Below are 57,671 nucleotides of genomic sequence, written 5' to 3'. Positions count from 1 at the left end.
TGCGCGCGACCGTATTTTCTATCACCTCGTAACCGGCCGGCGCCAGGCGTTCGCGAAAGCGCCGTTGCGCCCAGGATTCGGCTACCGGCGGCATCGGGAAAGGCTGGCCGCGCGGCGAGCCGTTTTTGGTCGAACCGCTGACGCCCATCTTGACTTCAGCCTCATGGTAGAACGGTTCCAGTTCTTCATACGAGAGCGGCCAGTCGCGGCCGACGCCATACAGCGTTTTCATGCGCATGTCATTAGGCAGCACGCGCCAGGCCTGCGCCGCCCAATGCCAGGTGGTGCCGCCGACCATGCGGATATATTCAGCCGGATACGGATACGGGCCGGCCTGGACCAGATAGCCGTTATCGTCTGGCTTATAGAGCGGATGCGGCGCCCACGGTGAAAAGGGATAAGGCGACATGAAGTCGTCCTTGCGCGGCGAATTGCGGAAATTGGCGACAATGGTCCCGCGATCGGATCTCGGCCCGGCTTCCAGTATCAATACCGAAACGCCCTGTATTGCCAGGCGCTGGGCGACTGTGGCGCCGACGATGCCGGAACCGATGACAACGACGTCTGCGGATGTTGTGCCATTCATGCTCTCCCCCCCGCCTTTCCGACAGGCTGCGCCGACCATGTTCCGTATGCGCCATAGGCGTAGCTGGGTGGCCGCAGCTGATCGCTGACGGCAAGGTTCATCAACGCATCTTCGTAGGCTACGCATTTGGCCTTCGCCCCGCTGCCAACGACGCCGACATACCAGCTGAGCAGGATGCGGCGCGGCAAAGCGGTAAATGCAGCTTGCTCGCTATCCAGCGCGGCTTGCAAACTGGCAGCGTTCAATTTCCGTTCCGCTATGAATGCCTGCAAGGCCTGGACCTGCACGGCGAAATTCGCGTCGGCGGCGCCGAGTGCCTGATACAAGCGCTCGGTCTGCGCCGGCGGCAACTCGGCATGCCCGCTCAACAACAGGGAAATCTGCAGGAATGCATCTTTGGCCGGGGCGTTCTGCACACCATTCGAGACGGCGGCCGCGGCATGCGACAGCAATGGTCCGCCGACTATCACGGTGCACAAGACAGCGGCGCTGCCGCCCATGAAAAAGCGCCGCGAGACGCGCCCAGGCGGCTGGCGGCGAGTGATTTTATCGAGTGGAGTCATGCCAGGAGCGCCTCCCATAAGGGATATCAACTATTGAAGATCGATGATCTCGACCCAGTTCGGATTCTTTCCCATCTCATACTGATGCAGCAGATGCAGCGCGCCGGTCTTTTGGTCGATGGCGTAGCTGCTCATGCGATTGGACTGCTGGCCGACCGCCAGCAGGAACCGCCCGCTGGGATCGATATTGAAGCCGCGCGGTTGGGTCTCCGTCGGGAAGCTGCCGATCGATGTCAGTGCGCCGCTGTCCGCGTCAACCGCAAAGCCGGCGAGCGTGCTGGAGGTTCGCTCCGAGGCATACAGGAAACGGCCATCCGGCGTCAGATGCAAATCCGCCGGCGCCAGGGCGCCGCCTTGAAAATCTTTCGGCCGCAGCGAAACGGAAGTTTGCAGCGTCATGCTGCCGGCTGCTGCATCATAGCGATAAGTATTCAACGTGCCGTCCAGCTCGTTGGTGCCATAGACAAAACGCGCACGGCGGTCGAACACGAAATGACGCGGACCGGCGCCGTGCCTGGTTTCTACATACGGCGGGACGTTTGGCGTGACCTGGCCGCTAGCCGCATCAAATCGATATTGCAGGATGATGTCGCCGCCCAGGTTGCTGGCAAACAGGTGCGCATTGGAAGGATCAGTCGCTATCGCGTGCGCTTTTTCGCGGGTTGGAATGACAGCCACCGGCTGCGTTTCGACATCGCCCTTGGCGGTGATCTGGTTGATGGAAATCTTGTTGCCGGTGTAGGACGCCGCCAGCAAGAAACGGCCGCTCTTGTCCGTCGCCAGGTTAGCCATATTGTCGGCCAGCGGCACGGTCGACAGCAGGTTCAGCCTGCCGCTTTGGCTGTCGATGGAAAAGCTGCTGACCGAGTACGGCAGGGAACGCAACGAGGCGTACAGGAAGCGGCGATCGGGGCTGACCGCCAACGGCATGACGGTGCCGCCGGTTGCCACTTTCTCCACCATGGCGGCGCTGCCATCCGTCTGATTGAGTTCCATGACATAGATATCGCGGCTGTCGGCGTTCGACACGTACACCATGGTTTTGGCAGAGGCCGATACGCTGATCATCATGAGCGCCAGGGAAATGCATAGGCGGTTGAATTCAGGAGGCATGGTTGTTCCGTCAGGTGATAGGCGCCGGATTGAATAGCGTCAACGCATTGTGCAATTTGTGATGTTCCGCCCAAGTCTTCTTGCGGCCGCTGGCGACGTCCAGCATGAGATGAAACAGTTCCCAGCCGACGTCTTCAATGCTGGCCTCGCCGCTGGCAATGCGGCCGGCGTTGACATCCATCAGGTCGTGCCAGCGCCGCGCCAGGTCGTTGCGCGTAGCCACTTTGATGACCGGTACCGCGGCCAGGCCGTAAGGAGTGCCGCGGCCGGTGGTGAATACGTGCAGGTTCATGCCGGCCGCCAGCTGCAAGGTGCCACAGACAAAATCGCTGGCCGGCGTGGCGGCGTAGATCAGGCCTTTTTGCTTGAGCTTGTCGCCAGGCGAGAGCACGCCGGAAATGACGCTGCTGCCGGATTTGACGATCGAGCCCATGGCCTTTTCGACAATGTTGGCGAGGCCGCCCTTTTTATTGCCCGGCGTGGTGTTGGCGCTGCGGTCGACGCCGCCGCGGGTGAGGTAATCGTCATACCAGGCCATCTCGCGGATCATGGCTTGCGCCACCTCGGCATTGGCGGCACGCGCAGTCAGCTGGTCGATGCCATCGCGCACTTCGGTGGTCTCGGAAAACATTACGGTGGCGCCGGCGCGCACCAGCAAGTCGCTGGCAAAGCCGACTGCCGGATTGGCGGTGACGCCGGAGAAGGCGTCGCTGCCGCCGCACTGGACCCCGACGATCAGTTCCGATGCCGGACAAGAAACACGGCGGCGCTTATTCAATTCGCTCAATTGCTCTTTTGCGGTGGCCATGATCGATGCAATCATCGACTCGAAGCCGATGTGTTCCGCATCCTGCAAACACACTACGCGCAAGCCGTCTTGCTTGCCGCCGGTGCTTTGAATCGGAATCGAACCTTGCGGGAACAGCCGGCCCGGTTGCAATTTTTCGCAGCCCAGGCTGACCACCATTGCCTGGCCGCCGAAGTTGGGATTCATGCTGATGTTGCGCAGGGTGCGGATCGGAATCTCGGCGCCCGGCGCATCGATCGCCACGCCGCAGCCGTAGGTGTGTTCGAGGCCGATGACATCGTCGACGTGCGGGTATTGCTGCAACAATTCAGCCTTGATGCGCCTGACCGCATGCTCCACCACACCGGAAACACATTGCACCGTGGTGCTGATCGCCAGGATATTGCGCGTACCCACCGTGCCATCCGCATTGCGATAGCCTTCGAAGGTGTAGCCTTCCAACGGCGTTGCCGCTGCCGGAACCCGGTTGGCGATCGGCAGGTTGCTCAGCTCGCGCGCCGGCGGCATCCGCACCAGCGATTCTTCGATCCAGCTTCCTTGTGCAATCGGCCGTTGCGCATAGCCTATCACCACGCCGTAACGCACAATGGACTCGCCTTCCGCCAGATCGCGCAGGGCGACCTTATGGCCCTGCGGTACTTTGTCGCGCAGCACCAGCCCGCAAGGGAAGACGGCGCCTGCCGGCAGGCCGCCGTCATTGGCGACAATCGCAACGTTGTCCTGCTCCTGCATGCGGATGTACAGCGGTGTGTTGTTGTCCGTATCGACAACCGGTGCTGCCTTGATCATGATTCCACTCCAGATAATTTCTTGTATGGCTGCCCGGCATCGTCAAGCGGCTTGAGCTCGACGCGCCTGATATCTTTCACAATCACCAGGTAGCTGATTACGGCTAGCAAGGCATTCGCGCCGACATACACCAGCGCCCATTCGAAGGAACCGGTTTCCTTGATGATATAGCCGATCACGATCGGTGCAGTGATGCCGGCGATATTGCCGAACATGTTGAACAGACTGCCGGTGAGACCGATGATCTCTTTGGGCGAGGTATCGGCGACTACGGCCCAGCCCAGCGCGCCGACGCCCTTGCCGAAAAAAGCCAGCGCCATGATGCCGACCACCATCCATTGGGTATCGACGTAATTGCACAAGATCATGGTGGTCGACAATAGCAGGCCGGCGACGATAGGAATCTTGCGCGCCCAGGTCAATGAAAAGCCGCGTTTGATCAGGCGATCCGAAATCATGCCGCCCAATACGCCGCCGAGAAAGCCGCAAATCGCCGGCAAGGAAGCCACGATGCCCGCTTTCAGGATCGACATGCCGCGTTCCTGCACCAGATAGATCGGGAACCAGGTCAGGAAAAAATAGGTAATCGTATTGATGCAGTATTGGCCGAGATACACGCCGGCCAGCATGCGATTGCCGAGCAGCTGCTTGAGATAACCCAGCTTGACGCCGCGGTTGGCCTGGCTGCCCTTGCTACCCTTTTCGGCTGCACTCCTGCTGCTCCCCAGCCCCTGATCCATGTCGACCAGGCCGCCGCCGTCGCGGATATGCGCCAGTTCCGCCGGACTCATGCGCGGATGATCCTTCGGGCTATGCATCACCCGCATCCAGATCATGCTCAGCACCAGGCCGGCAGCGCCCATCACCACAAACGTTTGCGACCAGCCGTAGGCATGCGTGATCCAGGCCATCAAAGGGGCGAACAGCACGGTAGCAAAATATTGCGCCGAATTGAAAATCGCCGAAGCGGTGCCGCGTTCAGTTGTCGGAAACCAGGCAGCGACGATGCGGCCGTTGGCGGGGAAGGAAGGCGCTTCGGCCAGACCGACCATGAAGCGCAACATGAATAACGCCGGCACGGCCCACAGCACGCCCAGAAAATGCACGCCCCCTTGCAGCAGGGTGAACAGCGACCAGATAAAGATGCTGGCAGCGTACACCCGCTTCGAGCCGTAACGGTCGAGCAGCCAGCCGCCCGGCAATTGCCCCAGCACGTAAGCCCAGCTGAAGGCGGAAAAGATGAATCCCATGGTGACAGCGTCGAAGCCCAGCTCGCTCTTCATTGCGGTGCCTGCAATGGAAAGGATGGCGCGATCGGCGTAGTTGAAAGTGGTCACCATGAACAGCATGAACAAGATCATGTAGCGCAGCTTGCCACGTTGAGCCGGTGCCGGCCCAGTCGTTTTGTTGATATTCACCTACGTCTCCTGTTTTTTGCCAGAGTCAGCGCTTGCAATGAAGCTGCTTGATACACTGCAGATTCCCGCCATCCGAAACCGTCATCGCATATGTTGCGGATCCGGGTCGGATTTTTTGCTGTTGCTTACCGGTTATTGCTTGCTGCGGGGCGGCGTTCTTATTGTTATTGATATTTACTTGTACTAGACTACACTTATGTTATCAGTCATCCTACAACTTGAATCGTAGTATAATCACCGAAAAATAATTTGGCAACTAGATTTACTTTTCTCGCGCCCCACCCAATGAATACACCGCTCAATACTTTACCCACCCCGAGCGCTCCACCCAAAAAACATCGCAACCTGGCGCAGAGCGTGGTCGCCAATATTGCCGACAGTATCCGCACCGGCGTCAGCAAGCCCGGGGACAAGCTGCCGACCGAATCCGAACTGATGCGCACGCAGGGCGTCAGCCGCACCGTGATACGCGAGGCGATTTCACATCTGCAAGCCTCGGGACTGGTGGAGACGCGGCACGGCATCGGCACTTTCGTATTGGCGGCAAGCAACTCCAGTCATTTCGACATCGATCCGGAAACCGTGATCACCATGCGCGACATCCTGGCCATCCTGGAACTGCGCATCAGCCTCGAAGCGGAAGCCGCCGGACTGGCGGCGGCGCGGCGCAACGACGAGCAGCTGGCGCAAATGCGGATGGCGCTGGATGCATTCCAGAAGAGCGCCAACGAGCATGGCGACTCGGTTGCCGCCGATGTGCAGTTCCATTTGCACATCGCACAAGCCACCGGCAACCGCTATTTTGTGGACATCCTGACCCACCTCGGCACCACCATCATTCCGCGCACCCGGATCAATTCCGCCAAGCTGGCGCATGACGATCCGGCGGCCTATCTGGACCGCGTGCACCGCGAGCATGAAGATATCTACAATGCCATCGTGCGCCAGGATCCGGAGACCGCGCGGGCAGCAATGCGCACGCATCTGAGCAACAGCCGCGAGCGTTTGCGCAAGGTGCAGGACAGCATGGCGCTGCAGCCGTAAGCGGCGGACAAAGAACCGGCTGCAATCGAGCAAGCAAGCTGCCGCCACGCCCGGCAGCTTGCTCCCATAAAAAAAAACTCCCTCAGCGACACACTGCCTGCCGCCCGTTTTGCCGCGGATTTTCGCCGTTTCTAACGCCCCGCTTCGTTCTCCCAAATAAAACAAACAACATTTCCCGGCTTGCATGCTGCAAATCTTTGTTGTACGATGACTGATAACTTAAGTCCCCGAACGCCAGCACGCCCTTCTGCGCGGCGCAGGCGCTCGATTATCAACCGCAGCACTACACGATACCTTGACCATGAATCCTCAAGAACTCAAACAGACACTTTCCTCCGGCTTGCTGTCTTTCCCGATTACCGATTTCGATGCGCAAGGCAATTTCCGCCCGAGCACCTACGCGGACCGGCTTGAATGGCTGGCTCCCTACGGCGCGAGCGCCTTGTTTGTAGCTGGCGGCACAGGCGAGTTCTTTTCGCTCACGAGCTCCGAATATTCCGATGTAGTACGGCTGGCGGTAGAAACCTGCCGTGGCAAAGTGCCGATCCTGGCCGGCGCCGGCGGCCCGACCCGCACCGCCATCGCTTTCGCACAGGAAGCCGAACGCCTGGGCGCGCAAGGCATCCTGCTGATGCCGCATTACCTGACCGAAGCATCGCAAGATGGTTTGGTGGCCCACGTCGAAGCCATCTGCAATTCGGTCAAATTCGGCGTCGTCGTGTACAACCGCGGCATCTGCCGCCTGAATGCGGATTCGGTGGAGTTGCTGGCCGCACGCTGCCCCAACCTGATCGGCTTCAAGGACGGCATCGGCGACATCGAACTGATGGTAACGATACGCCGCCGGCTCGGCGATCGCCTGACTTACCTTGGCGGCCTGCCGACTGCGGAATTGTTTGCGGCGCCGTACAAAGCACTCGGCGTACCGGTTTACTCGTCGGCGGTATTCAATTTCCTGCCGAAAATGGCGATGGATTTCTACACTGCCGTCAAGAATGACGACCACGCCACCACCGGCCGCCTGCTGGACAGCTTCTTCCTGCCTTACCTGGCAATCCGCAACAAGAAAGCCGGCTACGCCGTCAGCATCGTCAAAGCCGGCGCAACCATCGTCGGCCATGACGGCGGCCCGGTACGCACACCGTTGATTGATCTGAATGCGGAAGAATGCGAGCAGCTGAAGGCATTGATTTTGGCGCAAGGGGCGCAGTAGTTGGCGAGACAGGCAACGGCGTGTACTCCGTGGGCAGTTAATAGGGGTCAGAGTAATTTTCGCAAAGGGCGCGAAAAAAAACTCTGATCCCATTTAACTGCTTTTGCGGTGACGCAAAAAATCGAACACTTGCAACTTGCATATCGAGGAAAATAAATGAACATCACTGGTGAAATGCTCATCGGCCAATCCAGCGTGCGCGGCGCCGAAGGCACGTTACGCGCAATCAATCCCGCCACCAATGAAAAAATCGGCCCCGATTTTGGCGCCGGCGGAAGCGCTGAAGTAGATCGCGCCTGCACTTTGGCGCAACAAGCTTTCGATAGCTATCGCGAAACCACGCCACAACGACGCGCAGAGTTCCTGGAAGAAATCGCCAACGGCATCCTGGCGCTGGGACCGGCGCTGATCGAACGCGCAGCGCAAGAATCCGGCCTGCCGGCGGCACGCCTGGAAGGCGAACGCGGCCGCACTGTCGGCCAGCTACGACTATTCGCTACCGTTGTGCGCGCCGGTCAGTATCTACATGCCACTCTCGATTCAGCGCTACCGGAACGAGTCCCGCCACGCCCCGATCTACGCTTGCGCAAAATCGCCATCGGCCCGGTCGCGGTATTCGGCGCCAGCAATTTCCCGCTGGCGTTCTCGGTTGCCGGCGGCGATACCGCCGCTGCGCTGGCCGCCGGCTGCCCGGTAGTAGTCAAGGCGCATAGCGCCCATCCTGGCACCTCGGAATTGGTTGCGCGCGTCATCCAGCAAGCGGTCGCTGCCTGCCAACTACCGGAAGGCGTGTTTTCCCTGATCATTGGCAATGGCAACGCGGTCGGCCAGGCATTAGTCAGCCACCCTGCGATCAAGGCGGTTGGCTTTACCGGCTCGCGCCAGGGTGGCCTGGCGCTGATGCGAGCGGCAGCGCAAAGACGTGAACCGATTCCCGTGTACGCCGAAATGAGCAGCATCAACCCCATGTTCCTGTTGCCGCATGCATTGGCCGCACGGGCGTCTCAAATCGGCAGCGCTTTCGTCGATTCGCTGACGATGGGCGTGGGACAGTTCTGCACCAATCCTGGTCTGGTAATTGGATTGGCGGGCGAACATCTGGCGCAGTTTCAAGAAGCCGCGTCGCGTGCATTGCAAGCCAAGGCGGCCGGCACCATGCTGACACCTGGCATCCACAGCGCCTATATCGCCGGCGTCGAACGCATGGGCGCAATTGCCGGCGTCACCACTCTCAGCCAGGGTCTGGCGGCAGATGCACCATGCGCCGCCCAGGCTACATTGTTTGCCACCGACGCCGCAACCTTCCTGGCTGCCGAACAGCTGGAAGATGAAATCTTCGGCCCCAGCTCATTGATTGTCGCCTGCCAGAACGAAGAAGAAATGCACACCGTCGCCGAACATCTGGCCGGCCAGCTGAGCGCCACCCTGCAGCTCGATAACGACGATCACGCGCTGGCCAGGAAACTGTTGCCGACGCTGGAACGCAAAGCCGGCCGCATCCTGGTGAACAGTTATCCGACCGGCGTTGAAGTATCGTATGCGATGGTGCACGGCGGCCCGTTCCCTGCAACTTCGGACAGTCGCAGCACCTCGGTCGGCGCCAGCGCCATCGACCGTTTCCTGCGGCCGGTGTGCTATCAGGACTTGCCGGCTGATTTACTGCCGACAGCCGTGCAAGACGGCAATCCCCTTGGATTGACGCGACTGGTGGATGGAAACTTCATCAAACGCTAAAAGAATAGTTCGACTCGAACTCGATCGGTCATGCGGGGCCGCGCGAAATTGTATCCGCGCAGTCCCGCCTGAACACAGCATCAGGAATTTTCAATTTCCGAAATAGTGAATTCAATCCCGCCAACCCATTTTGCAACAAGGTTGTAAATCCATGCGCCAATCGCCGTGAAAATGAAACCGAAGACTGCATAAAGAAACGGCAGTATGAACATCATGCCCATCGGTGCTTTAGGTCCTGGCATAAATGCGTAAAACAAACTCATGAGAACAATCATCGGCAAAGAAATAGCGAAATAAAGAAGTGCCATGACTTTGGCGGTTTGAAACGGGGAAATACTCGAAATTTGTTTTTTCATGGCTTATTTTTTTCCCTTTTTTAAATTTCCGGATCGACCATGCGATGAAGGCCGACCCGGAACTTGCACGATCAGCCCGGCACTTTGCCCTCTACACCCTGCACATAAAACTTGATGCCATGCAGGAAACCGTCATCCGGCACGACGTCCTTGGCCACCACTTCCTTGCCGGTATTGTCGACCACCGGGCCTTTCCAGATCGGCGCGCTGCCGTCGATGATGGCTTTCTTATGTTCGGCAACCAGCGCTTTGACGTCTGCCGGCAGCTCGGCATTGAAGGCGCCGAGATCAATGCCGTCGTCTTTCAGGCCGAGCCAGCTGGTGCTGCTTTTCCAGGTGCCGTCGAGCACTTCGCCGACGCGCCTGGTGTAGTACACGCCCCAGTTGATCATCGATGCCGCCAGATGCGCTTTCGGCCCGAAACTGGTCATGTCGCTGTCCCAGCCGAAGGCATATACACCCTTTTCCTGCGCGGTTTGCACCACGGCGGCGGAATCGGTATTTTGCATCAGCACGTCGACGCCCTGGCCGATCAGCGTGGTGGCGGCTTCGCGTTCCTTGCCCGGATCGAACCATTTGTTAACCCACACAACGCGGGTAGTGGCTTTCGGATTGACCGAGCGCGCACCCAGGGTGAAGGAATCGATGTTGCGGATGACTTCAGGAATCGGCACCGAAGCGACCACGCCGAGCTTGCCGGTTTTACTCATCTTGCCCGCCACCACGCCGGCCAGATAAGCGCCTTCATAGGTGCGGACATCGTATTGCGCCAGGTTGTCGGCAGTCTTGAAACCGGTCGCGTGTTCGAACTTGACGTCCGGGAATTCCTTGGCGACCTTCAGCATCGCTTCCATATAACCGAAGGTGGTGCCGAAGATCAGCTTGTTGCCGTCGACCGCCAGCTGGCGGATCACGCGCTCGGCATCGGCAGCGGATTCAGGCACGTTCTCGACGAAAGTGGTTTTCACCTTGTCGCCGTATTTTTCTTCGACCGCCTTGCGTCCCTTGTCGTGGGCGAAGGTCCAGCCGGCATCTCCCACCGGTCCGATGTAGACGAAAGCCACTTTCAGCGGTTCGGCCTTGACGGGTGCGGCCGCCGGCGCCGAAGCGGAAGCCGCCGGCGCTGCCGCCTCCTCTTTCTTGCCGCAGCCGATGAGCGTGGCGGCTGCCAGCGCGGTGAGCATTGCGAGTGATGCCCTGCGTGAAATCCTCATGTGTATCTCCCTTGGTATGGATGGTTAGTCTGCTTACTGCAATTTTGCCGGCTGCTTGCTTAACTGGCACCCGGCTTGAAAGGTTTGCCGAGCGAAGCCGGCATGTTCAGGCGAATCCAGTCGGGATTACGCGAGATCAGCGCCAGCACCACAATGGTTGCCACGTACGGCAGCATCGACAAGATTTGCGAAGGCAGGGTAACTCCTATGCCTTGCAGGTAAAACTGGAGGATGGTGACGCCGCCGAACAGCAACGCGCCAAGCAGCACGCGAACCGGACGCCACGTGGCGAACGCCGTCAAGGCGAGTGCAATCCAGCCGCGGCCGGAAACCAGGCCCTCGACCCACATCGGCGTATACACCAGCGACAGATAGGCGCCGGCCAGCCCGCAGCAAGCGCCGCCGAACAGCAACGCGGCAAAGCGGATCCAGCGCACCGGGTAACCAAGCGCATGCGCCGATTCCGGCGATTCGCCGACGGCGCGCAAAATCAATCCGGCACGGGTGCGGTAGATGAACCAGGCAATCGCCGCACACAACAGCAGCGACAGATAGCTCATCCAATGCTGCTGGAACAGCGCCTGGCCAAGAAACGGGATGTCCTTGAGCACCGGGATAGACAGCGTTTGCGACGGCAACGCCAGGCCGACAAAGCGCTGGCCGATAAAGGCCGACAAACCGGCGCCGAAGATCGACAACGCCAGCCCGGTGGCGACCTGGTTGGTCGCCAGCACCAGCGCCAGCCAGGAAAACAGCGCCGCCATCAGGACGCCGCTGAGCGCACCGGCCAGGAAACCGAGCATCGGGCTATGGGTGGTGTAGCCGACCGCGAAGCCGGCGATGGCGGCGACCAGCATCATGCCTTCCGCCCCAAGATTGAGGACTCCGGCACGCTCGTTGATCAGCAGGCCGAGCGCCGCCAGCAGCAACGGCGTGCCGGCGTTGATCGAGGCCGCGATGAGAGAGGCGAATTGTTCCATGCTTAAACCTCGACTTTCCGACGCAGGCGATAATCGATCAGGGTATCGCTGGCCAACAGAAGGAACAGCAGCATGCCCTGGAACACGCCGGTGATCGCCGATGGCAGGCCGAGCCGCGATTGCGCCAGTTCGCCGCCCAGATAGAGCAGCGACATCACCAGTCCGCCCAGCACCGCGCCGACCGGATGCAGGCGGCCGATGAAGGCAACGATGATGGCGGCGAAGCCGTAACCGGGCGATACCGACGGCAGCAACTGGCCGATCGGACCGGCAATTTCAAACGCTCCCGCCAGACCGGCGAAACTGCCGGAAATCAGCAGCGAGGTCCACAATGCGCTACGGCTGGAAAAGCCGGCATAACGCGCCGCGTGCGGTGCAGTGCCGCCGACAAACAGCGCAAAGCCGCGCAAGCTGCGCGTCACGAACACCGTCATCACGGCCGCCAGCACCAGCGTGACGACAAAGCCGATGTGCAGGCGTGTCCCGCTGATCAGTTCCGGCAGCATGAATTCGCTGGAGAACACTTTCGATTGCGGAAAGTTCATGCCGTTCGGATCTTTCAAGGGCCCGTTCACCGCATACATCAGCAGCAATTGCGCGACATAAGTCAGCATCAGCGAGACCAGGATTTCGTTGGCGTTGAAACGGTCGCGCAACACTGCCGTGATGCTGGCCCAGAAAGCGCCGCCGAGAATCCCGGCGACGATCATCAGGAACAGGCCGAGGCCGCCGGCAATGGCATGTCCCGGCACGTCTATCAGCACCAGCGCGCCGCCGGCAAACAAGGCGCCGACAGTGAATTGTCCTTCGGCGCCGATGTTCCAGACATTGGCGCGAAAGCACACCGCCAGGCCCAGCGCACACAGTATCAGCGGCACCGATTTCAGCAGCAGCTCGCTGATGGCGCGCTTGCCGTTGAACGGATCGACCAGGAATACTTTCAGGCCGGCCAGCGGATCCTTGCCCAGCGCGATGAACAGCAATGCGCCCAGCAACATGGTCATGACAACCGCAATCAGCGGCGACAGATACGTCATCGAGCGCGACGGCGTGCCGCGCAGCTCCAACTTCCAGGGCCACAAATTACGCATGGGCGGCCCCTTGGCCATCTTGCGCATCTTGCCACAAGCCGCTCATCCACAAGCCGACTTGCTCGCGGCTAGCCTGTTCGATCTGGATCGACGGCGACAGCTTGCCCTTGGCAATCACATGCAGCCGGTCGCACAGCGCGAACAGCTCATCGAGTTCTTCGGAAATGATCAGCACCGCGCAACCTTCCTTTTTCAATGCCAGGATCTCCGTGTGAATTTGCGCCGCGGCGCCTACATCCACACCCCAGGTCGGCTGCGCCACGATGAATACGCTCGGCTTGCGATCCAGCTCGCGGCCGACGATGAATTTCTGCAGATTGCCGCCCGACAGGCTTTTGGCCAGCGCATCGGGACCGCTCGCCTTGACCTTGAAGCCCGCAATGATGGCGGCGGCGGCGCTGCGGGTGTAGGCAAAATCGATCATGCCGCGTTTAACATACGGGGGCTTCTGATGCGACAGCAGCATGTTGGCGGCCAGCGACAGGGTCGGCACCGCGCCGCGCCCCAGTCTTTCTTCCGGCACCAGTCCGAGGCCGAGCGCGCGGCGCGGGTTAGGCGCCAGATGACCGGCGGCGCGGCCGGCCAGCATCAGCATAGCGGGCGCAGCGCGCTGATCTTCGCCGGACAGCGCAGCCAGCAATTCCTGCTGGCCGTTGCCGGAGACGCCGGCGATGCCGACGATCTCGCCGGCCCGCACTTCGCATTCGATATTGTGCAGTTCAGTGGCGAACAGATGCGCTTTCGGCAAACTCAGGCGGTTGATATGCAGCTTGCGCTCGCTGCGTTGCGAATCTGGATTGCGTTCGCGCTGCAAGCGCACCAGTTCGTCGCCGATCATCATGCGCGACAAGCCGGCGCTGGTTTCGTTGCGCGGATCGCAGTTGCCGGTGACCCTGCCATTGCGCATCACCGTGGCGCTATGGCAGAGGGCGCGGATTTCATCGAGCTTGTGGCTGATGTACAGAATGCTGCAGCCTTCGGCGGCCAGCTTGCGCAAGGTGACGAACAGCTTGTCTACTGCCTGTGGCGTCAGCACCGAAGTCGGCTCGTCCAGGATCAGCAATTGCGGATTGGTCAACAGGGCGCGCACGATTTCCACCCGCTGCCGTTGGCCGACCGACAGCGTGTGCACATGACGATGCGGCTCCAGCTCCAGGCCGTATTTTTCGCCGGTCTGGCGGATTTGCGCGACCAGCTCCGGCATGCTGACATTCGACGCCAGGCCGAGGGCGATATTTTCTGCGACGGTCAGCGTATCGAACAGGGAGAAATGCTGGAACACCATGGCGATGCCGAGCTTGCGCGCCACATGCGGATTGGCGATGTGGACCTGTTCGCCGTTCCAGGAAATCTCGCCGGCATCCGGTTTCACCGTGCCGAAGATAATCTTCATCAAGGTCGATTTGCCGGCGCCGTTCTCGCCGAGGACGGCATGGATTTCGCCGGGAGCAACGCTCAGATTGATATCGTCGTTCGCCAGCACGCCGGGATAGGCTTTGCGGATATGGGCGATTTCCAGACGCGGTATGGTTGAAGTCACTTTCTTTTGCCTGTACCAGTGAAAGACTGTTGCAAAATGAATCCAGCGTTGTTGCCTACCGTGCCGCGTGCGCGTTTGGGCGCATGCGATGCAAGCAACATGCTACATCAATTCCTATGCTTGTCGCCGACTTAAAATGCAATGGTTTGCCGGCATAAAGTCCTTGCAAAAGCAAACGGCATGCCAGAGGCCAAAGAGAAGCCTGAAGACCAGGCCAAAAGCATCTGGCGCGGTTTGTGCCTGCGATTTTGCCTGTAACTGACGACAGGAATTTGCGGTAGCATGAACGCAGGCTTGCAATCCGAACAGAAATGAGACCCATGAAAAAAAAGTCTGGTAAGTCTGGTGATACGGTTTCCGCGCCGGCCAAAGCCGTCACCAAACGCGGCAGCGGCATTATCGACCAAAAGATCTACGACTCCGTCCTGAAAGCGGTGATGAGCCAGCGCCTGCCGCCCGGAACCAAGCTGACCGAATCCAGCCTGTGCGAGCTGTTTGCCGTCAGCCGGACTATCGTGCGCAAGGCGATCCAGCGCCTGGCGCACGACCATATTCTCGAATTGCGCCCCAACCGTGGCGCCATCATCGCCCAGCCGACGCCGCAGGAAACGCGCGAGATCTTCGCCGCGCGGCGCGCTATCGAAGCGGCGATCGTACCGCTGGCGGCAAGCAACGCCAGCCGCGCGCAAATCACCCGCCTGCGTCAGATCGTGAGAGAAGAACATGCGTCCTTTCATTGCGGCGATCACGCCAAATGGATACGCCTCGGCGGCGAGTTCCATATCCTGTTGTCCGAGAGCGCCGGCAATCCGGTGCTCACCCGCTTCCTGCGCGAACTGGTATCGCGCTGCTCCTTGATCATCGCGCTGTATCAGGCGCCCGGCAAGACCGCATGCCCGAACGACGAACACGAACAGCTGATAGACGCGATTGCCGCCGGCGACGCCGCACAGGCCGTCAAAATGATGAATCAGCATCTGCTCGATATCGAGCGCGCCCTGCGCCTGAGCGACGACGAACATGACGTGGACCTGGCTGAAATACTCGATATCGCATAGATAGCGCGCAATAAAGCCCGTTCGCTTCCAACCTCCTTTGCCGCTCGTCCCCAGCTTGCATCGTCCCACACCGGACATTGCTACAGCCTCTTTAAAGTGTATACAACTTATTAAAAATTGTCGCTATTTTGAGACATCGGCACGCACTAATCCGGCTCTTTCCTGATCGCGCCATCCCTAATTTGGCGCAAGGCTCACCAATAAATAGCGCTATTTTTCGCCAAGAATTATCCCTCCTTGAGCCTCTCTGCTTGCCGTCGACGCATCTCGGCGCGGCGTCAAAAACGATTTCTCATATGTATACAATATATTTACGGTAAAAATCGTAATCCGATTTCTCCAATGTCTCTCCCATTATTCCTGCTTGAAAGAAATTCTGGCATGGTCTTTGCGTTGACTGAATCGGTTCTGGTCAATAGTCGAGATAGCTTCTCGATGATCTGATCTCAGCTTGCGTGATGTTGGCACAACAAAAAACAAGCAAGTCCGGTTTATCAATGTCGATAAGATGGGAGTGGGAAATGGGAAAAAAAGCGAGGGCGCGCGCCCGCATGCGGTGCGCGCATAAAGTGGTTCTGACGCTGGGAGCAGCGCTGCCGTTCGGAGCGGCAATGGCGCAGACTGCGGAAGCCGCACAGGGCGGCGGACTGCAACTGGAGACCGTGACGGTGACGGCGCAGCGCAAGATTGAAAAGATCAAGGACGTGCCGATTTCGGTGACCTTGCTCAAGGGTGATACCCTCGATGTCCTCAACTCCGGCGGCCAGGATATCCGCGTGCTGGCGGCCAAGGTGCCAAGCCTGAATATCGAATCGTCGAATGGCCGCACCTTCCCCCGCTTCTATATCCGCGGCTACGGCAATACCGATTTTTCCACCTTCGCCTCGCAGCCGGTATCCCTGATATTCGACGATGTGGTGCAGGAAAACGCCGCCCTCAAAGGCTTCCCGATGTTCGACCTGGCAGGTGTCGAGGTGCTGCGCGGTCCGCAGGGAACGCTGTTCGGCCGCAATACACCGGCCGGCGTGGTCAAGTTTGATTCGGCCAAGCCAAGCCTGGACAAGGTCTCCGGCTACTACAGCGTCTCCGACGGCACCCACAATACCGCCAATCTGGAGGCGGCAGTCAACGTACCCTTGAGCGATCAATGGGCGATGCGCTTCTCGACGCTGGTGGAACATCGCGACAACTGGGTCACCAACAACGGCGGCGGAACTCCCAACCTGGAAGGTTACAACGAACGTGCCGGCCGCCTGCAATTCCTGTACAAGCCGGACGGCACTTTCAATGCGCTGTTCAATATCCACTCGCGCGCTACTGAGGGCAGCGCCCGTCTGTTCCGCGCCAATATTCTGGAGAAGGGCACGGACGGCTTCGTGGCCGGCTTTAGTCCTTCGCAGGTCACCTTCAATGGATTGAACACGCAGTCCTTGCATACCGCTGGCGGCAGCGCGCGGCTGAGCTGGAACCTGGATCAGGTCAAACTGTACTCGATCACCGGTTATGAAACCATCTCCAGCTATTTCAGCCGCGGCGATATCGACGGCGGCACGCCGACCGGTCCCGGTTTCATTCCATTCCAGGTACAGACCGGTGGCGGCGTGGTCGATCACAAGCAGTTTTCGCAGGAATTCCGGGTAGAGTCGAAGAACGAGGGACCGCTCAACTGGCAGACCGGTTTGTACTACTTCTACGAGGATGTGGCAGGCGACAGCGCCAACTTCGACAGCAATACGCAATTGCAAACCAGCTATCTGCAAAATCGCCAGAAGAACACCGCCTATGCTGCATTCGGCTCGTTGACCTATGACGTCAACGACAGGCTCAAATTGCGCGGCGGCCTGCGTTATACCCAAGACAAGAAGGATTTCGCCAACGAAATCGCCAACAACGTCAAATTTACCGGCCCCGGGTCGATCAGCGAAAGCAAATCGAACGTGAGCTGGGACGCCAGCGCCAACTACGCCTTGACCAACGACGTCAATACCTATGCGCGGATCGCCACCGGCTTCCGCGCACCGAGTATCGCGGCGCCGTCGTCCTCGGTGCCGATCACCGTGGCCAACGCTGAAACCATCACTTCCTATGAAGCCGGGATCAAGGCCGACTTGTTCAACCGCCGCGCCCGCGCCAATTTCAGCGTCTACAGTTTCGACGTCAAGAATCAGCAGCTGACCGCAGTCGGCGGCGCCTCCAACTCGATCATGCTGGTGAATGCAGCCAAGACGGTGGGCCGCGGCGCCGAGCTGGATCTGGAAGCCAACCTGAGCGAGCGCCTGCGCGTTACCGTTGGCGGCAGCTACAACTACACGCAGATTCGCGACCCGAACCTGCTGGTAGCCGGCTGCGCCTCCTGCACCATGCTCAACACCCAAGTGCGGCCAGGCTTGTTCTCGATCGACGGCAACTCCCTGCCGCAAGCACCGAAGTGGATTGCCAACGTGACGGCGCGCTACGGCATCCCGATGGGCAACAACGACGAGCTGTACTTCTATACCGACTGGACCTACCGCAGCAAGATCAACTTCTTCCTGTACAACTCGACCGAGTTCACCGGCAAGCCCTTGCTCGAAGGCGGCTTGCGCGTGGGCTACAAGTGGGATGGCGACAAGTATGAAGTTGCAGCATTCGCCCGCAACATCACCAACAAGATAGTGGCGGTCGGCGGCATCGACTTCGACAACCGGACGGCATTCATCAACGAACCACGCATGTTCGGCTTGCAGTTCCGGTCGAATTTCTGATTTACCTGATCACTGCAGCAACCGGCAATTTCCAGGGACGGCACTACCAGAGTCGTCCCTGGGTATTTTTTATATTTGAAAGTACTTTATGAAATCGAATTCAATGCGCCGCCGCTTGTTATCGACGGTATTCATGCTTGGATTGGCGGTCGCTGCGACAGCGCCGCTGCAGGCCCAGGCCGAAGGCAAGCGCAAAGTGATTATCGACGACGACATCGGCGGCCCGCGGGCGGCGCAGCTGATGGCGATCCAGTCGCCGGAGGTGGAAGTGCTGGGCATTACGATTGTCAGCGGCTCGACCTGGCGCGACGAGAATATCGCGCATGCCCTGCGCACGCTGGAAGTGATAGGACGCAGCGATATCCCGGTGGTGCCCGGCTCGGCCTTTCCCCTGCTGAATACGCAGGAAACCACGCGGCGCTGGGAAACCTTGTACGGCAAACTGTTCTACAAAGGCGCCTGGATGGATGAAAAATGGCCGGACGGCACCATCCAGAGCCAGCCGAATTATCACGCGCACGATGTGGTGCCGCAACTGCCGGAAGGCATGCCGCATACCAAGTCGTCGACTGAAATCGCCGCCAATTTCATGATCAGGAAAGTGCATGAATTCCCGGGCCAGGTCACCATCCTCGCCACCGGGCCGATGACCAACGTGGCGCTGGCGATCAGCCTCGATCCCAGCTTTGCCGAGACGGCGAAGGAAATCGTCTACATGGGCGGCAGCCTGAATCCGCACCAGGTGCTGCCGTCGAAATCGGCGGAGCAGTTTGCGCGCGAATATATCAATTCGCCGCGCCTGGAATTCAACTTCCGCTGGGATCCTGAAGCAGCCAAGATCGCCCTGCGCGCGCCATGGAAACGCATCGTCATGGTGCCGGCCGATCCGTCGACGGCGACCGAACTCAGCGCCAAGCTGCTGAACGACATGACCAAGGCCAATACGCCTTTGACGCAAATGGTGAAAAAGGTTACCGAGACCGGCTTTCCCTTGTGGGATGAGCTGGCCACGGCGGTCTGGCTGGACCCGACGCTGATCAGCAAATCGGACCAGCTGTTTGTCAGCATAGACACCGATTTCGGCGCGGGATACGGCAACACCCTCTCTTGGCCCGCCGCTTACGCGCCGCCCGGCCTGATAGCCAGTCCGACAACGGTGGTGCGCGAAGTCAACGTACCGGCTTTCGAAAAAATGATGATCAAACTGATGAATCAACCGACGCCGCCGCTACCTAAGCGATAATTGCACGCCAAGTCTTGATGCCGAAGACAGACTCGTTCAGCATCAGGCCGGCAACCTCGGCATCGCTTGCTATCAGCTCTTATTGCGCAGTCTTGTCCGACGGATATTGCAAGGAATCGCGCAGCAGATACCCCATCGGCATGTTCATATTGCTGCCCTTCGGACCATTCGGCTGGGTGAACCAGTAGCTATAGATTTTTTGCATTTCACCCTCGCTGATCAAGCGCACCATCTCGCGATCCACCACCTTCTTGAACCCCGGATCGTCTTTGCGGAACATCAGCGAATACGGTTCGATCGACAAGGGATCGCCGAGGATCGTATAGGCGGCAGGATTCTTTGCCGTCGAGCGCAGGCTGTATAGCAGCACGTCGTCCATCGCATAAGCATCAGCCTTGCCTTGTTCGACGAAGGAAAACGATTCGGCATCGTCCTTGGCTTCCAGCACCTTGATATTGAGCGAGCGCACATTGCTGCGATCGTTGACCAGGTCGATGGTAGTGGTGCTCTTGGTGATCACGATGGTCTTACCGCGCAGATCCGACCAGTTCTTGATGCCGCCGCCGCTCTTGACGATCATGCGTACGCTGGAAAAGAAATGCGGGATGGTGAAGCCGACCCGGGTGCGGCGTTCTGCATTATTGGTGGTCGAACCACATTCCATGTCGGCCTTGCCGTCGATGATGCTGGAAAAGCGGGTAGTCGAATCAACCGGCAGGTACTGTATTTTCAGATTCGGCAATTTCAGTTCGCGCTTGACGGCCTCGGCGATTTTCAGGCACACGTCAATTGAATAACCAACGATCTGCTTGCTGTCGTTGGTGAAGGAAAAAGGCGCCGTTTCCCGATAGGCAAACGTCATGGTCTGGCTATCGCGAATCTTGCCGAGCGTATCGCCCGCACTTGCGGCCAGCGGCGCCAGAATACAAAACAAAGTCAAACCGTGCTTGATCACACCACGCATAACGAAAGCTCCAATGAGTCGCTGCCGGCCGCCGCCTATGGTGATGATGATGGCGGGCGACCGGAAAATAAGTTAAGGAGCAAATTTCCCCGCGACAATATATCAGCACTTCCGCCGCTTGCGGTGCATATTACAAATTGCTTACATCAGTTCGGTTGCGGCAGTCCGTCGAGACGCTTCCGGCAAACCATGCCGTCGCCAGCAGCGCGTGGCAAGCTATGACTTGGCAGAACAGGGACGATATAGGGCTCTGTAAGGCACTATGGATGCGTTAGACAGATATATCGGGCTGGGTCCTTTGCAGCGTCCCTATTGTAAAACCATGGCTGGCCTAGGCACGACTCTTGAACCATGCGGCCGTAGCTGCATCGGCGGGAAAAAATGATTCTATCCGCAACTCGTGGACAGTGACGTCGTGCGGCGTGCCCATGGTGGCGATCGAGGTGAACAGATTCAGCTCCACATCATCCTTCCTGATCGCCATCGCCAGGAAGGGCAAGACGCGGGCGTCGAGATTCGGCGTCTGCGTGGCGGCCTTGACGCCTGGCAGCGCGATCAGCTGTTCCAGCAGGCTGGTGGCCTCGCTGCCGGGACCGTCGCTCATGGCTTCGCGCTGTATCCAATGCAACAGATCGGCGCCGACATCTTGCCAATTCACCAAATATTTTCTGATGGCTTGCGGATCCAGCATCAGTTTCAAGACGTTGACGCCTTCGCGCGGAATCGGCTGGCTCTCCGGCATATCCAGCAGCCACCTGATCATCATGGCCGCCGGGCCGTTGCTCATCACCAGGTTCCACAAGCGGTCCACCACCAGCGCCGGATAGGGCGCTTGCTGGGCCAGCATGAAATCCAGCGCCTGCTTGACCGCGCTTAACTCAGGATCGCTCAATTTCCGCTCCTGGTAGGCCGGCGCGAAACCGGCTGCCAGCAGCATCACATTGCGCTGCCGCAGCGGAATGTCGAGCGCCGTCCCCAGCTTCAGGATCAGTTCCCGGCTCGGCTGCGATCGCCCGCTTTCCAGGAAGCTGATGTGGCGCTGCGAGATATGGCTCTCGGTAGACAAGCGCAGCTGGCTGTAGCCGCGCTTGTCGCGCCAATAACGCAAAGCTGTCGCGAAGTCGTTGAAATAGCGGTTCCGTGCAGCAGGTTCCGCGCCTTGCCTGGTGACGGCGTGTTCCGCTACGGCCGCCTTCACTACGGTTTGCTGTGCGCCCATCACTTGGCTCCAAAGATTTACCGGGCAGTTTATCTGGATATCGAAAGGGCCGCCGGCAGTTCACTTGAGATGGCTTCAAGCCGGCAAGTTCATCGCATCCAGGAAGCCGGTGACGCTGCTGATACGACCGTCTGCCGCCACCACGACGATATCGGTGCCGTAAGCAACCGGCTCGGCGCCTTCGGCCGCGAGTGCCCAGGAAAAGCGGACGACGTCGTTATGGCCGTCTTGCTTGCCGTGCAGTTTGAAGCGCAATCCGGCAAATTGCTGTTGCACTGCGCTGATCATGGCATCCAGCCCGTCGTGGCCGGCGTTGCGCATCATCGGATCGACATAGGTTGCTTGCGGGGTAAACACAGACGCTATCAGCGCGCGGCGGCGGCTTGCATCCGGCTCGTCCCAGGCGGCGATATAGCGGCTGGCGATGGACGCAGCTTCATTTGCGATGTTCTTGGCGATAGTAGCGTTGGTGGCATTGCTCATGATCGTGCTCCTTCAAGGATAGTCGGGTTCGGGGAGATGTGCTTTGTCGTTGTCGACAGTTGCATTCTCCACGCCAGACCGGGCACGGTCGATTACCTCTCAGGTAATCAGATGGATGCGCTGGCAGGCGCACCAGGCGGCCATCAGCGGCCACTCCGCTGGCGGCATGCCGGCCGGACTCAAGCAGGGGCCGGATCCGCTTAGCGTTTGCCAGGCTGCAGCATGCCCCATTGCGACAGCATCCACGCCATCTCGAACGAGCGCTCCTTGATCGCGTCGTAGCGGCCGGAAGCGCCACCGTGGCCGGCTCCCATGTTGACTTTGAACAGCAAGCTGTGATGATCGGTTTTCATGGCGCGCAGCCTGGCGACATATTTGGCCGGCTCCCAATACATTACCTGGCTATCGTTGAGGCCGGTAGTGACCAGCATGGACGGATAGGCTTTGCGCTCGATATTGTCGTAGGGCGAATAGCTGCGCATGTAATCGTAGGCAGGCTTTTCGTTGGGATTGCCCCATTCCAGGTATTCGCCGGTGGTCAGCGGCAGGCTGGCGTCCATCATGGTGTTCATGACGTCGACAAACGGCACCGCTGCGTGCACCGCATGGAACAGGTCAGGCCGCATATTGACGACCGCGCCCATCAGCAGGCCGCCGGCGCTGCCGCCTTCGATGATCAGACGTTGCGGACTGGTCCAGCCTTGCTTGATCAGATATTCGGCGCTGTCGATGAAGTCGTTGAAGGTATTCTTCTTGTGCATCAGCATGCCGTCGTCATGCCAGTGCTCGCCCATGTCGTTGCCGCCGCGGATATGCGCTTCGGCGAATATGACGCCGCGATCCAGCAGGCTGACGCGGCTGTTGGAGAAGCCCGCGTCGGCCGGGATGCCATACGAACCATAGGCATACAACAGCATCGGCGCCGCGCCGTCCAGCTTGACGCCCTTCCGGGCGATGGTCCACAGCGGCACTTTGACGCCATCGCGCGCGGTGGCCCACAAACGGCTGGTTTCATACAAGGCTGGATCGTAACCCGGCACTTCCTGCTGTTTCAGCACTACGCGCTGGCCGCTCGCCATGTCGACATCGAACACGGTCGGCGGCGTTACCGGCGACTCGTACATCAGGCGATATTGGCGTGAAGTGAATTCCGGCGTGCCGCCCGGGTGCGAGGCGTACACCGCTTCATCGAACTGCACGGTCTTCCAGCTGCGATCGGCAAAATCATAGATGCGGGAACGTTCTTGCGCATCCGTTTTTTCGCTGACCACCAGGAAATCGCGGAACAGTTCGAAGGATTCCAGCAACACCTTGGGATCGTGCGCTACCAGTTCTTTCCAATGATCCTGACCGGGAGTCGCCAGCGGCGCCGTCACCAGGCGGAAATTCTTGGCGTCCTTGTTGCTCATGATGAACAGCTCGCCATCGCGATGATCGACATGGTAGCGATGCCCCGTTTCACGTCCCAGAACCGAATGGAAAGCGCCTTCCGGCTGGTCCGCCGGCAACAGGCTGACTTCGGTGGTGTCGGTGCTTTGGGCTTCGAGTTCAATGAATTTGCGGTCGCCGCTGTTGCCGATGTCGAGATTGAATTGCTCTACCGCTTCGCGGTACACCTCGGCCGGCTTGCTGCCAAGTTCGAGACGCAGCAGCAGGTCGGAACGCTTGGTGGTGGCGTCTTCCTGCACCAGGAACAAGGTCCGGCTGTCGGCGGCCCATGCCAGACTGGTGACGCGCTCCACCGAATCGTCCAGCAATTGCCCGCTGTTCAGATCCTTGATGTGCAACTGATACTGGCGATAGCCGGTGGTATCGGTGGAGTACGCCAGGTAACGGTCGTCGGGGCTGACTGAAAAACTCTCTACTTCAAAAAACTTCTTGCCCTTTGCCAGCTGGTTTTCATCCAGCAGGATTTCTTCCCTGGCGCCGGCATCATAAGCAAAGTCTGCTTCAGCCTTGGCAAGCCGGCGGCAAATGATCGGATATTGCTGCCCGGCCTCGGTGCGGCTGTAATAGTAGAAATTGCCGCGCCGGGTCGGTACCGACAGATCGGTTTCCTTCATGCGCCCTTTCATTTCGCCGTAGAGCTTTTTCGACAGCGGCGCCAGATCCTTAGTCATTGCCTGCGTATAGGCATTCTCCGCTTTCAGGTAGGCGATCACCTTGGGATTGGTTTTTTCACGCAGCCAGTGATAGTCGTCGCTGACGGTTTCTCCATGCCGGATTTCTTGCCATGTCTGCTTGGCAGCTACCGGCGGCGTTGGAGAGGGTGCGGCAAGAGTAGAAGTGGAAGTCATCAGAGCCAGGAAAAATGCACTCAAAGCATGAGCGCGTTGCTGAAGGAAAGACATAGTGTACAGATCCTTGTATGGATAGGCATGCATGGATTTCGCGCAGCCATTTACATGCAACTCTGTTGCAATTTACCGGCAATCTTACAAAAATACAAGATGCAGGATGATGCACGGCGATCGCGGCTTGCTGTTGATGATTGCCTGGCGCATCGACATAGAATGAAAAATTCGCATGCGCATACCGGTTAGAATATCTTTCCCTCACTCTCGGCAGCAAAACAAGATGAGCACACCATCCGCGGATTTCGATCTCATCCGTTCCCTTGAGGAACGTGCGTTCAATGCATGGCCGGCGCAGAAATCTGCGCTGTGCGGCGGTTGGTTGTTGCGTCTGTCCGAGGGCTATACCAAGCGCGCGAATTCAGCCAATGCCTTGCGGCCGGCAGTGGCATTCGACGAAACGCTGCAGGTCGTAGAGCATTTCTATGCGCGACATGGCTTGCCCGCGATCTTTCGTTTATCGCCGCTGGCAGGCGCCGAGCCAGACCGCGCACTCGACCAGGCGGGATATCGTAAAATCGACCGCACACTTGTCATGACTGCGCCGCTGGCGACTTCGGCGCAAGTATCGACTGCGCATGATGTCGTGCTTGAAGCGACGGCAGGCGACGCGTGGAGTGCAGGTTTTGCGCGAGCGAACGGCATCCCATCCGCCGCGCGGGCGGCGCATGACCGTACGCTCGCGGCCATCACGATGCCGGCCGCGTTCGCCACGCTAATTGAGAATGAAACGCCGGTCGCCTATGGTCTGGCGGTGGCGGAGAACGGCGCTGTGGGCCTGTTCGACATTGTCGTCGCGCCGGATGCGCGTCGGCGTGGCGTTGCGGCCAGGCTCGTTGCAGCTTTGCTGGAATGGGGGCAGGCGCAACGCGCAACACGCGCATATCTCCAGGTTCTTGCTGATAACCTGCCGGCAATTGCGCTGTATCGAAAACTCGGGTTCGATGAACAATATCAATATCATTACCGCATACGTCCATAAAGCATGACTTCTCACACCCAAGACGCCCTGGCCGCCGCTGCAGCCATCCTCGCGCAACGCCGCCGATCCGGCGCACAAGGCGCGCGCCTGCCGCTGTCCCTGCGGCCACCGGACGCCGCGGCCGCGCTGGCGGTGCAGGCTCTCGTGAGTGAACAACTGGGCGACAAGATCGCCGGCTGGAAATGCGGCTTGCCTGTCGACGGCCAGCCGGTGGTGGCTCCCATCTATGCCGGCACCGTCTACCACGGCGGCGCGTGTGCTGCCAGGGTACGCGGCGGCCAGGTCCGGGTTGAACCGGAACTGGCTTTCGTCCTCGCTCAGAATTTGCCGGCACGATCATCGCCCTACTCTGCAGCGGAAATTGATGCCGCAATCGGCGCTACCTACCTTGCCCTCGAACTGATAGACAGCCGCTACAGCGAGCCGGATGAAGCAGGTTTTATTGAAAACCTGGCTGACGGCTTGCTCAACCAGGGGCTGTACCTCGGGCCACAGGTGGATATCGAAGCTGCACATGCTGCTGCTGAGCTGGCGATCCGGATCAGCATCGCAAGCCAGGAAACCAGCCAGCTAAGCGGCCGCCATCCGGCCGTCAATCCACGCGCTCCGCTGTACTGGCTGGCAGAATTCCTGCGCGCTAGAGGGCAAGGATTGCAGGCCGGACAAGCCGTCATTACCGGCTCCTACGCCGGCAGTTTCAGCTTGCCCGTGGCGCAGGACATCGCAATACGATACGGTGATCTGGGCGAACTGGCGGTCCGCTTCTCAGCGAGATGAATGCCCTTGCAAACACCGTCGGCCACTTCCGGCCGCGCCTGACGCTGCAAACCCTGGGGCGCGGCGACGGCCTGCTGGGAATGCGTCCTTCCGGCCCGTTCGGCCCGCGCGGCCCTAACGTGACGGTGGCGCAAGTCACCTGGACCTATGTCACCGATGACGGTTTGCAGTGGGAGACCGCGGCGCCTACCACGCTGCTGAATCGGCGCCCCGCATCCTCGCAAACGGTTGTAAACAACCAGGGCCGACAGCTGTTGCTGCGCGACCTGGGCGCCGAAGCCGACGCCCTGGACCTGGTGTGGGAGCTCGGCTTGCATCCGCTGCCGAGCGATACCCTGCAATGGCGCACGGATGACGCAGCACAGGAAGCCGGGCACACGCTGGCCTCGCTTTGGACCTTGGTGCAGGAAGATTTTTTCGGCGACTTCTGGGCCGAACAATTGCCGGCTCTGCAGGCAAAGGGCTGGGCCATCGTGGTACGTCCCGGTTTTGCGCATGAAAGCGTGGCGGTGGATGCCTGGCATCTGATCGTCAGCCCCGAGAGCGGCCAGGTATTGGGCAAGGAAGTTGCGTCGCGCATGCGCGGTCGCGAGCAGGCCGTGACTGCCTTGGGCCTGCCTGCTGGCGAAGGTTCCTGGCTACTGACACTGGGCATCGAAGTCGACGGCGAAATGCTTGATCTGGTGCCTCTGCTAGCCCATCTGCTGCAACGCGACGGGCGCTGGCTGGACGCCAAACAGATTGCCTTGATCGACGATCACGCCCTGATCATGTTGCGAGCGCCCGGCGGCAAGCGGATTGAAGCGCGGGCGGCGCCGCTCAAGGCGATAGTCGGCAGCATGCTTGAGTTGCTGACCGACCCCCAGCGCAAAGACGGCCCGCTGCTGCTGTCATCCTGGGATGCCTATCGGCTCGAGACAATGCGTTTGAGCCTGCTGGATACGCAGCGCGGACGCGCCGGCGCCCATGGCAGCTGGCAATTGCAAGGCGACGCCGGCCTGCGCGCGCTGGCGCAACGGCTGCAGGGAGCCGGCACGCCGCGAGCCGTGGCCGCACCGAGCGGCCTCGGCGTCACCTTGCGGCCCTATCAATTGCACGGCGTGGCCTGGCTGCAATACCTGCGCGAGCATCGCCTCGCCGGCATCCTGGCCGACGATATGGGTCTCGGCAAAACCGCGCAGGCGCTGGCTCACCTGCTAATCGAGAAACAGGCAGGCCGTCTCGACCTGCCCGCACTGGCAGTACTGCCGACTTCACTGATATTCAACTGGCAGGCCGAAGCCAGGCGCATGGCGCCCGGCTTGCGTGTGCTTGCCTTGCAGGGGCCGGAGCGGCAGCGCGATTTTTCTCGCATGGCAGAGCACGACCTGATACTCACTACTTACCCCTTGCTATGGCGCGACCGCACGGCGCTAGAGGCGCAGCCGTTTCACATGCTGATCCTGGACGAAGCGCAGACCGTGAAAAACGCCGCCGCCCGCAGCGCCGGCGCCGTGCGGCGTTTGCGCGCACGGCATCGGCTGTGCATCACCGGCACGCCGCTGGAAAACCATCTGGGCGAATTGTGGACCCAATTCGATTTCCTGATGCCCGGTTTCCTCGGCGACATGCGAAGCTTCACGCGCTTGTGGCGCAAACCGATCGAGTATGGCGGTCAAACCCTGCGCGCGCAATTGCTGGCGCAACGTGTCAGGCCGTTCATCCTGCGCCGCCGCAAAGATGAAGTGGCGAATGAACTGCCGCCACGCAGCGAGGCAGTCAGGCGCGTGCAATTGCAAGGGTTGCAACGCGATCTATACGAAAGCGTCCGTTTAGCGGCCGACGAACAGGTACGCGGCGTCCTCAAACGCAAAGGTTTTGCCGGCGGACAAATCACGATTCTCGATGCCCTGCTCAAGCTGCGGCAAGTATGTTGCGATCCGTTTCTGCTGAAAGGCATGGAGCACCCGGCGAGCATGGAACGCGCCAAACTGGAACTGCTGCGCGACATGCTGCCGGCACTGGTGGCCGAAGGCCGGCGCATCCTGGTGTTTTCTCAATTCACTGAGATGCTGGACTTGATCGCGCTCGAACTCGATGCCTTGCAACTGCCCTGGCTAGCCTTGACCGGCAAGACGCCGCCGGCAAAACGCGGCGAGCTGGTAGCGCAGTTCCAAAGCAAAACCGTGCCGCTGCTGCTGGTCAGCCTCAAAGCCGGCGGCGTCGGCCTCAACCTGACGGCAGCCGACACCGTGATCCACGTCGACCCCTGGTGGAACCCGGCCGTGCAGGAACAAGCCACCGCCCGCGCTCATCGTATCGGTCAGGAGCAGACGGTGTTCGTCTACAAGATCGTGGTTGAGGGCAGCATTGAAGAACGCATTATTGAACTGCAGGCACGCAAGGCGGCGTTGGCGGAAGGCGTGCTGGGCGGCGATGCGGCGTTGGCGACTAAGTTTAGTAGTGAGGATTTGCAGTTGTTGTTGGCGCCGTTGGTTTGAGTGGTGTCAAACGTCTGTCGGATGCTGGTGCATGTACTCCGTGGTCCATTAATTAGGGTCAGAGTCAAATTTCGCGATAGAGCCTGCGAAAATTGACTCTGACCCTAATTAACTGCATGGGTTTGTTTTTGACGTTGTTCTTGACTTGAATTCCGCATTGAGACGTTGCCAAATGTGACTAGCTGCAGGGCTACCTCCGGCATGCATCCACGGAACACAAAACGTATTAAGCAACGCAAATGGTAAGATAGCTGCCCCACAAGCTGTCAAGGCCCGCCGTCATGTCATTCTCCAACCTGGGCCTGTCCCCCGCCATCCTGCAAGCCATCAGCGAACGCGGCTACACTGCCCCCACCCCAATCCAAACCGCGGCCATCCCAGAAATTCTGCGCGGCAACGATGTGTTGGCGGCAGCCCAGACCGGGTCCGGCAAGACCGCAGCATTCGCGTTGCCGTTGCTGCAATTATTGCAAGACGGCCCCAGCCAGAAGCCGCGCCGGCTGCACACCCTGATCCTGGTCCCCACCCGCGAACTGGCGCAGCAAACCGCTGCAGCCATCCGCACCCTGGCCCAAGCCAGCCCGCAATCGCTAAAAATCGCCGCCCTGTTCGGCGGCGTATCGATCAATCCGCAAATGATGGATCTGCGCGGCGGCGCCGACCTCGTGGTCGCGACACCCGGCCGCCTGCTCGACCTGATTGAGCACAAGGCCCTCAGCATCGCCACGGTAGCTGCGCTGGTGCTGGACGAAGCTGACCGCCTGCTTGACATGGGATTCGCCGACGAGATCGGACTCATCCTGGCACTGCTGCCCAAGCAACGCCAGAACCTGTTTTTCTCAGCAACATTCCCGCCCGCAGTCCACGCGCTCGCCGCCAGGATGCTGCACCAGCCGGCCCGCATCGCCATTGCGGCGCTGGAACAGAACCAGCCGGCCATCCAGCAACGCGCGATACAAGTCGACGCCGGCCGCCGCACTCAATTGCTAAGACATCTGCTGCGCGAAAACAACTGGGGCCGGGTACTGGTTTTCGTCGCCACCAAATACGCAGCGGAACACATTGCAGAAAAACTGCAGCGGGCAGGCATCAAGGCTGCCGCCTTTCACGGCGAGTTCAGCCAGGGCGCGCGCGACGAGGTATTGGCCGACTTCAAAGCCAGCAAAGTGCAAGTGCTGGTAGCCACCGATGTCGCCGCCCGCGGCATCGACATTGCACAATTGCCGGTGGTCCTGAACTATGATTTGCCGCGCTCGGCGGTGGACTACACGCATCGCATCGGCCGCACCGGCCGGGCTGGCAGGAGCGGCATCGCCATCAGCTTCATCAGCGCCGATACGGAAGCGCATTTCCGCCTCATAGAGAAACGCCATCATCTGAAATGCGAACGCGAACAGATTGCCGGGTTTGAGCCTGTCGTTACTACCGTTGCAACTGGCGCTCCCGGCGTTGAATCACCCACTGACAATCTCAACGGCGGCATCAAAGGCAAACGCAAGAGCAAGAAAGACAAATTGCGTGAAGCGGCGGCGCGGGATTCGACTGGCTAAACTGGTTTAGTTTTTAGTTAACAACCAACATTTGCTAAACAGCTGCACCATATCAGGCCGCCTGCAGTTGCTTGATGGCTGCCAGCTCGTCTGTCATTTGTGCGCGGCGCGTTTCCAGGTCGTAATGTGATTGCAGGCTAGTCCAGAAATCCGCTGACATGCCAAAATACTGCCCGAGACGCAACGCTGTATCGGGCGTGATGGCCCGCCCATGCTTGATGATCTCGTTGATACGCCGGGCCGGTACATGCACCGCTTTTGCCAGGGCGTATTGGCTGATATTCATCGGCAATAGAAATTCTTCATTGAGAATTTCGCCGGGTGTTGCAAGAGCAATTTGCCTGGTCATGGTGGGCCTCATCAATGATAGTCGACAATTTCAACATGGCTTGCACTGCCATTCGCAAAACGAAAGCAGATACGCCACTGATCGTTGACGCGAATACTGTACTGTCCTTTACGCTCGCCTTTCAACGCTTCCAGCCGATTATTCGGCGGCACACGCAAGTCATTTATATTGTGCGCCGCATGCAGCATCTGCAACTTGCGTATTGCAACCACTGCAATGTTCGCAAACCGGGCGACACGCTGGCCGTTGAAGATTGATTCGGTATCGCGGCAACGGAATGTAACGATCATATGGCGGCAGTAACGCGCAACATTAATAACGTATGGCGTTACTAACTAGGATTGTACATCATCTGGAATGCGGGTTTTAATTGGCAGTTTAAATGATCATTGATTGCAATTAAGTCAATCTTTATAAGGTATACCGGAACAATACCGGAACAAACTCTTGAACTCAATTGAGTTTCACATAGCGATAAATTACACTCTCGGCTGCGTGACACAATCACGGCTATAACCGTTTGCCGGCGCCAACCTGCCGCAAACACCCGTATCACCGACCTTAACCCTAGATATAACGGAAAACCATCAGCCCGCCCTACCCGGACGAGTGAATGCCATCCGCACGGAGCCAAAAGCATGAGCACCTTCATTTTTAATGAATTGAATTTCGACAACCACGAACAAGTGGTCTTCGTTTCCGAAGAAAAATCCGGCCTCAGAGGCATCATCGCTGTCCACAACACCAACCTCGGCCCGGCCATGGGCGGTTGCCGCATGTGGGACTACGCCAGCGAAGCCGTCGCCGTCAACGATGTGCTGCGCCTGTCGCGCGGCATGACCTACAAGAATGCGGTTGCCGGCCTGCCTATCGGCGGCGGCAAAAGCGTGATTATCGGCAATCCCAAAACCGCCAAGACACCCGCCTTGTTCGAAGCCATGGGCGAAGCCCTGGAACGCCTGGGCGGCCGTTACATCACGGCGGAAGACGTCGGCACCAGCCCGGCCGACATGGCGCATATCGCCGCCAAGACCAGATACGTCGCCGGCCTCGGCGCCAGCGGCGACCCGTCGCCGTTCACCGCACTGGGTTGTTTTGTCGGCGCGCAAGCGGCAGTCAAGCATTACCTGGGACGCGATTCGCTGGAAGGCTTGACGGTTGCAGTGCAAGGACTGGGCAATGTGGGTTACGACTACGCCCGCCGCCTGCATGCCGCCGGCGCCAGGCTGATCGTCACCGATATCGACCAGGCTGCGCTGGAACGCGCGCGCGCCGAGTTCGGCGCCGAGGTAGTTGCAACCGACGCCATCTATGACGTGCAAGCCGACATCTACGCGCCGTGCGCACTGGGCGCCACGCTCAACCCGGCCACCCTGTCGCGCCTGAAAGCCAAGATTGTCGCCGGCGCCGCCAACAACCAGCTGGCCACCGCTGAAGTAGGCGAATTGCTGCGTCGCAAAGAAGTGTTGTACGTGCCGGACTTCGTCATCAACGCCGGCGGCATCATCAAGGTGTGCTACGAGTACTACGACAAACCCGAAGCCGATGTCGAAGCCCATGTACGTGAAATCGGCGTGACCCTGGGCGAGATCTTCAAACGCGCCGACGCTGAAGGTTTGCCGACCAGCGTGGTGGCGGACAAGCTGGCTGAAGCGCGCTTCAAGCACTAAGCAGCGCTAACGCGTGGGCACGCTGTGCCCACGCTGCCTGCTTCATCATGGCGCCCTCGGGCGCCATTTTTACATTTCAAGTCAAGTCACGATGGCATCGAACGGCAACTTGCGCAGACGCTTGCCAGTCAAGGCAGCGACAGCGTTAGCGATGGCCGGTGCAATCGGCGGCACCGGCGGTTCGCCGACTCCGGTCGGCGTGTCGGCGCTGGGCACCAGATGGACATCGATTATCGGACAACTGCCCATATACGCCGGAGTGTAATCGGAAAAATTGGATTGCTGCACCACGCCGTTTTTCAGCGTGATCTGATTGCCAGGCAAGGTGGTGGAGAGGCCGAACACCACACCGCCCTGGATTTGCGCTTCGATGGTGCGCGGGTTGATCGCCATATTGCAATGCACGCCGGCCGTCACGCGATGCACTTGCGGCCGCCCTTCGTGCAGCGACACTTCCACCACATAGGCAATCGAGGTGTTAAAGCCATGATGCACGGCGACGCCCCAAGCCTGGCCCGCAGGCAGCTTGCGCTTGCCGTAGCCGGAGCGCGCCACTGCCAACTCCAGCGCCTGCTTGCTGCGCTTGGCCGATTTGTCGAACAGGCTGGCGCGGTACTCGACCGGATCGCGTCCGACCGAGCGGGCGATCTCGTCGACCAGGGTTTCCATGACGAACGCGTTGTGGCTATGGCCCACCGAGCGATACCATAGCACCGGCACGTTGACCTGCATATTGTGTACCGACAGCGCCAGGTTAGGAATCGCGTAGTGTGATTCCAGCACGCCTTCGGTCATGGTGCCGTCGACGCCGTCCTTCACCAGAAACGATTCAAACGGGCTGCCGGTCAATATCGACTGGCCGGCAATCACATGCTCCCAGGCCGCGATCTTGCCGCGCCCGTCATAAGCGATGCGCACCCGGTGTACATGCATCGGCCGGTAGTAACCGCTCTTGATATCGTCTTCGCGCGAATACATGATCTTGACCGGCGTGCCGCGCATGACCTTGGCTATATAGGCCGCCTCCACCGCATTCTCGGATTCCGGCATGGCGCGCCGGCCGAACGCGCCGCCCGCCATCATGGTGTTGAATTCGACCTTGCCGACGGCGATGCCCAGCACCTTGGCGATCGCCTGCCGGTCCATCGATTGAAACTGCGAACCGGCCCAGACCGTGCAGGCGTCGCCGGTGAAATGCAGCGTCATGTTGAGCGGCTCCATCGGCGTATGCGCCAGATAGGGAAACTCGAAGATGGCGTCGATGATCTTGGGTGAGCCGGCTAACGCTGATGCATTAAACTCGGCCGCCTTGCTGGCCAGCGTGCCGGGCTTCATCACCGCTTCCCGGTAGGTCGCGAACAACTGCTCCGAACTGACCGCCTCCACCCCGCCCACGTCCCACTCTATGTTCAGCGCGTCGCGCGCTTTCTTGGCGATCCAGTAGCCGTCCGCCACCACCACTACGCTCTGGCCGCCGCGTATCCCTGGAATCGTGAATATCTTGCGCACGCCGGGGATGGCCTTGGCCGCACTGTCGTCGAACTTGGCGATCTTGGCGCCCCACGGCACGGCCCGGGCCAGCATCGCCACTTTCATGCCCGGCAGATCGAGATCGATGCCGAATTTCTGCTGGCCGCTAGACTTGGCGAGCGTATCCAGCCGCTGCGTCGCCTTGCCGATAATGGTGAACTGTCTTGGATCTTTCAGCTGCACCTGGTCCGGCACCGGCAAGGACATCGCCGCATTGGCTACCGATCCATAGCTCAGGCGCTGGCCGCGCGGGCCGGTGATGACTCCTTTCGCGGTTTTGCAGCTGGCCGGATCGACCTTCCACCGGCTGGCAGCGGCAGCCACCAGCATGCTGCGGGCGCGCGCGCCGACTTCGCGGTATTGCTGGAAACTGTGGGCGATGCTGGTGGAGCCGCCGACCATCTGCATGCCGAAGGCGGGATCGCGAAATACGTCTTCGCCCTTGGCCAGTTCAGCCCGCACATTGGCCCAGTCGCAATCCAGTTCCTCTGCCAGCAGCATCGGCAGCGCGGTCAGCGTACCTTGGCCGATATCGACTTTGGATACCTGCACCACCACGCTATTGTCCGGCCCGACCCGCAAGAAGGCATTCGGCTGATAGACTTTGGCGGCGGCGGTCTGGGCGCCGGCCACACGTCCCAAGCCTGGAATGAAGAAACCGAGGACCAGCCCGGCGCCGCTAACGGCGGACGCCTGCAGGAATTTGCGGCGCGATTTTTTCAGCGGCGCCGAATCTGGATTTGCCACGATGAATTCGGAGGACATGATGGCATCCTTATGCTAAAGAGTTGGACGCATCCAGCACCGCGGCCTTGATGCGCTGGTAGGCGCCGCAGCGGCACAAGTTGCCGCCCATCGCGACGACCACTTCGGCCTCGCTCGGATGGCGTTTCTTTTTGAGGAAATCCACTGCCGTCATCACTTGCCCGCTCTGGCAATAACCGCATTGCGGCACGTCATGCTTGATCCAGGCGGCTTGCACCGCTTTGCCGACCGGATCGGCGGCGACAGCTTCGATAGTTGTCACCGGCTGTTGCCCGACCGCAGACACGGGATAAGAACAAGAGCGCACCGCGTTGCCGCCGACATGCACGGTACACGCACCGCAGGCGGCAATGCCGCAGCCGAATTTACTGCCGGTCAGTTTGAGATTTTCGCGCAGCACCCACAATAAAGGGGTATCCGCTGCGACGTCGACTTCTACAGTAAGACCGTTCACCTGAAGGCTAATCATTGCGATTTCTCCAAAAGAGTTGCGGCTAAATTCTTACGCTAGATTCCTGGACTAGTTGTTATATAGCTATATGACTGCTTCATTACTATAGACAGCCAAATATGAAAAAACAAAGACGAGTCCAGCTTTACACTGATATTTATCGAATTTAAAAGCAAGCAGCGGAGTGCGGGAAGCCACAGCAACCTTTAAACTACGCCCTACTATCTGACGAAATTACAAACATGAATTTATCCCTGCACCGGATCGCCTCGCCCATCGGCGTCATCCTGCTGGTCACCGATACCCAGGATCGCGTGCGCGCCCTGGATTTCGACGATTATGAACCACGCATGCGAAGTTTGCTGACCACCCACTACGGCCATTACACCCTGAGCGCGGCCACCACTCCGTCCAGCGCGGAACCGGCTCTGCAACGCTATTTCGCAGGCGAACTCGATGCGCTGAAAGATATCCGGGTCGCCACCAACGGCAGCGAGTTCCAGCACCGCGTATGGGCCGCATTGCGCCAGATTCCGCCGGCCCGGATGACCACTTACGGCAAGCTCGCCTTGCAGCTGGGCGAACACAACGGCGCCGCCCGCGCGGTGGGCAGCGCCAACGCCACCAATCCGATCGCCATCATCGTTCCTTGCCACCGGGTGGTGGGCGCGAACGGCAAGCTGACCGGATTTGCCGGCGGACTGGAACGCAAGGCCTGGCTGCTAGGCCATGAGCGCGCCGAAGCCGGCGATCCGGAAAGCTTGCGCCTGCCCGGTTTCTAGAACCGGTTGACCTGGCGCTGCCGGCTAAGTTCACCTAACAGGAATTGTTGCCCCAGTTGTCCGGCGCCTTGCTCGGCAGCAGCCAGCGCGGAAAACCGGCTGCGGTTTTGAACAGGCAATGGCGATAGCCCATCTGGCCGCTGATCAGGCCGGCGAAATCGTGGTTGATGTGCTGATTCAGCACCAGATGCGAGAAAGCCAGTTTCGGAAAACGGTAGATCAAGCGCGCCATCCACGCAGCGGCGCGCAACTCGGGCAGCAGCTCGCGCTGCAGCAACCGGCTATAGAGCCCCGAACCGGCTGCCGATGCAGCAACGCCATCGGCAGCAATCGCCCTGGCAGCGATGGTGGCGCTCTTCAGCGCAAAATATATCCCTTCGCCAAACAAGGCTTCCGCCAGGCCGGCCGCGTCTCCCAGCAGCCAGACCCGGCCGCGCTGGAACACATTGCGACGATTCTTCAAGGGGATGATGTAGCCCTGGTATTCGGCCCGCAACGGCTGCCGCAAGCTGGCGTATGCCGCGGTGAAGCGATCCAGATGCCGGCGCAACGCGGTGCCACCGAAAGGTGAGTACACACCTACATTGAAATGATCGCGCTTGGGAAAGATCCAGCCGTAACCGCGCGGCATGCCGTCGAAATCGAACAGGGCACGCGCACCGAAGCGCTCCAGCGCCCCTTCGGCCGGCCACAACATGGCTTCCAATGCCGGCACGTAAGCCACCAGATCCTTGCCGAACAACTTGTTGCGCACGGCGCTGGCGGCGCCGTCGGCGGCCAGCAGCAAGCAGCAGCGCAGGCGGCCTTGGCTGGTGGTTACGCTGACGGCATCGGCGCTTTCCGTCGCATCGATAAATGCGGTTTCGGCGAGAAAGCGCGCGCCTTTGGCGCAGGCGCGGTCGAGCAATAATTTATCGAATTCGCTGCGGACCACGGTACAGGCCGCCATCGGTTCGATTTCCTTGATGATGGCGTCGCGGTTGCGGTAATTGAGAATGGCGGCGCCGATTGCCTGATGCATCGCCGGGCCGAGGTCGAAACCGAGTAAATCCATCGCTTTGCGCGACAAGCCGCCGCCACATACTTTGGCGCGCGGAAAAGCCTGCTTGTCGATGATAGTTACCTGCAAGCCCTGCTCTGCCAGCAGATAAGCCAGATGCGAGCCGGCCGGCCCGGCGCCGACAATCAGCACGTCGGTCGTACCCTCGCCGTCAGCGGACATGGCGACCTCGCGCAAGACCATACGGCCCGCTGAACCCGGCACAATCATTCACAGCTGGACTTCCTGACGACTTCATCGGCAGTGCCTCGCAAATAATCACTGGCCACGGCAATTCATCTTGCCCGGCTGAATCGTCAGGATAGCAAAAAACGGCGATCCCGGTGGCGGCGGGTTGATGTTTTGCGAACGCTGGATAGAGCTTTTCTTTTATCTTTTATATACGTTTCTATTTGGAAACATGTTAGTGTATTCGGCTGTTTACGGGGCAACTTCGGCGGCAACTTCGGCGGCACATGAAAAGCGTATGGAACAGCACATGACAAAACATTTCAACAGGCACAGGGAGGCCATATCCATGACAAGCGAAAAAAAATTGGAAGTAAAAACCATGCAACAAAAGCGACGCACGTTGTTAACCGGTGGCCTGACCGGGGGGCTGATAGCTGGACTGGCGGCCACGGCGTTGCCATCGGAACTGCTGGCCAAGGAAAACAAGGCCGCCGGCCTGACATTGGACCGCGCCAAGTGGGGCGAGCGCAATCGCCAGCAACTGCAAGCGCTGCTGGCCCGCAACGGCAAGAACAGCGCCGGCTACAACCCGAAACGCCGCCCTTACGCGGTATTCGACTGGGATAACACCAGCATCATGAACGATACCGAAGAGGCGTTGCTGATGTACCAGATCAATACCCTGTCGTTCAAGCTGAGCCCGCAGGAACTGGGCGCCATCATCCGCCAGAATGTTCCAGCCGGGCCGTTTGCCGCCAGCTACAAGAACGCCGCCGGCAACGCCGTCGAGCTGGAAGCCATCTGCAGCGACATCGATAGCGACTATCAATACCTGTATGACAACTACGAAAAATTAAAAGGCGGCAAGAAGCTGGAAGAGATACGCGAAACCACCCAGTTCCAGGATTTCCGCGCCAAGCTGTATTACCTGTACGAAGCCGTCAACGAGACCTACGGCGTCAATGTCGGTTATCCGTGGGTGATCTATTTCTTCAGCAACATGTCGGTGGCTGAAGTACAGCAGCTGGCCGAGGCCTCCAACGACCACAACCTGGGCCTGGGACTGGTCAAGACCAAATACACCAGCCCCGCGGCGCTGCCCGGTAAAGCAGGGATCGTCAGCGTGACGCATTTTCACGGGATTCGCCTGTGCACCGAGATTGCAACCTTGATGGATGCGCTCGAGCAAAGCGGCATCGACGTTTATGTCAGTTCAGCCTCGCTGGAAGAAGTAGTGGCGGTGTTTGCGACGACGCCCAAGTACGGCTACAACGTCAAGCGCGAACATATACTCGGCCTGCGCCTGGAGACCGCCAACGGCGTGTTCGTCAACAAGTACAAGACTGGCTGGCCGCTCAACTGGGGACCGGGAAAAACCGAAGTCATCAAGCAGGAACTGGTCGCCGCCAAGGGTTACGGACCGATCTTCGTCGCCGGCGACAGCGATGGCGACTACGACATGCTGCGCGATTTTGCGGATACCCAGCTAGGCATGATCGTCAATCGCATGAAGCAGGGCAAGATCGGCGATCTGTCCAAGCTGGCCGCGAATCAAATCGCGGCCAGGTCGCCGCGTTTCCTGCTGCAAGGCCGGAATGAACTGACCGGCAACTGGATGCCGTCGGAAGCCAGCATCAAATACGGCAAAACCGGCGAAACGCTGCTCGGCTGACGCTTTCCGCACGCCGGCCGGCCGCAGGCAGCCGGCTGCTGCCAACATTCCTCGCATTGCATTGCTCGCCCGTCGCTTCGGCACGGTCGAGCCATCCGTTTTCCATCACCATTCGCAATAATCAGATAGGCATTTATGAAGAGATTACTAAAAACCGTTCTTGTGCTGTGTTCCATGATCATGTCTTGTCTCACGTCTTGCGCGTTCGCCAAGGATGACGACGCCCCGAGAAAAATCACCATCGGCCTGATCGCCACCACCACCGCTGAAGATACCCAGAAACGCTGGCAGCCGGTGATTGACGATTTCGCCAGATACACAAAAATGGAAGTGCGCACGGTGGTATCCGCCAACTACAACGAAATCCTAGCCGGATTGAAATCCAACACCATCCAGGTCGCCTGGCTCAGCAGCAAGATTGCGCTGGAAGCGGTGGAAGATGGCCAGTCGACGGTTTTTGCGCAGATGGTAAAGAAAGACGGTTCGCGCGGCTACAACTCAGTGCTGATCACGTTATTCGCGAGCCCGATCAAATCGTTCGAAGATATCTTGGCGAACAAGGGCGTCTACAGTTTCTACGATGGCGACAAGAGTTCAACCTCGGGCTACCTGGTGCCGGCCTACTATGCCTTCGCCAAGAACAAGGTGGAACCGGAAAGACTGTTCAAGAATATTACGGTCGGCAATCACAAGAAGAACCTGCAGGCGGTGATCGCTGGCCAGGTCGATGTCGCGACCAACAATACCGAAGAACTGGACCGGCTGAAAAAAGAATCGCCCGCGCAACTCAGCAAGCTGCGGGTCATCTGGACGTCGCCTTTGATTCCCAACGATCCGCTGCTGTACCGCAAGGACCTGCCGGCCGCGACCAAGACCAGGATCGAAGATTTCTTCGTCACCTATGGCAAGCCGAAGAATCCCGCCGGCCAGCCCGACGTGCTGCAAAATATCCTCGACCTGTCCGGCTTCCAGCACTCCACCGATGCCCAATTGAAGCCGATCGCCGATCTCACCATGTTCGGCCTGTTGCGCAACAATATGTACGACAGCAAATTGAGTACAGTGCAAAAACAGAAGGCTTTCGAAGACATTACCGCTCGTTTCGGCAAGTTGAGCATGGCTTTGGAGATGGCGCGCATACGCTAACGCGCTCTATAGCGGCGCGGCAAGGGTAGATCGTCAGATGCATGTTCAGATACGCGCGGCGCCGTCCGGGAAATACAAGCTGAAACGGATCAGCCCTTGATTCGAACATGCAACATCCGCACTGCCTCCATGCACCAGCATGATGGCGCGGACGATGGCCAGGCCAAGGCCATTCGATTCGGTGTATTCGCTGCGCGACTTGTCGCCGCGGTAAAAACGGTCGAACAGCCGATCCAGCTGCTCTTGCGGTATCGGATCGCCCTGGTTTTCCACGTCAACCTGAATCCCTTGCGCCTGCGCACGTGCGCTTAGCCGCACCGTACTGCCGGGCAGCGCATAACGCACCGCGTTGACTACCAGGTTACTCACGGCGCGGCGCCACATGACCGGGCTGGCTTGCACCTTGCCGCTGGCGTCGACTTCCAGGCGGATACCGCGTTCTTCGGCAACACCTTCGAAATATTCGGCAATCTTGTGCAACTCGTCGGCCAGCACCAGCGGCGTTTTTTCCACCGTCAGCCCGGCATGATCGGTATGCGCCAGGAACAGGATGTTTTCCACAATCCGGCTCAGACGCTGCAATTCTTCCAGATTCGATTCCAGCACTTGCTGGTACTCGGCGGCGTTGCGCACCTTGCCCAAGGTTACCTGGGTCTGCCCCATCAGGGCGCCGATCGGGGTCCTGATCTCGTGCGCCAGATCGGCTGAAAATTGCGACAGATGCTCATAACCGTCAGCCAGCCGGTCCAGCATCGCATTGAACGAAACCGCCAGCCGGCGCAACTCTTGCGGCGCATCTTGTTCCCGCAAGCGTATCGCGATGTTGGTCGGACTGACTTCGGCGGCGCGCTCGGCCATCGCCTGCAGCGGCAGAAAGCCGCGCTTGAGCACCACGAAGCCGAGCAGCGCCGTCAGCAGCACGGAAACCGCCGCAGCCGCCATCACTTGCCAGTAGTACCGTGCCAGGATATGCGACTCCTGGGTCATCACGTGGGCGCCGGTAATCACCACGGTAGTGCCGTCGCTGCCGACCTCGGCCAGTGCTGACACCCAGCGCACGCGCACGCCATCGCCCCTTGCGCCCGGCGTCAGCGCACCGAGCTGCAGCGGCTGGTTCAGGTTTTGCGGCGTCATTGGCGGCGGCGTCATGTTATCGGGATTGACGCGCACGAAAGGGGCCTGCCCCGGATAAGCGAACATCAGCACGTCCTGTTCGCTGCCCAGCATGGTTTCGAACAGGGCCGGCCGGTCTTCCATCTGCTTGACGTTGTACAGATCGTGCAACAGGCGGCGAAAATGCTCGACCCGGCCGATCAGGGAATAATCGGCGCGGGTTTCCAGCGCCTGCCGGGTTGACGAATACAAGTACATGCCGAGGCTGGTCACGATCGCACAGGCAATCAGCGCGAACAGGACGGTCACGCGTGCCGTCAGCGATTGCCTGCGCCAGATATTCATGGATTTTCCGCGAACATGTAACCGATGCTGCGCACCGTGTGTATCAGTTTAGGTTCGAAGGGATAGTCGATCTTGGCGCGCAGGCGCTTGATGGCGACATCGACCACATTGGTGTCGCTATCGAAATTCATATCCCAGACTTCCGAGGCGATGACGGTGCGCGACAACGCTTCGCCTTTGCGCTTGACCAGCAGATGCAGCAGCAGGAATTCCTTGTTGGTGAGGACGATGTCAGTCCCTTGGCGGGTGACCCTGCGGCGCAGCAGATCGAGCTGCAGATCGGCCACCTGGAAGAAATCCAGTTCATGCGTCTCGCGAACGACACCGCGCCGTAACAGCGTGCGGATACGCAGCAGCAGTTCGGTAAAGGAAAAAGGCTTGACCAGATAATCGTCGGCGCCCAGTTCCAGTCCGCGGATGCGGTCGTTGACGTGATCGCGCGCAGTCAGGAAAATCACTGGCAGATCGCGCTTGGCACGCAAGGCGGCCATGATTTTCCAGCCGTCGGCGCCGGGCAGCATCACATCCAGCACCACCAGCTCATACGCATGCTCCAGCGCCATGTGCAGGCCGTCGCTACCGTTGCGAACCAGATCGACCGCATAACCGGATTCGCGCAAACCTTTTTTAAGGTAGGCGCCGGTCTTGGGATCGTCTTCAATGACGAGGATAGACATGCTGGACCTGGTGAGTGCTGCTGTGGTTGAAATCCACCCCATTCTATCAATTCGATAGCCGAGAAGAATGACAATATTGTCATTCGCATGTCACCGATAAGACATTGCCCCGGGCCTAGACTGAACCTCCCAGCAATCACAGAGACCGTTTCCATGAAAATCACACAACTCCTGCATCGGCTTGTTCCTGCATTGGCAGCATCCGCGTTCCTGGCCTATGGCAGCATGGCTGTCGCCCAAACAGCCGCACCGGTGGTCCGGGTCCGCGCCACCATCGATAAAGTGAACGCTGACAATCTCGAAGTCAGCGTCAAGGGCGGCAAGAAAATGACGCTTAAACTGGCGCCCGACCTGACGCTTTTCGCGGTCAGCCACGCAGCGATCGGCGATATCAAATCGGACAGTTTTATCGGCACTGCGGCAGTGCCGCTGCCGGACGGCACTTTGAAGGCGCTGGAAGTGCACGTATTCCCGGCCGGCATGAAGGTCGGCGAAGGCCATTACGCCTGGGATCTCGGCAAGAACAGCAGCATGACCAACGGCACCGTGGGCGACGTGGTGGTGACCAGCGGCCGCACGATCACGGTCAAATATCCTGATGGCGAAAAGAAAATCGTGGTGCCGGCCGACGTCCCTATCGTCAGCCTGGACAAGGGCGACCGCAGCTTGCTGGCGCCCGGCGCTCATGGCGTGTTTTTTGTCAGCAAAGCGGCTGACGGCAGCGATGTTGTAAAACGTGCTTCGGTCGGCAAGGACGGCGTAGTACCGCCGATGTAATGCAGTAAAGCCATCGAGCGGCCCGGCCGCTCGCGCACTTTCTCTACAAGGCATGCTCATGACAACAGCTGGAAATTCTCTCGAACCTAAGCACCTGCGACGGCGCATCATCCACCCGCTGCCGGTGCGCGCCGCACACTGGATCAACGCCTTCGCCATCGTCTGCATGGTCATGAGCGGCTGGCAGATCTATAACGCGTCGCCGCTGTTCGCTTTCACCTTTCCGAAATGGGCCACTCTGGGCGGCTGGCTCGGCGGCGCGATCGCCTGGCATCTGGCAGCGATGTGGCTGCTGGCGATCAACGGCCTGATCTATCTTGGCTACGGTTTTATGAGCGGTCATTTCCGCCGCCACTTCCTGCCCTTGCATGCGCGCGACTTGCTGCGCGATTTAAAAGATGCGCTGACTTTCAGACTGGCGCATCAGGCCGGCATCTACAACACTGTGCAGCGCCTGATGTATGTGATCGTGCTGCTGCTCGGCGTGCTGGTGGTTGCGTCCGGCTTGTCGATCTGGAAGCCGGTGCAGCTGGATAGCCTGGTCGATCTGTTCGGCGGTTACGACGTCGCGCGCCGCGTGCACTTCATTGCGATGGCCGGCATCGTGGCGTTTGTCGCGGTGCATCTGGCGCTGGTGCTGATCGTGCCGAGCACCTTGCTGCCGATGGTGACGGGGCGCGCGCCACAGCAAAAATCGCATCGGGAGTCGCAAGCATGAAGGACAAGAAGCAGGAGAACAATAAGCAAGACTTGCCAAGCAACACCGAACTGAAACCGGAACTGGTGCAGCTGCAGCGCCGCCTGTTCCTACGTTCCGGCCTGTCGCTGGGCGCTTTATCGATGCTGTCGGGCTGCAACATGCAGGATGGCGATACGGTCGACAAGGTGCTGTGGGCCATGTCGCGCTGGAACGACCGGGTGCAGGGCATGCTGTTCCGTCCCCATCATCTGGCGCCGACTTATCCGGCCAGCATGATTACCACGCCGTTCCCGTTCAACGCTTTCTATGACGCCGACTCGGCGCCGGAAATCGACGGCGACAGCTATAAGCTGGAAGTCTCCGGCCTGGTGCGCGACAAGCGCAGCTGGAACCTGGCGCAATTGCGCGCATTGCCGCAAGAATCGCAAATCACGCGGCATATCTGCATCGAGGGCTGGAGCGCCATCGGCCAGTGGAGCGGGGTGCCGTTCCGTACTTTCCTGGCCCATATCGGCGCCGATACCACGGCACGCTATGTCGGCTTCAAATGCGCCGACCGCTATTATTCAAGCATCGACATGGCAACCGCCCTGCATCCACAGACGATGCTGGCGCTGGACTTTGGACAGTCGCCGTTGCCGACCGAATACGGCTATCCGTTGAAACTGCGAGTCCCGACCAAGCTGGGTTTCAAGAATCCCAAGCACATCGCCGCCATCTTCGTCACCAACGAAAATCCAGGCGGCTATTGGGAAGATCAAGGATATAACTGGTTTAGCGGATCATGAACGAACCCTCATTCACCGCGTCCGGTGCAGCAGGGACAAGAGCGATGCAGATGCATTAAATGCGGCGGGCTTGTCTCTTCATCATCTTGCGCGAGCGTTTGCATGAATGCGGCTAGCGATTTTTCCATGCCGGCGAGCAGATCTGCTGGCGCGGGCTGGCTGGATTTGTGCGGCAGGACGGGTTTCTGGCGTGAGGTCATGGTCGTGGTAAAAAATGCGGCTGCCAGACAAGACGAGGCAGCGCTTGTTACCGAGTGTCCCGATTCAGGCCGGTTGCGTCAAGCGACAAACTTTCAAGTTTGCATGAGTAAAATTCAAGCAGGGTGGGCGCCTGTGCCCACCCTACTTCCTTCCTCTCCGACTGTTGCTTATGCAATCAAACCGCGTTTAGCCAGCATCGGCTCCACCTTCGGATCGCGGCCGCGAAAGGCGCGGAACGCCTGGGCCGGATCTTGTTTGTTGCCGGAGCTGTAGATGTAGCGCCGCAAGCGTTCGGCAATCTTTTGCTCGAACGGGTCGCCGGCTTCGATGAAGGCATCGTAGGCGTCGGCGTCCAGCACTTCAGCCCACATATATACGTAGTAGCCGGCCGCATAATCTGCGCCGCTGAACAAATGCTGGAAATGAGACAGATGATGACGCTGGCCGATGTCCTGCGGCACGCCCAGCAGCTGGCATTGCTGCGCTTCGAAGGCGGCGATATCGACTTTGCTGCCGTTCGGCAGCGAGTGCAAGGCCATGTCGATCAAGGCCGGACCGGCATACATGATGGTGGCCCAGGCCTGGTCGAACTGGCGCGCGCGTTTCAATTTTTCCAGCAACGCTGGCGGCATCGCCTCGCCGCTCTGGTAATGACGGGCATGGCGCTGCAACACGACTTCTTCTTCGGCCCAGTTCTCGAAAATCTGCGAAGGCAATTCAACGTAATCCTGCAATACCTGGGTGCCGGCCAGACGCTCGTATTTCACCTGCGACAGCAAGCCGTGCAAGCCGTGGCCGAACTCATGGAACAGGGTGCGGACGTCGTCGAAACTCAGCAATGTCGTTTCGGCCTTGGCGAAATTATTGTTGTTGATGACCACCGGCAGCGTGCCGCCGTTGTGGCCGGACTGGCTGCGGAAGATATGCATCCAGGCGCCGCTGCGCTTGCTGGCGCGGGCGTAGTTGTCGCCGATGAACAAGCCTATCAGCGCATTGTCGCGATTGCGTACTTCCCACAGCCGCGCATCGGCATGATGCAGCGCGGCGCCGCGCTGCTCGACGAAGCTGATGCCAAACAAACGCTGGGCGCAATCGAACATGGCGACTATCATGTTTTCCAGCGCAAAATAGGGCTTCAACTCGGCATCGTCGAGATCGTAGCGCGCCTGCCGGACTTTCTCAGCCAGATAACGCCAGTCCCAGGCTGCGATCGGCGTCGGCTGGCCCAGGCTGCGCGCCATGTCGGTCAGCGCGGCGCGGTCGTCGGCAGCTTTGGCCTTGGCCGGTTCCCACACCTTGCCGAGCAGGGCCGACACCGCCTCCGGCGTGCCGGCCATGCGGTCGATCAGCTGATAGTCAGCGTACGTCGGATAACCATGCAACTGCGCCTGTTCCTGGCGCAGAGCCATGATTTCTGCGGCGACCGGGCGATTGTCATGAGCGCCGGCATGGGCGCCGCGCACTACCCTGCCCTGCCACACCGCTTGCCGCAGATCGCGCCGATCGGAGAACGTCAGGAAAGGTTCGGCTAACGATGGCGACAAGGTAATCACATAGCTGTGTTCCGGCAAACCGCGCTGCTGCGCGGCAGATTTGGCAGAGGCACGCAGAAAATCGGGCAAGCCGGCCAGCGCGGCTTCGTCTTCCAGCACCAGGGCAAAACTGGATTCGTCGGCCAGCACGTTTTGCGTGAACTCGGTGCTCAAGGCAGCCAATCTTTCGGTCAAGGCGCTATAGCGCGCCCGCGATTGCTGCGGCAGGTTGGCGCCGGCGCGCACGAAATCCAGGTGGATGCGTTCCAGCAAACGCAATTGTTCCGGATCCAAGTCCAGCTCGGTGCGTTTTGCATGCAGCGCGGCGATCCGCGCAAACAAGCCGGCATGCAGGTAGATCGCATTCTTGTGCGCCGCCAGCCGCGGCGCCAGTTCGACCTCGACAGCTTGCAGCGCCGGCGAGGTTTCGCTTGCGGTCAGGTTCTCGAACAGCAGGCTGATGCGGCTGTTCAAGCGACCCGCGGCGTCGAAAGCGGCCAGCGTATTGGCAAAATTGGGCGCCGCGGCCTGGCCGGCGATCGCATCGATTTCAGCCAGGTGCGCGGGCAGCGCAATTTCAAATGCGGGTACGAAATGCTCAGCCCTTACCTGATCGAACGGCGGCAGTCCGTAAGGGGTATTCCAGTCTTGCAACAGCGGGTTGACGGCTTGAGCATCTGTCATGGCTAGCATCCTGGCTAAAGAAGAGAACGCTATTGTATCGCCGTATGCAAATCTTTAATGCGCCCTTGCTACAGGCAGCTCGTAAGCTCAGACAGTCGAGCTTACAAGCCCAGATCGCTCAATCCCGGATGATCGTCCGGACGCCGTCCCAGAGGCCAGTGATATTTACGCTCCGATTCCTTGATCGGCAAATCGTTGATGCTGGCGTAGCGCCTGTGCATCAAACCGTTTTCAGCGAACTCCCAATTCTCGTTGCCGTAAGACCGAAACCAGTTGCCGGCGGCATCGCGGCACTCGTAGGCGAAACGCACGGCGATCCGGTTGCCGTCGAAGGCCCATAACTCCTTGATCAGCCGGTACTCCAGTTCGCGTTCCCACTTGCGTGCCAGGAACTGCACGATCTGCTCGCGCCCTTGCGGAAACTCGGAACGATTGCGCCAGATGGTGTCGACCGTGTAAGCCAGCGACACGCGTTGCGGATCGCGCGTGTTCCAGCCGTCTTCCGCCATCCTGACTTTCTGTATCGCAGTCTCCCGGGTGAAGGGCGGGAACGGCGGACGGGCTTCGCTAGTTTGGCTCATGGCAAGACTCCTTGGTCGGAGTTGGAATGGTAACCATAAAATGCAAATCCTGCCGGCGGTCTTTTTTCCATTTTAAGACCGGCAAAGCGCCGCATTGAGATAAGGGATAAAGTGTCGGCTTGAATTTTTAAAGGCGCTTCAACATGGCAGAACCGCAATCCACCAGACTCAGCCCCGGCCTGGTGATCATGATGTCCATCGCCACCGGCGTCGCGGTGGCCAGCAATTATTACGCGCAACCCCTGCTGCATACCATCGCCGCGCGTTTCGGCATCTCCAACGGCAGCGCCGGCCTGATCGTTACCGTTGCCCAGCTGGGTTATGCCTTTGGCCTGATGCTTCTGGTGCCGCTGGCAGACATGGTCGAACGCAAGCGGCTGATCGTCGTGATGACCTTGCTGTCCGCCTGCGGACTGCTGATCACTGCTACCGCGCAAAGCATGGTGTTCGTTTTGATAGGGACTGCGCTGACCGGTTTGTTTTCGGTGGTATCGCAAGTGCTGGTGCCGTTTGCCGCGACGCTGGCGGCGCCGCAGGAGCGCGGCAAGGTGGTTGGCCACGTGATGACCGGCCTGCTGCTGGGCATCTTGCTGGCGCGTACCGTTGCCGGCTATTTGTCGGCGCTGGGCGGCTGGCAGACCGTGTACTGGTTCGGCGCCGCATTGATGATCGTCACGGCGCTTGTGCTGGGGCGGGCTTTGCCGCGCCATCATCAGACGCAGCATCTCAACTATCCGCGCTTGCTGGCATCGATCCTGACCTTGTTCGTGGAAGAACCGGTTTTGCGCACCCGCGCCTTGCTGGGAGGGATCATCTTCGCCGTATTCAGCGTGCTCTGGACTTCGATCTCATTCCTGCTGGCGGCTGCGCCTTTCAATTATTCGGACGGCACCATCGGCTTGTTCGGCCTGGTCGGCGCCGCCGGCGCCCTGGCTGCTTCGCATGCCGGGCGGCTGGCGGACCGCGGCCATGCCGGGCGTTCCACCACCGTCGGCCTGGGCCTGCTGTTGCTGTCGTGGCTGCCGCTGGTGTTTGCCAAGAGCTCGTTGCCGGGCCTGATCATCGGCATCCTGCTGCTGGATCTGATGGTGCAGGCGATACACGTCACCAATCTCAGCGTCATCAATCATCTGCACCCGGAATCCCGGAACCGCCTGACTGCCGGCTACATGACTTGCTACTTCATCGGCGGCGCTTGCGGATCGGTGCTGTCGACCTCGATGTACGGCTACGCCGGCTGGTTTGGCGTGTCGATGACAGGCGCCGGATTAAGTGCGGCCGGCCTGCTGGTCTGGTGGCTTGCGGAACACAGAAAAACAAGCGGAAAAACGAATTAGGGCTAGTTTGATTGTCCCGATTGACAAGCATGGCGCGCTTGCGTATATTTAGGAATCCGAACTAAATTTTCATCCCGGTTTGTCCCGGACCGACCCAGACGATAGTTGAACATGTCCCCTTTTGACGATATCAGCGTACCGATTGAAAGCCGCATCGCCATTGGCTTTGCGCGCATCGGCACGGCCATGCGCGGCAAGGCCTGGGAACGCTCTGTCGCCCAAGGCGTGACGCCGACGCAGGCTGATATCCTGGCCCTGCTGGGCGCGCGCGGCAGCGCATTGCGGCTGTCCTTGATCGCCGAGCAGTTAGCGATCAGCGCGGCGACAACTAGCGATGCGGTCAGCACATTGGTCAGCAAAGGCCTGGTGGAAAAAGCCCGGGCCGCTGACGATGGACGCGCAGTGGCGCTCAGCCTGACCCCGGCCGGCGCCGCGATGGCGACCGATGTCGCCAGTTGGAGCGGCTTTCTGGCGGCAGCGGCCAGCACCCTGGATGCGGCGGACAAAGCCAGTTTGTTGCGTCTGTTGATCAAGCTCATACGAGCGATGCAAGAGCGCGGCGATATAGCGACGATGCGCATGTGCGTGACCTGCAAGTACTTCGACCCGCATCGCTATAAAAACCCGACGTTGCCGCATTACTGCCATTTCGTCAAAGCGCCGTTTGGAGACCGCCATTTGCGGCTAGACTGCGCCGAGCATGATGCCGCCGACAGCACGACCATGCAGCGCAACTGGGCGGCCTATATCGGCTCTTGATTTTTTATTGCTCCAATTACTTAGGAGTCCTATATTTTATAAGCAAGGCCGATGCATGGCGTATTGCCGATGTGCAGAAATGAATTCAGTGTGGCGTCCGGCGCTTCGTGCGACCCGGACAAAGCCGAATAAAAGCGGGGGCTTGTGAAAAGAGGGACGCCTCGCAGCCCCTAACCCTTAGCTGTTCAATAGCTGCAACTTTGGAGTATTTGCATATGAAAACTAAAGCGATTTTTTACCATGCCGGCTGCCCTGTCTGTGTCGAAGCCGAACATCAATTGACGACCGCACTCGACCCGCTCCAGTTCGACGTCGAAATAGTCCATTTTGGCGAGCAAGCGGATCGCATCGCCGAAGCCGAACGATTCGGCGTGAAGTCGGTGCCGGCGCTGGTGCTGGGGGCGGCCGTATTCCATGTCAATTACGGTGCCTCGATGGCCGATGTGAAGGGATAAATAAATAGGCGGCGAACCGGCGTCCTGCGGGATGCCGGTTACTGTCCCGTCTGCGATCGGCATAAGGAAAACATCATGGCTGCACAGCTCGCCCCTGCATGGAAAATCACCCGCTGGTTCAATCGCGCAGCGCCGCTCGACCTGGCCCACCTGAAAGGCAAGGTCATCCTGCTGCATGCGTTTCAGATGCTGTGCCCTGCTTGCGTCCAGCTAGCCCTGCCGCAGGCACAGCGTATTTTTCAACAAGTCGATCCGGCTGATGTCGCCGTCATCGGCTTGCACACGGTATTTGAAAATCACGCGGTGATGACGGCCGAAGCGCTGGCGGTTTTCATCCGGGAAAATCGCCTGACTTTCCCGATCGGCATTGATGCGCCGGACGGACAAGACGGAATACCGCTGACGATGCGGGCCTACCAGATGCGAGGAACGCCAAGCCTGATATTGCTGGATCGGAAAGGCTGCCTGCGCTTGCATCATTTTGGCCACATCGACGATCTCGCGCTCGGCATCGTGCTTGGAAAATTGATGCAGGAACGCGGCCATGACTGAATCAGCTGCAACCACCGCCTATCGACAACTCATGCGGTTTCTTCCAGCAAAATTTCCGACAATAATTTTTTAATCTCGGGAACGCATGATCCGCAATTTCCGCCAGCCTTCAAACAGCTAGTCACCTGAGCCACGGTCGTCATGCCTTGCTTGCGCACCGCATCGCAGATGGTATTGCGACCGACCGAAAAACAGGAACACACCGTGGCTCCGGTGTCGGCGCCCTTTTCAATCGGCTGGCCGATCAACAGGCCGACCCGGTCGGCATCTTCCAGCTGTTCCTTGATGAACAAGCTCGCCAGCCAGGCACGCGAAGGCAAATCAGGACGCGGCGACAGGAACACGCAAGCGTCGATACGGTCATCGACCACATGCACGGCGCGATAGATGCCGGCGCTGGCATCCTCATATTCCAGCCAGTCGGCGTCGGCAGCGTCTACCCCCAGCAGTTTGGCGGCCCAGGCGCCATGATCGGCGATCGGACTGCGGCCCGCCAGTTCATAGCGATTAAAGCGCCGGCCCTGGATCCGCGTCCAATGCGTGACTTCGTCCAACGCCGGCTGGCTGCGGCTCAGCACAAAGCCATACCAGGACACCCGGAATTCTTCGACCCGCACCGGCGTGTGCTTGAACTCCGGCTCGCCCGAAACCGGATCGACTACCGGATTGACCAAGGCCCCCACCCGCGCATCCGAGGCCGACTGCCCATTCCAATGAATCGGTACAAAAATACTGCCGCGGGCGATGCCGCCGCCATGCTGCACCCGGGCCACCATCGCCCCCCAGCGGGTCGACACGCGCGCCAGCATGCCAGCGCGCACGCCATACAGCAGGGCGTCTTGCGGATGCATGTCGACGAAGGATTCCGGCACGTGATCGGCCAGCTTGGGCGACTTGCCGGTGCGCGTCATGGTGTGCCACTGGTCGCGCACGCGGCCGGTATTGAGACTCAGCGGATATTCGCTGTCGGGGGCGTGCTGCGGCGCCCGCGGCGTAGTGGCGATAAAGCGCGCCTTGCCGTCGGCATGGGCAAAGCGGCCATCGGCAAACAGCCGCGCCGTGCCCTGTTTTTCTCCAGACGGCGTGGCGACGACAGGCCATTGCACCGGTTGTAAAGCATCGAACCCGGCTTGGTCCAGGCCGCTCAAGCCAGTCAGGTTGAACACCCGGCGTTGACCGAAGGCGTCGCCATTGCGGAAGGCGCTCAAGCGGGTATGTTCGTCGAACACCTGGCGTACTGCGCTGAAATCGAAACCCGCATAACCCATGCGCTGCGCCACCTGGCACAGGATCTGCCAATCGGCGCGAGCCTCGCCCGGCGCGGGCAGAAAGGCACGCTGGCGCGAGATGCGGCGTTCCGAACTGGTGACCGTGCCGTCTTTTTCGCCCCAGCCCATGGCAGGCAACAAGACGTGCGCAAAGGCGTTGGTGTCGGTTTTTTCAATGATGTCGGACACCACCACCAGCTCGCATTTGGCGAGCGCACGCTGAACCTGGTCGGCGTCCGGCAGGCTGACCACAGGATTGGTGGCGATGATCCATACCGCCTTGACACGGCCGGCTTCGATCGCCTGGAACAGGTCTACCGCTTTCAAACCAGGCCGCTCCGCCATGCGCGGCGCTTGCCAGAAATCCTGCACCGTTTCACGATGACGGGGATTATCCAGATCCATATGCGCCGCCAGCATATTCGCCAGGCCGCCCACTTCGCGGCCGCCCATGGCGTTCGGCTGGCCGGTGATCGAAAACGGCCCCATGCCCGGCTTGCCGATGCGTCCTGTCAGCAGATGGCAGTTGATGATGCTGTTGACCTTGTCGGTACCGGACGACGATTGATTGACGCCTTGCGAGAAGGCAGTCACGACCTTTTGATTCGCTGCAAACCATTCGTAGAAGGTCTGCAAATCTTGCAGGTCTATTTTGCAAGCTTTAGCCACCGCGGCCGGGTCGGCGCATTCGACTTCGGCTGCTTCGAGCGCTGCAGCCAGGCCATTGGTGTGCGCTTCAACAAAGCCGGCATCGGCGGCATCGTGGCGCGCCAGGAAACTGAGCAAGCCGTTGAACAGCCAGACATCGCTGCCGGCCTTCAGCGGCAGGTGCAGATCGGCCAGTTCGCAAGTCGCGGTACGGCGTGGATCGATCACCACCAGTTTCATCTGCGGCCGCGTCTCCTTGATCTTGGCGATGCGCTGAAACAGGATCGGATGGCACCACGCGGTGTTGGAACCGACCAGCACCACCAGATCCGCCAGTTCCAGATCTTCGTAGCAAACCGGCACCAGATCGGCGCCGAACGCACGTTTGTGGCCGGCGACGGCGGACGACATGCACAGGCGCGAATTGGTATCGATATTGGCGCTGCCGATGTAGCCCTTCATCAGCTTGTTGGCGATGTAATAGTCTTCGGTCAGCAGCTGGCCCGAGACATATAGCGCAACGGCGTCCGGCCCGTGCTGGTCTATGATTGCGCGAAAACCCTGTGCGACTTTATCCAGCGCCGCATCCCAGGACACACGTTGCAATGGCTGTTGCTCATCGTCCTCCATCCGCATCTGCGGATACAGCAGGCGCCCATCCAGATCGACGGTTTCGCCCAATGCTGAACCCTTGACGCACAGCCGGCCGGCGTTCGATGCATGGGTTTCATCGCCGGCGATATCAACCTGGCCATCGCTGCGCAGCGTGGCGCGTACACCGCAGCCGACGCCGCAGTAAGGGCAGGTAGTCTGCGTGCCGCCCTGCTGGCTGGCAAGCTGGCTCGCGGCAAGCAAAGGAAAGGTCGGGACTGGATTCATATACGCTCCCGCTCAGGCAGCCTGGGCGCACAGCGCCTGGCCGAACAGCAATTGGCTACGCAGCGTAGAAATATCGGTGCGGTTCTGTATCATCTCGAAATACCAGGGACCATCCTTGACGTCGCCATACAATACCGCGCCGACGATATGCGCGCCCTTGATCACCAGCCGTTTATAGATGCCGCGGCGCGGGTCGCGCAACACCAGGTCTTCGCTGCCCTCGCCGCCGATGAAATCGCCGGCCGAATACAGGTCGACCCCGGTGACCTTGAGTTTGGTGGCGGTGGCTTGCTGCACGTAACGCCGATGGCCGGCGCCGGCCAGATGGGCGCCGCAGACGCGCGCCTGCTCCCAGATCGGCGCCACCAGCCCGAAGGTCGCCATGCGGTGCTGCACACATTCTCCCACTGCATAGATGCGCGGATCGTAGGTCTGCAAGGTATCGTCGACCACGATCGCACGTTCGCAATGCAGGCCGGCTTGTTGCGCCAGTTCGATATTGGGACGGACGCCGGCAGTCATGACGACCAGGTCGGCAGGGATTTCCGTGCCGTCCTTGAAGCGCACCGCAGTGACTTGTCCGGCGCCGGCGATTTCGGCAGTCTGGGCGTTCAGTAAAAAACGCAGGCCTTTTTGTTCCAAAGCCTTCTTCAGCAAGATCGCCGCAGACTTGTCGAGCTGCCTTTCCATCAGGCTGTCCATCACATGCACCACGGTGACATCCATGCCTTGCCGCATCAAGCCGTTGGCGGCTTCCAGGCCGAGCAGGCCGCCGCCGATGACCACTGCATGACGATGATTGCGTGCCGCCGTCAGCATGGTTTCCACATCCTGGATATCGCGGAAAGCGATCACGCCGGGCAGTTGATGGCCCGGCACCGGGATGATGAACGGCTTGGAGCCGGTCGCCAGCAGCAGGCGGTCATAACGCAATTCGACACCTGCGCGCGAACGCACGATGCGGCGCTGCCGGTCTATGATCGCCACCGGATCGCCGGCATGCAGCGTGATGCCGTGCTGCCGATACCACTCAGGCGTATTGAGCATGATGTCGTCCATGCTCTTGTCGCCCGCCAGTAGCGGCGACAGCAGGATGCGGTTGTAATTGCCGTGCGGCTCGGCGCCGAACACGGTGATGTCGTACAGATCCGGCGCCAGTTTGAGCAACTCTTCCACCGTGCGCATGCCAGCCATGCCATTGCCGATCACCGCCAGCGTTGGTTTTTTGGCGGGCGATGGCGCGGCGGTCGTTGCTTTCGTGTTCATGCACCTACCCAGACCTTGCCGTCGCTGATGCGGGCCGGATAGGCGCTCACCGAATGTTCCGGCGCTTCCAGGCATTCGCCGGTTTGCAAATCGAAATGCTGCTTATAGATAGGCGAAGCGACCACGATACGTTCTCCAAGGCTGCCGACCAGGCCGCGCGACAGCACCGCCGCCTCGGCGTTCGGATCGTAATTACCGATGGCGAACACGCGATGCTCGCCATCGATCACATGGAATACGGCAACCTGTTCGCCGTTGATCAGCGCACAGACGCCGGTATTCGGTACGATGTCGTCCAGCGGACAAACTGCAATCCAGTTACTGCTTTGATGGTCATGGTGCATGGCAGTTCCTTTAATTCCATTAGTAGCAATTAGTTCTGTTAAGCGGTTTCGACAGCTATCGGAATAGTGATGCGCTTGCGTTCTACTATCGTGGCCGGCCGAATCTGGCCGCGCTCTTCCATGAACACCACATTGCTGTCGGCCTGGTCGCTGTTGACGAAATGCTGGAAGCGCTTGCGCGTTTCGGCATCGGTGACGGCGTGCTTCCATTCGCATTCGTAGGTGTCGACCACGTGCTGCATGTCGGCTTCCAGCTCTGCCGCGATGTTCAGCTTGTCTTCCACCACCACCTGTTTCAGGTAGTCGAGGCCGCCCTCCAGGTTGTCGCGCCAGACGCTGGTGCGTTGCAGGCGGTCGGCGGTGCGGATGTAGAACATCAGGAAGCGGTCGATGGTCTTGATCAAGGTCGCCTTATCGAGATCGGACACCAGCAGTTCGGCGTGGCGCGGCTTCATGCCGCCGTTGCCGCAAACGTACAGGTTCCAGCCTTTTTCGGTGGCGATGATGCCGACGTCCTTGCCCTGCGCTTCGGCGCATTCGCGGGTGCAGCCGGAGACGCCGAACTTGATCTTGTGCGGCGCCCGCAAACCCTTGTAGCGGTTTTCCAGTTCGATCGCCAGGCCGACGCTGTCGTCGACGCCATAACGGCACCAGGTCGAACCGACGCAGGATTTGACGGTGCGCAGGGATTTGCCGTAGGCGTGGCCGGACTCGAACCCGGCCGCGATCAGCTCTTCCCAGATCAGCGGCAACTGCTCGACGCGAGCGCCAAACAAGTCGACCCGCTGGCCGCCGGTGATCTTGGTATACAGGCCGTATTTCTTGGCAACCTGGCCGACCGCAATCAAACCGTCCGGCGTGACTTCGCCGCCGGCCATGCGCGGCACCACTGAATAAGTGCCGTCCTTCTGGATATTGCCGAGGAAATAATCGTTGGAATCCTGCAGGCTGGCGTGTTCTTTCTTCAGCACGAAATCGTTCCAGCAAGAGGCCAGGATGCTGGCCGCCACCGGTTTGCAGATGTCGCAGCCGAGGCCCTTGCCGTGCTGTTCCAGCAAAGCGCCGAAGGTCTTGATCTGGCCGACTTTCACCAGGTGGAACAGCTCCTGGCGCGAGTAAGGAAAATGTTCGCAGACGTGGTTGTTGACGGCCATGCCCTGCTTCTTCATCTCCGCCTTCATGATCTGCGTCACCAGCGCCACGCAGCCGCCGCAGGAGGTGCCCGCCTTGGTGCAGCTTTTCAGGGCGCCTATGCTGGTGGCGCCGCCGCTCACTGCGGCGCACAGATCGCCTTTCGACACATTATTGCAAGAACAGATCTGGGCCGTCTCCGGCAAGGCGTCGACCCCGAGCCCGACCTTGGCCTGGCCATCGGCTTGCGGCAGGATCAGGAATTCCGGCGATGCCGGCAATTCGATGCGGTTGAGCATCATCTGCAGCAGCGTGCCGTATTCGCTGGCGTCGCCCACCATCACGCCGCCCAGCAGATATTTGCCGCATTCGGATACCACGATCTTCTTGTAGATCTGCTTGCGCTCGTCGGTGAACTGATAGGAACGGCTGCCGGCTTCCTTGCCGTGCGGGTCGCCGATGCTGGCGACGTCGACGCCCATCAGCTTGAGCTTGGTGCTCATGTCGGCGCCGGTGAATTCCGGCGTGGCCGCACTCACGCCGGTATCGGTAACAGGCTCTGCCAGCATATGCTTAGCGGCGATGCGCGCCATGTCATAGCCTGGCGCCACCAGCCCGAATATCTTGCCGTTCCACAGGGCGCATTCGCCGATCGCATAAATGTCCGGATCGGAGCTGCGGCAGCTGTTGTCGATCACGATGCCGCCGCGGTCGCCGACCTTGAGTCCGCTGTCACGCGCCAGTTCATCGCGCGGACGGATGCCGGCCGAGAACACGATCATGTCGGTATCGAGATGGCTGCCATCGTCGAAATTCATGCGGTGCGTGCCGGTTTTGCCGTCGACGATCTCCAATGTGTTTTTTTGGGTATGCGCTGTGACGCCCAGCTCTTCGATTTTCTGGCGCAGAATACGGCCGCCGCTTTCATCCACTTGCACCGCCATCAGGCGCGGCGCGAATTCGACCACATGCGTTTCCAGCTGCATGTCACGCAGCGCCTTGGCGCATTCCAGTCCAAGCAAGCCGCCGCCGATCACCACGCCGCTGCGGGACCGTTTGCCGCACTCCAGCATCGCTTCCAGATCTTCGATGGTGCGATAGACGAAACAATCCTTGCGCTGGTTGCCGGCCAGGGTCGGCACAAACGGATAGGAGCCGGTAGCGATCACCAGTTTGTCGTATGGCAGTGTTTCAATCGCGCCGTTGATATTGAAGGTAACGGTTTTAGTCGCGCTGTCGATCAGCTGCGCCTTGGCGTTCAGCTTCAGTGCGATATGTTGGTTGCCTTCGAAAAAGCCGGGCGCCACCAGCGACAGGTCTTGCGCCGACTTGCCGGCAAAAAATTCCGACAGATGAACACGATCGTAGGCCGGACGCGGTTCTTCGCACAGTACCGTGACTTCGATGCCTGGCGTGCCGGCATCCGCCAGGCATTCCAGGAATTTATGACCGACCATGCCGTGACCGATAACGATGATTTTCATGACGTCTTCCTTTATGCGCTCAGGCTTCTTGAGGCCAATGCACTGTTGTGCAATTCTTGTTCCTGCGCCTTGTGCTCGGGGCTGAAGCGCACCGCGATGGCGCACAGCGCCGAGACCGATACCAGCACGCCCAACATGGTCAGCGTCTGCTGGGTATCGCCCAGGCCCTTCATCAGGAAGCCGGCCGCCACCGCACCGACATTGCCGCCGGCGCCGATGATGCCGGCCACGCCGCCGAGCGCCTTGCGATC

General features: G+C 59.7%; 49 protein-coding genes (2 of these 49 running past the window's edge). 21 read left to right on the top strand and 28 right to left on the bottom strand.

What is annotated here, in order from left to right; translation table 11 throughout:
* The 5 genes in view from BLV81_RS17375 to BLV81_RS17355 are tightly spaced (at most 30 nt apart) and all read right to left on the bottom strand, a layout consistent with a single transcriptional unit that may run on beyond the window.
* On the bottom strand, positions 1-586 hold the beginning of the coding sequence (locus tag BLV81_RS17375; protein WP_092358544.1) for a GMC family oxidoreductase. Its footprint begins 1,013 nt before the window's first position; only the first 586 of its 1,599 coding nucleotides appear in the window; its start codon is at positions 584-586; its stop codon lies off the left edge, out of view.
* A complete protein-coding gene (locus tag BLV81_RS17370) occupies positions 583-1,149 on the bottom strand; it encodes a sorbitol dehydrogenase family protein (RefSeq protein WP_218134291.1) in 567 nt (188 codons plus the stop codon). The genes BLV81_RS17375 and BLV81_RS17370 overlap by 4 nt, the downstream gene beginning before the upstream one ends.
* 30 nt (positions 1,150-1,179) lie before the next feature.
* A complete protein-coding gene (locus tag BLV81_RS17365; protein ID WP_092358542.1) occupies positions 1,180-2,262 on the bottom strand; it encodes a lactonase family protein in 1,083 nt (360 codons plus the stop codon).
* 10 nt (positions 2,263-2,272) lie between these two features.
* Positions 2,273-3,859, bottom strand: coding sequence for a galactarate dehydratase (garD, locus tag BLV81_RS17360; RefSeq protein WP_092358540.1), 1,587 nt, complete (start codon positions 3,857-3,859; stop codon positions 2,273-2,275).
* Positions 3,856-5,220 carry an MFS transporter gene (locus BLV81_RS17355; RefSeq protein ID WP_092358595.1) on the bottom strand — a complete coding sequence of 455 codons (1,365 nt, stop codon included), beginning with the start codon at positions 5,218-5,220 and terminating at the stop codon, positions 3,856-3,858. Before BLV81_RS17355 ends, garD begins: the two co-directional genes overlap by 4 nt.
* Positions 5,221-5,562: 342 nt before the next feature.
* Between BLV81_RS17355 and BLV81_RS17350 the strand changes: the two genes are divergently transcribed.
* From BLV81_RS17350 to BLV81_RS17340, 3 genes are all read left to right on the top strand, one after another.
* Positions 5,563-6,321 carry a FadR/GntR family transcriptional regulator gene (locus BLV81_RS17350; RefSeq protein ID WP_092358538.1) on the top strand — a complete coding sequence of 253 codons (759 nt, stop codon included), beginning with the start codon at positions 5,563-5,565 and terminating at the stop codon, positions 6,319-6,321.
* Between the two features lie 301 nt (positions 6,322-6,622).
* Entirely contained in the window at positions 6,623-7,534 is a 912-nt protein-coding gene (gene kdgD / locus BLV81_RS17345) for a 5-dehydro-4-deoxyglucarate dehydratase (RefSeq protein WP_092358536.1), read from the top strand.
* 156 nt (positions 7,535-7,690) lie between these two features.
* Positions 7,691-9,268, top strand: a complete 1,578-nt coding sequence (locus tag BLV81_RS17340; RefSeq protein ID WP_092358534.1) for an aldehyde dehydrogenase (NADP(+)) — start codon at positions 7,691-7,693, stop codon at positions 9,266-9,268.
* 80 nt (positions 9,269-9,348) lie between these two features.
* On the opposite strand, the gene BLV81_RS17335 is transcribed toward BLV81_RS17340, so the two are convergent.
* The 5 genes from BLV81_RS17335 to BLV81_RS17315 all read right to left on the bottom strand — a co-directional run bounded on the left by BLV81_RS17335 (position 9,349) and on the right by BLV81_RS17315 (position 14,449).
* Positions 9,349-9,624, bottom strand: coding sequence for a DUF3566 domain-containing protein (locus tag BLV81_RS17335; protein WP_092358532.1), 276 nt, complete (start codon positions 9,622-9,624; stop codon positions 9,349-9,351).
* Between the two features lie 71 nt (positions 9,625-9,695).
* A complete protein-coding gene (locus BLV81_RS17330; protein ID WP_092358530.1) occupies positions 9,696-10,838 on the bottom strand; it encodes a BMP family ABC transporter substrate-binding protein in 1,143 nt (380 codons plus the stop codon).
* Positions 10,839-10,897: 59 nt separating this feature from the next.
* Positions 10,898-11,818 (bottom strand): ABC transporter permease, encoded by a 921-nt coding sequence (locus BLV81_RS17325; RefSeq protein ID WP_092358528.1) that lies wholly within the window; start codon positions 11,816-11,818, stop codon positions 10,898-10,900.
* A gap of 2 nt (positions 11,819-11,820) precedes the next feature.
* The gene (locus BLV81_RS17320; RefSeq protein WP_369823893.1) at positions 11,821-12,909 is read right to left on the bottom strand and encodes an ABC transporter permease; all 1,089 of its coding nucleotides are present in this window, start codon (positions 12,907-12,909) and stop codon (positions 11,821-11,823) included.
* Positions 12,902-14,449 carry an ABC transporter ATP-binding protein gene (locus BLV81_RS17315; protein ID WP_092358526.1) on the bottom strand — a complete coding sequence of 516 codons (1,548 nt, stop codon included), beginning with the start codon at positions 14,447-14,449 and terminating at the stop codon, positions 12,902-12,904. The genes BLV81_RS17320 and BLV81_RS17315 overlap by 8 nt, the downstream gene beginning before the upstream one ends.
* A 320-nt stretch (positions 14,450-14,769) precedes the next feature.
* Here BLV81_RS17315 and BLV81_RS17310 point away from each other — a divergent pair, with 320 nt between their 5' ends.
* The 3 genes from BLV81_RS17310 (at position 14,770) to BLV81_RS17300 (ending at position 19,494) form a co-directional block, all read left to right on the top strand.
* Positions 14,770-15,507, top strand: coding sequence for a GntR family transcriptional regulator (locus BLV81_RS17310; protein WP_255365311.1), 738 nt, complete (start codon positions 14,770-14,772; stop codon positions 15,505-15,507).
* Between the two features lie 521 nt (positions 15,508-16,028).
* Positions 16,029-18,251, top strand: coding sequence for a TonB-dependent receptor (locus BLV81_RS17305; protein WP_092358522.1), 2,223 nt, complete (start codon positions 16,029-16,031; stop codon positions 18,249-18,251).
* Between the two features lie 88 nt (positions 18,252-18,339).
* Positions 18,340-19,494 (top strand): nucleoside hydrolase, encoded by a 1,155-nt coding sequence (locus BLV81_RS17300; protein WP_218134290.1) that lies wholly within the window; start codon positions 18,340-18,342, stop codon positions 19,492-19,494.
* 79 nt (positions 19,495-19,573) lie between these two features.
* Here the strand turns inward: BLV81_RS17300 and BLV81_RS17295 are convergent, their stop codons facing one another.
* The 4 genes from BLV81_RS17295 to BLV81_RS17280 form a co-directional block, all read right to left on the bottom strand.
* Positions 19,574-20,458, bottom strand: coding sequence for an amino acid ABC transporter substrate-binding protein (locus BLV81_RS17295; protein WP_255365309.1), 885 nt, complete (start codon positions 20,456-20,458; stop codon positions 19,574-19,576).
* Positions 20,459-20,789: 331 nt separating this feature from the next.
* Entirely contained in the window at positions 20,790-21,677 is an 888-nt protein-coding gene (locus BLV81_RS17290) for a helix-turn-helix domain-containing protein (RefSeq protein WP_092358518.1), read from the bottom strand.
* A gap of 75 nt (positions 21,678-21,752) precedes the next feature.
* Complete coding sequence (locus BLV81_RS17285; protein WP_092358516.1) at positions 21,753-22,160, bottom strand: nuclear transport factor 2 family protein; 408 nt, start codon at positions 22,158-22,160, stop codon at positions 21,753-21,755.
* A 200-nt stretch (positions 22,161-22,360) separates the two neighbouring features.
* Positions 22,361-24,511 carry a S9 family peptidase gene (locus BLV81_RS17280; protein ID WP_218134289.1) on the bottom strand — a complete coding sequence of 717 codons (2,151 nt, stop codon included), beginning with the start codon at positions 24,509-24,511 and terminating at the stop codon, positions 22,361-22,363.
* Between the two features lie 226 nt (positions 24,512-24,737).
* On the opposite strand from BLV81_RS17280, the gene BLV81_RS17275 reads away from it, so the two are divergent.
* The 4 genes from BLV81_RS17275 (at position 24,738) to BLV81_RS17260 (ending at position 30,303) form a co-directional block, all read left to right on the top strand.
* On the top strand, positions 24,738-25,496 hold the full coding sequence (locus tag BLV81_RS17275; RefSeq protein ID WP_092358514.1) for a GNAT family N-acetyltransferase: 759 nt from the start codon (positions 24,738-24,740) through the stop codon (positions 25,494-25,496).
* Positions 25,497-25,499: 3 nt separating this feature from the next.
* On the top strand, positions 25,500-26,273 hold the full coding sequence (locus BLV81_RS17270; protein WP_092358512.1) for a fumarylacetoacetate hydrolase family protein: 774 nt from the start codon (positions 25,500-25,502) through the stop codon (positions 26,271-26,273).
* Positions 26,270-28,753 (top strand): DEAD/DEAH box helicase, encoded by a 2,484-nt coding sequence (locus BLV81_RS17265; RefSeq protein ID WP_092358510.1) that lies wholly within the window; start codon positions 26,270-26,272, stop codon positions 28,751-28,753. Before BLV81_RS17270 ends, BLV81_RS17265 begins: the two co-directional genes overlap by 4 nt.
* A gap of 281 nt (positions 28,754-29,034) precedes the next feature.
* On the top strand, positions 29,035-30,303 hold the full coding sequence (locus BLV81_RS17260; RefSeq protein WP_092358508.1) for a DEAD/DEAH box helicase: 1,269 nt from the start codon (positions 29,035-29,037) through the stop codon (positions 30,301-30,303).
* Positions 30,304-30,355: 52 nt separating this feature from the next.
* Here BLV81_RS17260 and BLV81_RS17255 read toward each other — a convergent pair whose 3' ends face one another.
* Both BLV81_RS17255 and BLV81_RS17250 read right to left on the bottom strand, forming a co-directional pair.
* Positions 30,356-30,652 (bottom strand): HigA family addiction module antitoxin, encoded by a 297-nt coding sequence (locus BLV81_RS17255; protein ID WP_092358506.1) that lies wholly within the window; start codon positions 30,650-30,652, stop codon positions 30,356-30,358.
* A gap of 11 nt (positions 30,653-30,663) precedes the next feature.
* The gene (locus tag BLV81_RS17250; protein ID WP_092358504.1) at positions 30,664-30,942 is read right to left on the bottom strand and encodes a type II toxin-antitoxin system RelE/ParE family toxin; all 279 of its coding nucleotides are present in this window, start codon (positions 30,940-30,942) and stop codon (positions 30,664-30,666) included.
* Positions 30,943-31,290: 348 nt separating this feature from the next.
* Between BLV81_RS17250 and BLV81_RS17245 the strand changes: the two genes are divergently transcribed.
* Positions 31,291-32,322: a Glu/Leu/Phe/Val family dehydrogenase gene (locus BLV81_RS17245; RefSeq protein ID WP_092358502.1), complete on the top strand. Its 1,032-nt coding sequence runs from the start codon at positions 31,291-31,293 to the stop codon at positions 32,320-32,322.
* 81 nt (positions 32,323-32,403) lie between these two features.
* Here BLV81_RS17245 and BLV81_RS17240 read toward each other — a convergent pair whose 3' ends face one another.
* Both BLV81_RS17240 and BLV81_RS17235 read right to left on the bottom strand, forming a co-directional pair.
* A complete protein-coding gene (locus BLV81_RS17240; protein ID WP_092358500.1) occupies positions 32,404-34,617 on the bottom strand; it encodes a xanthine dehydrogenase family protein molybdopterin-binding subunit in 2,214 nt (737 codons plus the stop codon).
* Positions 34,618-34,627: 10 nt separating this feature from the next.
* Positions 34,628-35,086 (bottom strand): (2Fe-2S)-binding protein, encoded by a 459-nt coding sequence (locus tag BLV81_RS17235; protein WP_092358498.1) that lies wholly within the window; start codon positions 35,084-35,086, stop codon positions 34,628-34,630.
* 224 nt (positions 35,087-35,310) lie between these two features.
* Here BLV81_RS17235 and BLV81_RS17230 point away from each other — a divergent pair, with 224 nt between their 5' ends.
* Positions 35,311-35,850: a methylated-DNA--[protein]-cysteine S-methyltransferase gene (locus BLV81_RS17230; protein WP_092358496.1), complete on the top strand. Its 540-nt coding sequence runs from the start codon at positions 35,311-35,313 to the stop codon at positions 35,848-35,850.
* A 34-nt stretch (positions 35,851-35,884) separates the two neighbouring features.
* Here the strand turns inward: BLV81_RS17230 and BLV81_RS17225 are convergent, their stop codons facing one another.
* Entirely contained in the window at positions 35,885-37,120 is a 1,236-nt protein-coding gene (locus tag BLV81_RS17225; protein WP_092358494.1) for a geranylgeranyl reductase family protein, read from the bottom strand.
* 340 nt (positions 37,121-37,460) lie between these two features.
* Here BLV81_RS17225 and BLV81_RS17220 point away from each other — a divergent pair, with 340 nt between their 5' ends.
* Entirely contained in the window at positions 37,461-38,753 is a 1,293-nt protein-coding gene (locus tag BLV81_RS17220) for a haloacid dehalogenase-like hydrolase (protein WP_092358588.1), read from the top strand.
* A gap of 135 nt (positions 38,754-38,888) precedes the next feature.
* Positions 38,889-39,899 carry a phosphate/phosphite/phosphonate ABC transporter substrate-binding protein gene (gene phnD, locus BLV81_RS17215; RefSeq protein WP_092358492.1) on the top strand — a complete coding sequence of 337 codons (1,011 nt, stop codon included), beginning with the start codon at positions 38,889-38,891 and terminating at the stop codon, positions 39,897-39,899.
* A gap of 45 nt (positions 39,900-39,944) precedes the next feature.
* On the opposite strand, the gene BLV81_RS17210 is transcribed toward phnD, so the two are convergent.
* The gene (locus BLV81_RS17210; RefSeq protein WP_092358490.1) at positions 39,945-41,357 is read right to left on the bottom strand and encodes a heavy metal sensor histidine kinase; all 1,413 of its coding nucleotides are present in this window, start codon (positions 41,355-41,357) and stop codon (positions 39,945-39,947) included.
* Positions 41,354-42,034 (bottom strand): heavy metal response regulator transcription factor, encoded by a 681-nt coding sequence (locus BLV81_RS17205; RefSeq protein ID WP_092358488.1) that lies wholly within the window; start codon positions 42,032-42,034, stop codon positions 41,354-41,356. The genes BLV81_RS17210 and BLV81_RS17205 overlap by 4 nt, the downstream gene beginning before the upstream one ends.
* Positions 42,035-42,187: 153 nt before the next feature.
* Between BLV81_RS17205 and BLV81_RS17200 the strand changes: the two genes are divergently transcribed.
* Genes BLV81_RS17200 through BLV81_RS17190 form a run of 3 tightly spaced genes read left to right on the top strand, consistent with a single transcriptional unit; the run spans position 42,188 to position 44,299 of the window.
* Positions 42,188-42,811 carry a hypothetical protein gene (locus tag BLV81_RS17200; RefSeq protein WP_092358486.1) on the top strand — a complete coding sequence of 208 codons (624 nt, stop codon included), beginning with the start codon at positions 42,188-42,190 and terminating at the stop codon, positions 42,809-42,811.
* Between the two features lie 58 nt (positions 42,812-42,869).
* Positions 42,870-43,529 carry a cytochrome b/b6 domain-containing protein gene (locus BLV81_RS17195; protein WP_092358484.1) on the top strand — a complete coding sequence of 220 codons (660 nt, stop codon included), beginning with the start codon at positions 42,870-42,872 and terminating at the stop codon, positions 43,527-43,529.
* Entirely contained in the window at positions 43,526-44,299 is a 774-nt protein-coding gene (locus tag BLV81_RS17190; protein ID WP_176992876.1) for a molybdopterin-dependent oxidoreductase, read from the top strand. The genes BLV81_RS17195 and BLV81_RS17190 overlap by 4 nt, the downstream gene beginning before the upstream one ends.
* 368 nt (positions 44,300-44,667) lie before the next feature.
* Here BLV81_RS17190 and BLV81_RS17180 read toward each other — a convergent pair whose 3' ends face one another.
* Entirely contained in the window at positions 44,668-46,716 is a 2,049-nt protein-coding gene (locus tag BLV81_RS17180; RefSeq protein ID WP_255365307.1) for a M3 family metallopeptidase, read from the bottom strand.
* A gap of 101 nt (positions 46,717-46,817) precedes the next feature.
* On the bottom strand, positions 46,818-47,297 hold the full coding sequence (locus BLV81_RS17175) for a nuclear transport factor 2 family protein (protein WP_092358478.1): 480 nt from the start codon (positions 47,295-47,297) through the stop codon (positions 46,818-46,820).
* Positions 47,298-47,440: 143 nt separating this feature from the next.
* Between BLV81_RS17175 and BLV81_RS17170 the strand changes: the two genes are divergently transcribed.
* The 4 genes from BLV81_RS17170 (at position 47,441) to BLV81_RS17155 (ending at position 50,400) form a co-directional block, all read left to right on the top strand.
* A complete protein-coding gene (locus BLV81_RS17170) occupies positions 47,441-48,634 on the top strand; it encodes an MFS transporter (RefSeq protein WP_092358476.1) in 1,194 nt (397 codons plus the stop codon).
* 111 nt (positions 48,635-48,745) lie between these two features.
* Complete coding sequence (locus BLV81_RS17165) at positions 48,746-49,393, top strand: MarR family winged helix-turn-helix transcriptional regulator (protein ID WP_092358474.1); 648 nt, start codon at positions 48,746-48,748, stop codon at positions 49,391-49,393.
* Between the two features lie 215 nt (positions 49,394-49,608).
* A complete protein-coding gene (locus BLV81_RS17160; protein WP_092358473.1) occupies positions 49,609-49,848 on the top strand; it encodes a thioredoxin domain-containing protein in 240 nt (79 codons plus the stop codon).
* A gap of 75 nt (positions 49,849-49,923) precedes the next feature.
* The gene (locus BLV81_RS17155; RefSeq protein WP_092358472.1) at positions 49,924-50,400 is read left to right on the top strand and encodes a TlpA disulfide reductase family protein; all 477 of its coding nucleotides are present in this window, start codon (positions 49,924-49,926) and stop codon (positions 50,398-50,400) included.
* Between the two features lie 29 nt (positions 50,401-50,429).
* Here the strand turns inward: BLV81_RS17155 and BLV81_RS17150 are convergent, their stop codons facing one another.
* The 5 genes in view from BLV81_RS17150 to BLV81_RS17130 are tightly spaced (at most 38 nt apart) and all read right to left on the bottom strand, a layout consistent with a single transcriptional unit that may run on beyond the window.
* Positions 50,430-53,195, bottom strand: a complete 2,766-nt coding sequence (locus BLV81_RS17150) for a nitrate reductase (protein ID WP_255365305.1) — start codon at positions 53,193-53,195, stop codon at positions 50,430-50,432.
* A 12-nt stretch (positions 53,196-53,207) separates the two neighbouring features.
* Entirely contained in the window at positions 53,208-54,461 is a 1,254-nt protein-coding gene (locus tag BLV81_RS17145) for an NAD(P)/FAD-dependent oxidoreductase (protein WP_092358471.1), read from the bottom strand.
* Positions 54,458-54,805, bottom strand: coding sequence for a nitrite reductase small subunit NirD (gene nirD / locus BLV81_RS17140; protein WP_092358469.1), 348 nt, complete (start codon positions 54,803-54,805; stop codon positions 54,458-54,460). The genes BLV81_RS17145 and nirD overlap by 4 nt, the downstream gene beginning before the upstream one ends.
* Before the next feature lie 38 nt (positions 54,806-54,843).
* Complete coding sequence (gene nirB, locus BLV81_RS17135; RefSeq protein ID WP_092358467.1) at positions 54,844-57,420, bottom strand: nitrite reductase large subunit NirB; 2,577 nt, start codon at positions 57,418-57,420, stop codon at positions 54,844-54,846.
* Between the two features lie 11 nt (positions 57,421-57,431).
* Positions 57,432-57,671 carry the end of an MFS transporter gene (locus BLV81_RS17130; RefSeq protein ID WP_092358465.1) on the bottom strand. 1,086 nt of this gene lie beyond the right edge of the window, so only the last 240 of its 1,326 coding nucleotides appear in the window; the start codon falls outside the window, past its right edge; the stop codon is at positions 57,432-57,434.

The organism is Collimonas sp. OK242 (assembly GCF_900107095.1).
Lineage (GTDB): Bacteria > Pseudomonadota > Gammaproteobacteria > Burkholderiales > Burkholderiaceae_D > Collimonas.
Note: the sequence above shows the minus strand (reverse complement) of the source record. Positions and strands in the feature narration are given on the sequence as shown.

Coding starts and splice junctions, on each gene's coding strand:
- BLV81_RS17330 (WP_092358530.1), bottom strand. CDS start 10,838: ATGAGGATTTCACGCAGGGCATCACTCGCAATGCTCACCGCGCTGGCA.
- phnD (WP_092358492.1), top strand. CDS start 38,889: ATGAAGAGATTACTAAAAACCGTTCTTGTGCTGTGTTCCATGATCATG.
- BLV81_RS17300 (WP_218134290.1), top strand. CDS start 18,340: ATGAAATCGAATTCAATGCGCCGCCGCTTGTTATCGACGGTATTCATG.
- BLV81_RS17280 (WP_218134289.1), bottom strand. CDS start 24,511: ATGTCTTTCCTTCAGCAACGCGCTCATGCTTTGAGTGCATTTTTCCTG.
- nirB (WP_092358467.1), bottom strand. CDS start 57,420: ATGAAAATCATCGTTATCGGTCACGGCATGGTCGGTCATAAATTCCTG.
- BLV81_RS17145 (WP_092358471.1), bottom strand. CDS start 54,461: ATGAACACGAAAGCAACGACCGCCGCGCCATCGCCCGCCAAAAAACCA.
- BLV81_RS17310 (WP_255365311.1), top strand. CDS start 14,770: ATGAAAAAAAAGTCTGGTAAGTCTGGTGATACGGTTTCCGCGCCGGCC.
- BLV81_RS17225 (WP_092358494.1), bottom strand. CDS start 37,120: ATGATTGTGCCGGGTTCAGCGGGCCGTATGGTCTTGCGCGAGGTCGCC.
- BLV81_RS17210 (WP_092358490.1), bottom strand. CDS start 41,357: ATGAATATCTGGCGCAGGCAATCGCTGACGGCACGCGTGACCGTCCTG.
- BLV81_RS17220 (WP_092358588.1), top strand. CDS start 37,461: ATGCAACAAAAGCGACGCACGTTGTTAACCGGTGGCCTGACCGGGGGG.
- BLV81_RS17180 (WP_255365307.1), bottom strand. CDS start 46,716: ATGACAGATGCTCAAGCCGTCAACCCGCTGTTGCAAGACTGGAATACC.
- BLV81_RS17270 (WP_092358512.1), top strand. CDS start 25,500: ATGACTTCTCACACCCAAGACGCCCTGGCCGCCGCTGCAGCCATCCTC.
- BLV81_RS17160 (WP_092358473.1), top strand. CDS start 49,609: ATGAAAACTAAAGCGATTTTTTACCATGCCGGCTGCCCTGTCTGTGTC.
- BLV81_RS17370 (WP_218134291.1), bottom strand. CDS start 1,149: ATGACTCCACTCGATAAAATCACTCGCCGCCAGCCGCCTGGGCGCGTC.
- BLV81_RS17150 (WP_255365305.1), bottom strand. CDS start 53,195: ATGAATCCAGTCCCGACCTTTCCTTTGCTTGCCGCGAGCCAGCTTGCC.
- BLV81_RS17155 (WP_092358472.1), top strand. CDS start 49,924: ATGGCTGCACAGCTCGCCCCTGCATGGAAAATCACCCGCTGGTTCAAT.
- BLV81_RS17200 (WP_092358486.1), top strand. CDS start 42,188: ATGAAAATCACACAACTCCTGCATCGGCTTGTTCCTGCATTGGCAGCA.
- BLV81_RS17265 (WP_092358510.1), top strand. CDS start 26,270: ATGAATGCCCTTGCAAACACCGTCGGCCACTTCCGGCCGCGCCTGACG.
- BLV81_RS17255 (WP_092358506.1), bottom strand. CDS start 30,652: ATGACCAGGCAAATTGCTCTTGCAACACCCGGCGAAATTCTCAATGAA.
- BLV81_RS17165 (WP_092358474.1), top strand. CDS start 48,746: ATGTCCCCTTTTGACGATATCAGCGTACCGATTGAAAGCCGCATCGCC.
- BLV81_RS17305 (WP_092358522.1), top strand. CDS start 16,029: ATGGGAAAAAAAGCGAGGGCGCGCGCCCGCATGCGGTGCGCGCATAAA.
- BLV81_RS17170 (WP_092358476.1), top strand. CDS start 47,441: ATGGCAGAACCGCAATCCACCAGACTCAGCCCCGGCCTGGTGATCATG.
- BLV81_RS17335 (WP_092358532.1), bottom strand. CDS start 9,624: ATGAAAAAACAAATTTCGAGTATTTCCCCGTTTCAAACCGCCAAAGTC.
- BLV81_RS17260 (WP_092358508.1), top strand. CDS start 29,035: ATGTCATTCTCCAACCTGGGCCTGTCCCCCGCCATCCTGCAAGCCATC.
- BLV81_RS17290 (WP_092358518.1), bottom strand. CDS start 21,677: ATGGGCGCACAGCAAACCGTAGTGAAGGCGGCCGTAGCGGAACACGCC.
- BLV81_RS17275 (WP_092358514.1), top strand. CDS start 24,738: ATGAGCACACCATCCGCGGATTTCGATCTCATCCGTTCCCTTGAGGAA.
- BLV81_RS17240 (WP_092358500.1), bottom strand. CDS start 34,617: ATGTCCTCCGAATTCATCGTGGCAAATCCAGATTCGGCGCCGCTGAAA.
- BLV81_RS17235 (WP_092358498.1), bottom strand. CDS start 35,086: ATGATTAGCCTTCAGGTGAACGGTCTTACTGTAGAAGTCGACGTCGCA.
- BLV81_RS17245 (WP_092358502.1), top strand. CDS start 31,291: ATGAGCACCTTCATTTTTAATGAATTGAATTTCGACAACCACGAACAA.
- BLV81_RS17340 (WP_092358534.1), top strand. CDS start 7,691: ATGAACATCACTGGTGAAATGCTCATCGGCCAATCCAGCGTGCGCGGC.
- kdgD (WP_092358536.1), top strand. CDS start 6,623: ATGAATCCTCAAGAACTCAAACAGACACTTTCCTCCGGCTTGCTGTCT.
- BLV81_RS17295 (WP_255365309.1), bottom strand. CDS start 20,458: ATGCGTGGTGTGATCAAGCACGGTTTGACTTTGTTTTGTATTCTGGCG.
- BLV81_RS17350 (WP_092358538.1), top strand. CDS start 5,563: ATGAATACACCGCTCAATACTTTACCCACCCCGAGCGCTCCACCCAAA.
- nirD (WP_092358469.1), bottom strand. CDS start 54,805: ATGCACCATGACCATCAAAGCAGTAACTGGATTGCAGTTTGTCCGCTG.
- BLV81_RS17355 (WP_092358595.1), bottom strand. CDS start 5,220: ATGATCTTGTTCATGCTGTTCATGGTGACCACTTTCAACTACGCCGAT.
- BLV81_RS17320 (WP_369823893.1), bottom strand. CDS start 12,909: ATGCGTAATTTGTGGCCCTGGAAGTTGGAGCTGCGCGGCACGCCGTCG.
- BLV81_RS17365 (WP_092358542.1), bottom strand. CDS start 2,262: ATGCCTCCTGAATTCAACCGCCTATGCATTTCCCTGGCGCTCATGATG.
- BLV81_RS17195 (WP_092358484.1), top strand. CDS start 42,870: ATGACAACAGCTGGAAATTCTCTCGAACCTAAGCACCTGCGACGGCGC.
- BLV81_RS17230 (WP_092358496.1), top strand. CDS start 35,311: ATGAATTTATCCCTGCACCGGATCGCCTCGCCCATCGGCGTCATCCTG.
- BLV81_RS17190 (WP_176992876.1), top strand. CDS start 43,526: ATGAAGGACAAGAAGCAGGAGAACAATAAGCAAGACTTGCCAAGCAAC.
- BLV81_RS17250 (WP_092358504.1), bottom strand. CDS start 30,942: ATGATCGTTACATTCCGTTGCCGCGATACCGAATCAATCTTCAACGGC.
- BLV81_RS17325 (WP_092358528.1), bottom strand. CDS start 11,818: ATGGAACAATTCGCCTCTCTCATCGCGGCCTCGATCAACGCCGGCACG.
- BLV81_RS17285 (WP_092358516.1), bottom strand. CDS start 22,160: ATGAGCAATGCCACCAACGCTACTATCGCCAAGAACATCGCAAATGAA.
- garD (WP_092358540.1), bottom strand. CDS start 3,859: ATGATCAAGGCAGCACCGGTTGTCGATACGGACAACAACACACCGCTG.
- BLV81_RS17175 (WP_092358478.1), bottom strand. CDS start 47,297: ATGAGCCAAACTAGCGAAGCCCGTCCGCCGTTCCCGCCCTTCACCCGG.
- BLV81_RS17205 (WP_092358488.1), bottom strand. CDS start 42,034: ATGTCTATCCTCGTCATTGAAGACGATCCCAAGACCGGCGCCTACCTT.